Source organism: Pedobacter sp. UYEF25 (assembly GCF_054061655.1).
Genome location: NZ_JBSSEL010000019.1, coordinates 1 through 57,671, shown reverse-complemented (window position 1 = coordinate 57,671; position 57,671 = coordinate 1). Strand labels below are relative to the sequence as shown.

Sequence of the window (57,671 nt, the reverse complement as noted above, 5' to 3'; positions counted from 1 at the left end):
AGCAGGCCCCTTTTTACTAGGAAACTTATTGTCCCAAAGTTCTTCAGTTAAATATTCTACAAAAGAATTTAAACCTTCATCCATCCAAGTCCACTGGCGCTCATCGCTATTGACAATCATAGGGAAAAAATTATGGCCAACTTCATGGATAATTACACCCAACATGCCATTTTTAGTGCCTTCGCTATACGTTCCATCTGCATCGGTGCGGCCATAGTTAAAACAGATCATCGGGTATTCCATACCATTCGCTGCTTCTACACTTTGCGCGACAGGATATGGATAAGGAATGGTAAAATCTGAATAGGTTTTTATGGTGTGGGCCACTGCACGTGTTGAAAATTTGCTATACAAACCATATGCTTCTTTACCATAATAACTCATACACATTACATGGTTGTTATTGGCTTCTATGGTTTGATTCATTCCATCCCAAATAAACTTTCTGGAAGATGTCCAAGCAAAATCTCTAACATCTTTCGCTTCGAATACCCAAGTTTTTGTTGCTGTTGATTTTTTGGTTTCAGCAATTTTAGCTTCGGCTAAAGTTTGTATCTCTACAGGTGCTACAGCTGTTTTAGCCTCGTTATACCTTTTTAACTGCAGGGGAGAAAGAACAGCGCTATAATTTACACATCGACCGGTGCCACCAACAATATGATCTGCAGGAACGGTCATCTGTACTTTAAAATCGCCAAAGGTTAAAGCAAACTCTCCACGACCGGTGAACTGGTGATTTTGCCAACCTTGGAAATCGCTATAGACGCAAAGACGAGGATACCATTGGCTCATGGTAAAAAGATAATTCCCATCCTTAGGAAAAAACTCATACCCGCCTCTACCTCCAACAGTCATTCTATCGGTTATCTTATAAGTCCAATCGATGTTAAAAACCAACATTTCTTTTGATTTCAGTACTGTTGTCAAGTCAATACGCATCATTGTTTTGTTTACAGTATAACTAAGCTTTTTACCCGCAGCATCAGTAATTTTAAGAATATTTACCCCGTCTCCGTTGTTAGTTGTGTCAGCTAATTGCGCTAGGCCTTGCGTAGTACCAAGAATGCCCATTTTTGTGGCTGATTGATAACCAGCATTTTTCGTGGTGCTGTGTTCGTTCTCATCTAACTGGATCCAAATGTAGCTAAGCGGATCTGGCGAGTTATTGGTATACGTGATTGTTTCAGATCCTTTTAACATTAAATTTTTCTCATCGAGCTGACATTTAATGTCGTAATCGGCCCGCTGTTGCCAATACTTTACCCCTGGAGCTCCGCTAGCCGTGCGCTGCTCATTGGGCGTAGGCAAAATTGTTCCAAGTTGCTCGAATTTGTTGCCATGGTTACTTCCAGGATTGTTCTGAATGTTTTGTGCATGTAGCGCAAAACCTGCCAATAAAATAGACCCAGTTAAAGTAAAAATTTTCTTCATAATTTTTGTTTAGAAAGGAATGCGCTCTAAAGCCATTTTTAGAGCCAGACTAAAGACTGCAGCGGACACAAAAAGCACCCAGCTGGACCGTCTGATTTTAGTAAAGTTAAAGACAATAAAAGTAACGAATAATATGATTACGACGATAAATATTTGTCCAAATTCTAATCCAACATTAAATCCAAACAAACCCCATCCTAAATGTTCGTCTCTAGATAGCATCATTCTGATGGAATTTGCAAAGCCCATTCCATGTATCAAACCAAAACCCAAAGCCAAAAAATAATTTATGTTGACGGCGCTTTTCGAATAGTTTTTTTTAAATAGGTTGGTTAATGCAGTAATAACTATCGTAACAGGGATTAAAAACTCCACATAGTTACTGCTAAACCTTATAAGATCTAACACACTGAGCAACAGCGTTAACGAATGACCAATTGTAAAGGCCGTAACCAAAATTAACACCTGTTTAATGTTTTTGTAACTGTAAACGGCCACAAGCGCTAAAATAAATAATTGGTGATCTAGCGCATCTAAACTAATAATGTGTTCCCACCCAAGTTTAAAATAAAAGAAGAAATCTTGTATCGCCATGAAAACCTAATGCCCATTTTTAGACTCAAAAATTTAAATATAAGGGTTTTAAATAGATTCTCTGTGCTATACGCAAATTAACCGGTAGCAGGTTGGCTTTGAAGTTACTACCTAAGCTTTCGCAGAAATTAATAACTTTGGGTTTTGTTAAACGACTTATAAAAAAAATTAAATGTCGACCTTAAATATAAAATTGTTCTTACCACTGCTATTTTTGGCTGTTTTTACCAAACCTACTCTTGTAAAACATCCGCTGCACGTAAGTACCACCGAGGCCGATTACAATACGCCCGCAAAGACCTTAGAAATTACCTGCAAACTTTTTACCGATGATTTCGAAGATGCGCTTTCCAAAAATACTACTACAGCCATCGATTTAAGCAAAGCGAGCGTGAAGCCAGCTATGGATAAGTTAGTAGCCGCTTATTTGGTTAAAAACCTAAAATTTAGGATTGACGGAAAACTAAGTGTACTTCACTACATTGGGTTTGAAAAAGATAGAGAAGCCACGAACGTTTATTTTGAGTTACAAAATGTAAGTCCGTTTAAAAAAATAGAAGTTTACAATTCCATCCTATATAATCTTTTCACCGATCAAATGAGCATTATCCACTTAGTGAAAAACGGAAAGCGGATAAGCAATAAAGTTATTTATCCTGATAAAATGGTTACTGTAACCTTTTAACTACTATATTTTTGAAGCTTGCAAAAGAAAATTTAAAGTGCTAGTCTTTTACTTTTACTAACATAAGTCTGCGAAAGTTAATGGTATTCTTTTCTGCCTCACTTTTAAAATGGAGCGTAACAGTATTTCTAAACTCGTTTATTGTCAAATCACAGAGAAAATCTTGACTTTTAAATTCTTTTTTAGCACTATAAAATGAGTACGGGTCACTCACTTTAGTTTGTCTTTGCCAAAAAGTCACTTCGGCGCCATTTGGGCTGGCATCTACATTTCCATAAAGTTTATATTTTCCCGATGGAATTTCTTGCAGATCAACCCTAAGTTGAGCGCCGTCTTTAGCCGTAAACCTTTCGCCACTCACTTTAACCTCTCCATTGAAACTAAAACTCATCAGCTGAGGATATAGCATTAAGGTGTCTGGTAAAAAAATTTTTGTGTTTTGATTTGATGGAATTTGTCCATTGTCAACAGCCTTGTCTGCATAATAATATGCAACAGAAGTATAATCTGCAGGCATGTTATTCTTCTCAGGACCATGCTCAATGGTATGTAAAATACTCTTTTCGAAAGGCATTTTGTCTGATAAAAACAACCTATAGCCGCCGGTACGACTAAATGGCAAGGAGTAATCGAGCGAGCCATGAAGCGGCAAACTCATTTTTCTGTCCCACCTATCTAAAAGGGCATACCAGCCGCCGTTAAAATAATCTTCTGAGCCGGTGCCATGTATAACCATTTTCCCGTCGATTTTAGTTACATCATCCCCTTCAAAAAACAATGTCATGCCTGGCCTTAACCCTTGCGCTTGCAAAACCGTCCCTACGTAATGTCCTTTCCCCTCGCCTTTTAAAAATACATGAGGCTCGCCTGCGGTTTCGTTCGCGTCCCGATTCCAGAAAGTATAAAACTTGCCCTCTGTCTTAGGATTTCTTGCGTGGTTTTCATAATAAATTTTCCCTTTTACGCGCAAGGGCTCCGCATTCCCAATTGCTTTGTTGTTTCTATAAACCAATTCTACTTTTGCTCCGGTATCAAATGGCATAGGGAAATAGCAATAATTCACGTTGTTGGCGCTGCCTATAAGCAAGCTTTGCATCGAGATTTTGCCATAAGCGTATCCAAAAAAATCTGCCAGTGGCAAATAAACTGCTGCCTGCTCCTCATTGTCCCAAGTTATTTTTAAATCGATGTCTTTGCTGATTCCTTCAAATTGTTTGGCATTTTCAATTTCAAAACCAACTATCCGTCCAGGAGTTTTTAGAGAAGCAACCGATGCCGTTTCGCCAGGTTTTACGCTTTCATCAATGTTGATGATAGATGCGTTACTTTTATTTAAGACATTTGTTTTAAGATCCGACCAAGATTTTGAAACTTGATCTAAGGTTTGTTTTTCTATGCTTGATAAATTTGCGTCAAAAGTTTTGATCTGCTTCGTTCGGTCTAGTCTTCTATATTGAATCTGATAAAACTCTAATTTCTTACCTCTAAAAACGATTTTACAACTTTTTTTATACGGTATCGGGAAATAACAAAAATACCCGCCTACCTGATTGCCGCATAAAGGAAGTTTAAAAGGAAGTACATCTCCAGAAAATAAATCGGCAAACTTAACAGAATAAGAAGGGTCTTTGCTGCCGTCAAAATAAAAATCCAAAGTATCGTTGGTCGGCGTAGGGGTCCATATTCGATTGATTACTCCAGCTTCATTGTCTTCAAAAATTACCAAACTTTCATCTTTATTTTTACGGATATAAGAATATTTCCCACTAAATCCATCGTCGTTTAAGCCTGTAGTATCGTAAGAGGAATATTGTTTAACAACCCCTGAAACATAACTCGGTAAATCTGAGATATTTACCAACTTTTGTAATTCAGACGTTACTCCAATCACTTTTGCTTGTCCGTAGGCCGATCTTGGCGCAAAGTTAATAAGCACGACGCTGGTAACCGAGAAAAGAATTTTAATAAGCTGAGTCATATTTGGTAAATAATAATGCTGATGCAAAAATTAAAATGAATTAATTTGAACAATGACAAAAAAACCAAGTTAGCGAAAGTTTTGTTCATCAGAAAAGATTTTTTGTTTTCCAAGAATAGACAGATCGTTGGATAATGGGTAAATTTAAGTTTTTAAAAATAAAATCCTTTTTCATTCCTAATAAATGACGCTATGATTTTCGACCTCAGCCAGACTAAATCAATCGCAAATACATTCGTTGCAGAACTGCGAGATGTAAACATTCAGAAAGATTCCATGCGTTTTAGAACGAATTTGGAGCGTTTGGGATCATTTTTCGCCTTTGAAATTAGTAAGCATTTAGTTTATGAAAACCATGATATCATTACGCCCTTAGGCGCATCAATCCTACCCTTGCTAAAAGACCAGCCCGTTATCGCCACCATTTTAAGAGCAGGAATTCCGTTGCAACAAGGTATTTTAAATATTTTTGATAAATCCCAATGTTGTTTTATTGGCGCTTATCGCAAGGTAAAAAAAGACAATAGCTTCGTTATAAAACTAGACTACTTGTCTTCTCCCGATTTAACCGGCAAAATTGTTATCGTTACAGATCCGATGTTAGCAACAGGAAGGAGCATGGTCTTATGTTGTAAAGCACTGATGAACCAATATAAAATTGCCGATTTACACATTGTAGCAGCGATAGCAAGCACCGAAGGCGTAACTCATGTGCGCGCTAACCTGCCAAATGCCAAGCTATGGTTTGGCGCTATAGATGACGAATTGACAAGTAAAGCTTATATTGTACCCGGACTGGGCGATGCTGGCGATTTGGCTTATGGCGATAAAACTTAGCATGCGTTTTAAAGATTTGTATTTTAACATTGATCATAAAAAGCATCTATTTTGAACTTTAAACATAAGAAACATATTTTTTTCGACCTAGACCATACCATTTGGGATTTCGATCGCAATGCGGAGGAGACTTTAACAGAACTTTACAGTAAATATAATTTGAGTAATCTAGGCGTGGCTTCTTGTCCAGATTTTATAAGCGCCTACACCGCAAATAACCATCAACTCTGGGCAGATTACCACCTTGGCAAAATTACCAAGGCAAAATTAAGAGCCGAGCGGTTTAACAAAACTTTCTTGCAATTGGGCGTAAAGCCCGATGATGTTCCGCATCAATTTGAGGAAGACTATGTAACTGTTTCTCCTACTAAAACTAACTTATTTGCAGGTGCGGAAGAAGTTTTGGAGGTTTTACAACAGACGTATTTGCTCCACATCATTTCGAACGGATTTAAAGCAACCACACTAACTAAAATGGATTTATCTAACCTAAATCCATATTTTAAAAATGTAATTATTTCTGAAGATGTTGGTGTGAACAAACCCAACCCAGAGATTTTTGAATATGCCCTGAGCAAAGCAAAAGCGACAAAAAGTCAGAGTATTATGATTGGCGACAGTATAGAGGCAGATATTGATGGCGCGCTAAATTTTGGTTTGGATGCAATCTTCTTCAATGCTACTCAAAAAGAGAAACCTGCACACGTAGCGCATCAAGTTAGCAATTTGAAAGAGTTGCTGGCGATATTTTAGACTTGGTTTGAGAAAAAGATTGAGAGGCAGCGAACAAAAATATAGGGGAGAAAAATTAAAGATTTTAGGCACGCTTCACATCCAGAAGTTAAACATTTTTCGTTTAGTCGATTTGACGAGGATTTTAAAAAGAAATAAATTAGCTTATCTTCATCCATGCAAAGCAAAAAAATCGAGCAATCAATATTAAAAACCATAGAGAGCTATCGGACCAGGTTTGCTTTGATGAATGAAGCGGATTTTAAGCAGCAACCGCCTATTGGCGGTTGGAGTTATAGCGAAGTTTACGCACATATTTTCGATGCAACGCTACTTTCCTTCCGCGCGGTAGACAATTGTTCATCCAGTAAAGCCGAAGGAAAATCGACTCATTTTTTTGTGAAGGCGATTTTGTACTTTGGTGCATTTCCACCCGGCAAGCGATATAAGGTTCCAAAAAGCCTGGCAGAAAGGGTTAGAAAAATAAGTAGAATTGAGGCAGAGATACTTATGAATGTTGTGCAAAAACGGTTAAATCTTACCACAAATAAAATAGCAGATTTAGACAAGAATCAAAAAATTATACACCCCCGCTTGGGCTATCTAAATGCCACACAATGGTTCCGCTTTATCGAAATCCATCTTAAACATCATTTAAAACAGCTGGATCGGATAGAAAAGAGTTTTTCGCAACCCATTTAATTTTACATCTTTGTTCCAGATGAAATTTCCAGTCATTAAAGGTTTTGATGAAGAAGCATTTAACAAGTATTTAAAAAATACGGGCTGGCTCATGTTTGGCAAAGTACTGAGCTTACTGGTAGGCTTAGTTATCGCAAATTACTTAGGACCAGATCTTTTTGGCAACCTTAGTTTTGCACTGTCTTTAGTGGCCATTCTTGCAGCAGTCGGCGCTTTAGGCTTAGATAGCTTTATCATTAGAGAAATTGTTCAAGAACCAGACAAGCGCAACGAGATTTTAGGGACCTCTCTGTGGCTTAGGCTCACCGTTAATGCCCTATTAATCCCAGTTGCAGTCGGCATTTATCTAATTAGCCATAGCATATCTAGTAATCCCGGAGAATCTTTAACCCTCATCGTGGGACTACTAGCTTTCGCATCATTCTTTAAATCATTCAATGTCATCGATTCTTTCTTCCAGTCGCAGGTGCAATCTAAGTACATCGTACACGTACAAAATATTTGTCTTTTTCTGTCTGCAGGAATTAAAATAGCATTGGTTTATTTTGGCTATCCTTTAATTTACATTGTCTGGGCATTGGTATTTGATGGTTTTGCTTTAGCAGTTGGCCTGATTATCGTTTACCAACGTAAAGGGTACAACATTTTTGCATGGCGATATAATGGCACTCGGGCAAAATCGCTCTTAAAAAAATCCTCGCCTTTAATTCTTTCTGCAGTAATGGTTTCTATATATATGAAAATAGATGTCGTAATGTTGAAAAGTGTGGGAAGCAAAGCAGTAGGCATTTATAGCGCGGCACAGAACCTAAGTGAAGCTTGGTATTTTATTCCAATAGCGATTGTTACTTCGGTTTTTCCCGCCTTACTAAACGCACGCAGTACAGATATAATCAGGTATCAAAAACGGTTAAAAAATCTTTACGACCTTCTGATTTACATCAGTTTGCCCGTTGCTATTTTTATCAGTTTTACGGCAAACTATATCGTAGAAATTCTTTACCCAAATAAATTCGACGGCGCTGGGCCCATGTTGTCCATTCACATATGGTCAGGTATATTTGTTTTTTTAGGTGTTGCCAGTGGCCAATATTTGGTTGCGGAGGGATATACCAAAATCTCCTTTTATAGAACTGCTGCAGGTGCGCTGATTAATGTGCTGCTAAACCTATGGCTTATTCCAAAATATGCGGGCATTGGCGCATCCATCGCCACTTTGATAGCATGTATAACTTCTACATTTTACGTTTTGCTCATTCCAAAAACCAGATTTCAAGGGTTGTTGATGATAAAATCTTTATTTTTGGTAGACCTATTTAAAAAAATAATTAAAAATTGAGGATCATAAAAGCATTGGCCGAACTCATAGAGAAGCCAGCCAGATTAAAAGCATTGTTATCTTTTGGCCACAAAGGGTACCTAAAAAGCATTGGCTGGTTTACAGCTTTTGATAAAAAGCAGGCCGTAGATGCAGACGGTTATGCGCTGCCTTGGGTAACCTATTCCTTCATCGATTTTATTCGTTATAGGATTAATAAAAAACTAACCGTTTTCGAATATGGCTCGGGAAGTTCTACAGAATTTTACGCCAAAAGGGCAGATGCTGTTACATCGGTTGAGCATGATAAAGATTGGTTCGATCTGGTAAGCAAAAAAAATCCGGCGAACGCCGAAATTATTTTCTGCAAATTAGAGCGAGATGGCGACTACTCAAAAAAAGCAAAATCGTTAAATAAGAAATTCGATATTATTATTGTAGACGGTAGAGACCGAGTTAATTGCTGTAAATACAGTGTAGATGCCCTATCTCCCAGCGGCGTAATCGTTTTAGACGATAGCGAACGTGAGGTTTACAATCCGGCCAGAATTTTTTTAAAACAACATGGTTTTAAGGAGTTAAGTTTCAGCGGAATTTCGCCTGGTTTATTTTACGAGAAAGCTACATCGGTTTTTTACAAACCAATAAATTGCTTAGATATTTAATCGTTGATGGACTTAACTGAAAACATTAAAGTTGCCTACAACAACTTTTACACAAATACCGATACCACTTGGAGAATGCTGGGTGCGAAGTATAAAGCACAAAACATTGTAGAAGTTTGCAAAGCGATAAGTCCGAGGACAGTGTTGGAGGTTGGTGCAGGCGATGGCAGCATATTACATTACCTAGATGAATGGCGTTTTGCACCAGAACTACATGCTGTAGAAATTGCCCAGCGCGGCGTAGATTTAATGTTAAGTCGTAAGCTCCAACATTTAAAAACTGCGCAAACATTCGATGGATACAAACTTCCTTTCGAAGACAATAGTTTCGACCTGATTATTTTGGCGCATGTATTAGAACATGTAGAACATGAACGTTTGTTGTTGAGAGAATTAAAGCGCGTGGCTAAATATATAGTGGTAGAGGTTCCAAAAGACTACAGGTTTGGGGTAGACAATAGAATGAAACACTTTTTAAATTACGGCCACATTAACATGTATACGCCCACTTCTTTAAGGTTTTTGCTTAAGAGCGAGGGGTTTGAAATTTTAACAGATAAAATATCCATGACCAGGCCTGAAACGGTTAAGTTTAACGAATTTGTTAATAAAAACCAGCCAAAATCTCTTGTTAAAAGCCTAAAAATAGAGACTGAGTATTTTCTTCAAAAAACACTTGGTCAATTTTTGGGGAAAAATAAGCAAGAGCAATTTGCAAACGCATATACCGTTTTAACGAAAACATCAGACAGTAACCTTCATATTTTCTAAATTTTTCGTTGCTTATTTCAAATGCAGAATCTAGCACCAATTGCCTTATTCGTTTATAACCGTCCGCAGCATACGTTGCGTACGCTCAAATTTTTAAAACAAAATACTTTAGCTGAAAATAGCAGATTGTTCATTTTTGCCGACGGTGCAAAGTCTAAAAAAGAAGAAGAAAAAGTTGCTGAAGTGAGAAGTATCATTTCAGCAGTTGAGGGATTTAAATCGATAAAAATCATCCTCCGCGACCATAATATGGGTTTGGCGAATGCGATCATTTCTGGTGTAAACCAATTGGTAAACGACTATGGTCAGGTGATTGTTTTTGAGGATGATTTGGTCACCTCTCCGCATACCTTAGCTTACTTTAATGATGCGCTTTATCGCTACAGAACCGACGAAAAAGTGATGCATATCGGCGCATACATGTATCATCTACCAGACAGTACTGCGCCTAGTGGAAGCCTGTTAGCGCACAGTCTACCTGAAACTTTTTTCTATCGAGCGGCCACTAGTTGGGGATGGGCAACCTGGAAACGAGCCTGGGTAAATTTCGAACCTAATATAGATACGCTGATAGGCCAATTTGATAAAGAAAAGAGAAATGCTTTCTCGATTGATGGAAGCATGAATTTTTGGAAACAAATGTTGGAATTTAAATCTGGCAAGAACAACAGTTGGGCCATTAGGTGGTATGCGTCTGTTTTTTTAAAAGGCGGATTAACTTTAAATCCTTCCAAATCTTTAGTACAGAATATTGGGCACGACGGTTCCGGGGTTCATTCTGGCATAAACGAAATTTATAATGTCATCATCAATCCAAGGCCTGTTACACAATTTCCATCAGTAATTGCAGAAGATAAAAAAGCGTATCAAATTATCAAAAATTTTCTAGCAAAGCGAAAAGGAAATCTTGTCTCTCGTGTAAAACGCTTCGTTAGAGAACGAATCGCGCGCTATTTTTCTAAGTAACTTGATAACTTTTTGTATTTTAGTTTCCCTAACCTAAATCTCATGAAATCTTGCCTCCTCTTTTTGTTGTTTATTTCTCTTAACATTTGGGCGCAAACTCCACCAAAACCTTATGGTGCAACACCATCTAACAGACAGCTGGCTTGGCACAATTTAGAGATTTATGGCCTGATACATTTTACACCTACCACTTTCGAAAACAAAGAGTGGGGTTTTGGCGATGCAGATCCAAAGTTATTTAATCCTACAAATTTCAGCGCCGACCAAATAGTAGAAGCGGCAAAGGCCGGGGGTTTGAAAGGGATTATACTTGTGGCTAAACACCATGACGGTTTTGCGCTTTGGCCAACTAAGACAACAAACTATAACATCAGTAAAAGTCCTTTTAGAAAAGGAAAAGGAGATATGGTGAAAGAAATTGAGCAAGCAGCCCGTAAAAATGGCTTAAAGTTTGGCGTTTATTGTTCCCCGTGGGATAGAAATAATCCAAAGTATGGCACTTCAGAATATTTGGCCATTTATCAAGCGCAGCTAAAAGAATTATATGGCAATTATGGCCAATTATTTATGAGCTGGCACGATGGTGCAAACGGTGGCGATGGCTATTATGGCGGAGCCAAAGAAAGTAGATCGATTGACAACACTACTTATTACGATTGGAAAAATACCTGGGCAATAACCCGAAAAATGCAGCCTATGGCCAATATTTTTAGCGATGTTGGACCAGACATCCGTTGGGTAGGAAATGAACAAGGCAACGCGGCAGCAACCAGTTGGGAAACTTTTACACCCATGCCTCCTGAAGGTAAAAATGTAGCCGTTCCGGGACAGGCTAATTATCCGCAAAGCCCCGAAGGCATTAGAAATGGCAAATTTTGGATGCCAGCAGAATGTGATGTTCCGTTAAGGCAAGGCTGGTTTTTTCATCCTACGGAAAAACCAAAAACACCTGAACAACTTTTTGATTTATACCTAAAAAGTGTGGGGCGGGGAGCCGGCTTAGATTTAGGTTTAGCGCCAGATACACGTGGCCTTTTACATGCAGACGATGTAGCTTCCTTAAAAACTTTTGGCGATATGGTAAAAAATACTTTTGCAGGTAATCTTGCCAAAAATGCAACCATTACAGCAAGTAATGTTAGAGGAAATAACTTTAGCGCAAAACGAGTGCTCGACAACAATAAAGAAACCTATTGGGCAACCGCAGATAAAATCCATCAAGGCGGCTTGACTCTTGATTTAAAATCACCAAAAACTTTTGACATTATTAGCTTACAAGAATATATTTCTTTAGGTCAGCGGATTGAAGCTTTTACGATTGAGGTATGGGAAAACAATGCGTGGAAGAAAATTTACGATGGCACAAGTATCGGCGCAAAAAGATTGATTAAATTAGAGCAACCTGTAACCACATCTAAAGTAAGATTGAATATCACAAACTCGCCAGTTTGCATAACGCTAAGTGAGTTTGGAGTTTATAAGAAGGCAGGTTAGTTTATTTATGAGAAAAAAATTCATGTCAGTCTGAGCGTGTCGAGGACCTTTAAAATCTATTTAAGACAACTCGAAAGTCCTTCGACAGGCTCAGGATGACACTATTTAACCTTCAACCCTCCACCTTCAAAACCTCCTTACTTCCTCGCCGTTAAAACAATATAAGGGGACAAACTTTTGCGTTCTGTTGGAATAATTCTAGTAAATACTTTTCCTGTAATCCAAACCAACTTTTTAAGCATGCGAACACTTATAGGTTTTTCTTTTTCATTTTCTAGCCAAACACTAAATTTCCCAAAATAGCTTGCTTCAACATCTTTCAATCCAGCTTCCTCACAAATGGATTTTAGAAGCTCCAAATTCATGCTATCTATATTGTGCTTGTCGTAATTTTCTTTATCAAACTTTTTTTGAAACCAACCATTAACTGCTTTAAAATTTGGTAGCGTGATAAACAGCATACCTCCGGGCTTTAAAAAAGCAATATGACGGTTTATAATGTCAGCCGTATCGTTAAAATGTTCTATCAGCCCACAGCTTAATACCAAGCCATATTTTTTATCTGTTTGATAATTGAATAAGTCCGTTTCTATAATTTTGATGTCTTTTGCTGAAAGTCCATTTTTCTCCAACAATTGATTAATAACCGGCGGATGTACAAAATAATCGAGCAGCGTTACCTCTAACTGGAAATATTTCTTTAAAAAAACGGCATAATAGCCAGGAAATCCTCCAAGTTCAATAGCAGACTCTATTTTATTCTCTTTAATAACCTGGGCCAACTGCCGATGAAAAAGATAATTATAAGGAAGCTTGATTGCCAATCCTCTCTTACTTTCCCAATAATTTACCCAAAATTGTCTATCGGTTAATAAGTTTGCCATCTTGTTCTGCTTCGAAAAACAAAGAAACGGAAATTTTGACAATTGCGTGCTTTTGATTTTTAAGCAGACATTTGCGGCATTTGACGGATTTCCATTTCCTCAAACTGTCATTCCAATAAAATCACTTTGATTTCGTTATCATTGTTTATGGCAATAATTATTAATTTACAGCCTAGTACATTTAACTGTATTTTTGTCTGATTTGAAAGTCCTACACCTCAACACATATGATGCAAATGGCGGAGCAGGCAGGGCCTGCGTACGACTTAGCAACGCCTTGAAAGCAAATGGAATAGATTCTAAGGTAATGGTCTTTTATAAGTTTAGCCAAGATGCATCAATCGACACCTTTAGTAAAACACTTATTCAAAAAGCTTGGGCAATCTTTAATATTTTCTCTGAGCGATATTTATCTAAATGGTTAAGCAAATCTCTAAAAACCCCTTTCAGCTTGCAGTGGTTTGGTCGTTCTATCAAAAACCATAAAGAAGTTAAAAATGCAGATGTCATCCACCTTCACTGGGTAAACCACGGCTTTTTAACGCCAAAATTTCTCGCAGCGCTTGATGAGCTTGAGAAGCCAATTGTATGGACTTTTCACGATAGCAACGCATTTACGGGCGGCTGCCATGTGCGTTATGGTTGTGAAAAATTCCATCGTCAATGTGGAAATTGCCCAATATTAAAACTGAGTGGAAAAGACGACGCGTCTCATAAAACATGGCTAAGAAAGGAAAACGCTTACGGAAAAATGAATTTCCACATTATTGCGCCTAGTCGTTGGATGGCTAGCTCTATAAAGTTTAGTAGTTTGCTTGGAACCCGCGCCGTAACAGTAATACCAAATACCCTTAAAACCGATATTTTTAAACCCTACGTAAAAAAAGAGGCGAGGAAAATATTTAAAATCAAACCAGAAAAGTTTGTCCTGTTGAGCGGTTTTATGCCTTCTAAAAACGACAAACACAAAGGAACACCCTACCTTTTAGAGGCGCTAGAAATTCTGTCGCATAAAGCAGACGTAAACTGTGATGAAATTGAGCTGGTCATCTTTGGAAACAAAGAAAACGCCGAAATGCCAAAATTTCCTTTTAAAACTTTATTTTTAGGAACAATAACTAAAGATGATCACTTGGCAAAATGCTATTCTGCAGCAGATGCTTTTATAACACCTTCGCTAGAAGACAATCTCCCAAATACGGTAATGGAAAGTCTTGCCTGCGCTACGCCAGTTATTGCATTTAGAACTGGTGGAATACCGGATATGGTTCATCATTTACAAAATGGCTATCTGGCAGAGTATGAAAATGCAGAAGATTTGGCAGCAGGCATCGCTTGGTTGTATCATCACCCAAAACGAGCAGAACTTGAAAAACAATCTCGACTTACCGTATTAACCAATTTTTCAGAAAATATAGTTGCAGAAGCGCACATCAATTTATACGAAACACTGTTAAGCATGCAGCCAAAATAGTTTTCTAAATCACCCATAAATAACGATGACGTTACATTTAACGGAGGTAAAAAAGCTAGATTTGCAACAGTTACCATTGTTAAGAAATTACAACATGAGCTTTAGAATAGAACACGATACCATGGGCGAAGTACAGGTGCCCGCAGATAAATATTGGGGCGCCCAAACCGAACGCTCTAGAAAGAATTTCAAAATAGGACCAGAAGGATCTATGCCGAAAGAAATTGTGCATGCTTTTGGCTATTTAAAAAAAGCTGCCGCGCAAGCTAACGCAGCACTTGGTGTGCTTTCTAACGAAAAAGCCACTCTTATTGGCAAGGCTTGTGACGAAATAATAGCTGGCCAGTTAGACGAGCAGTTTCCGTTAGTAATTTGGCAAACAGGCTCTGGAACGCAGAGCAATATGAATGGCAATGAAGTGATAGCAAATCGTGCACATGTTTTAAACGGCGGACAACTTTCTGACGATAAAAAAATACTTCATCCAAACGATGATGTAAATAAATCTCAATCGAGCAATGATACCTTTCCAACGGCAATGCACATCGCTTCTTATAAATTAACCGTTGAGAATACCATACCAGGGTTAGAAAAACTTAGAGATACTCTAGGAAAAAAAGTAGAAGAGTTTTCTTCAATCGTAAAGACTGGCCGTACTCATTTTATGGATGCCACCCCTTTAACGCTTGGTCAAGAGTTTTCTGGTTATGTACAACAAATTAACAATTCTATCCGGGCCATAAAGAATGCGCTTGAAATGGTTGCAGAACTAGCTTTGGGTGGTACAGCGGTAGGAACAGGACTAAATACGCCTAAGGGTTATGACGTTTTAGTGGCACAAAAAATAGCAGCATTGACTGGGATGCCTTTTGTTACTGCCCCGAATAAATTTGAGGCGTTGGCGGCGCATGATGCGATGGTAGAACTTTCTGGCGCTTTAAAACGCACTGCTGTTTCCCTCATGAAAATTGCGAACGACATCCGTATGCTAAGTTCTGGGCCTCGTTGTGGAATTGGCGAAATTATTATTCCAGATAACGAACCAGGCTCTTCCATTATGCCTGGCAAGGTAAATCCTACGCAACCAGAAGCAATGACTATGGTCTGCGCGCAGGTCATTGGAAATGACGTTGCCGTATCGATTGGTGGCGCAACAGGCCACTTTGAACTTAATGTTTTTAAGCCTGTTATCGCCGCAAACGTATTGCAATCGGCGCGTTTAATTGGCGATGCTTGTGTGTCTTTCAACGATAACTGTGCAATCGGTATTTTAGCAAATGAGCCAGAAATTGCCAAACATTTACAGAATTCCCTCATGCTTGTTACGGCATTAAACCCGCATGTTGGTTATGAGAATGCTGCTAAAATAGCAAAGAAAGCGCATAAGGAAAACAAAACGTTAAAAGAAGCTGCCGTAGAACTTGGGCTACTTACCACTGCAGAATTTGATGAGTGGGTAAAACCAGAAGAGATGGTTGGAAGTTTAAAATAAATAGTCATTATGGCATAATAAACCCCCTTTATAAAAATTAATAGCGTTGCTCTATTTTTGTTTGACAATATAAAATTGAACGCCGAATAATTTTAATAAATTGAACGATAAATCAATCGAAATGGGCAATTCTATCGCAGACGTACTTTTGGCTTTCGCCGTTATTGTATCACAATTTTTAGTTTTTGGAACCTGTGTCTATCTTTTACTTAAGTTTAAAGGTATTGATGCTATTTTACTAACTCTGGGTTCGGGCTTTAGTGCTTTAATGTCGATCTTTTATAGAATACTTCCTGTTTTTTCAAATACCGGATCTTTGCCAATGGAAAATTTACCATCCATTTATGCCTTTGCAGGATTTTTTAGCGCTATTTTCTATGTTATCTTTGCAATTGGTTTCTTAATGTTCGTGTTAAAGGCTACCAATCAGGCTAAACAATATTTTTCTCAATTCCCACCAACTAACTATTAACCTAGTGTTGCAACAACAGATAACAACTACAATTTCTAAACAATTCGTTATATGCAAACGCGGGATTTTTGGGGCAATACTTCTAAGTGTTTGCATTGGCTTATTGGCAAGCTGCGTTCGACGACCGAATATTCAGGGTAAAGGCGAACTTTCTATGCAGGGAAAATGGAATGAAGACTCCGTTGCATTTAGCAGTCGGCTGAAAACTTTTACTAAGCATGGTTTTAAATTTACTTGTGACTCTTTTTATCTTGATTTAACCACTTATAGCAAGGTAAATTTTTATGAAGATTCTTGCTTTAACAAAGGCGTTTGGAAGGAGTTTGTGAAGGGTGTATATGCGGTGAAAAATGACACATTGTCTTTGGGAGGAACTTTTACGCATGCCGATTTCAAGCAAAAAATATCTGGCTGTTATAGAATTGGTCGGTACGAAAGATCTTTTTTTATTAAGAAAGCAGATTCCAATGTAATAATTTTGGTAAGCACCACAGACCAACGGGAGATTACACTAAATTTGAAGCAAAAAATTACTTGTGTTCAAAAATCACTTTAAAGAAGTATGAAAAAAATATCCTATATTTTTGTATTTGTCCTATGCAGCTATCTTCCATTTAAAGCTGCTGCTTGGGGTGTTTTGGGCCATCGAATTGTTGGCCAAATTGCAGAATCTTACCTTAGCAACAAAGCCAAAAAAGGAGTTAAAGGTGTTTTAGGATACGAAAGCCTAGCCATAGCTGCGAACTGGGCAGATTTTATAAAATCTGATTCTAACTTTAATTATTTAGGCAGCTGGCACTACGTCAATCTGGCCGCAGGTTTAGATCAGAGCCAGGTTTTTAATTACTTAGAAACTGAGAAGATGCCAAACGTTTACAATAAAATACCAGAAATGATTAAGGTATTAAAAGATAAAACGAGCACCGTTAGCCAAAAACAATTGGCCATGCGGATGTTGGTTCACCTTGTAGGAGATTTACATCAGCCAATGCATACCGCACGCAAAGACGATAAAGGCGGAAATAACGTTTACGTGACCTGGTTTGGGCAAAAATCAAATCTCCATCGCATTTGGGATTCAGATCTGGTAGATTTTCAACAATTAAGCTACACCGAATACGCAGATGCAATTAACCACTTGTCTCCAATTGAACTTTACAATTGGCAACATACGAGTTTAAAACAAGATGTATACGAATCGTACCTGTTATGCAATCAGATTTATGCGAAAACTCCCGACAATGCAAAACTCAGCTATCGTTATAATTTCGATTTTATTGCTCCTTTAAATCAACAGTTGCTAAAAGCAGGTGTCCGCCTTGCGAAGATTTTGAATGATATTTACAGTTAAAAGCGTTTATAAATAAGTATAAAAAAATCACTAGCCAATTTGACTTGCCATAAATTTTACCTTAGACATTACTTGCTGCTAAAATGAAAATCCTAATGGTCTGTCTCGGCAACATCTGCCGCTCACCTTTGGCAGAAGGTATTTTAAAACAACTTGCTGTTGATAAAAAATTAAATTGGCAGATTTCTTCTGCTGGCACGGGCGACTGGCATTTGGGGCAAGCGCCTGATCATAGAAGTATTGCGGCAGCTAAAAAAAAGGGGTATGACATCAGCCAACAGCGCGCGCAGCACTTTAACTCCAGCATGTTCGCAGCGTTCGATCTGATTTTTGCAATGGATAAAAATAACTTCAAAGATCTTTTACGCTTAGCCACGTCTAAAAATGAAACTGAAAAAATAAAACTGTTTCTGAACACAGGCGATGTAACCGACCCTTACTTTGATGATAAATTATTCGCACCCGTTACAGAACAAATTGAAATTAGATGTGCGGAAATAATTAAAGAGTTTTCGTAGATTGGTCAGAAAAAACCATTGACATGTCTCTAACCTTAAATTATGCCGCAAAAGTATTATGCTTGGTTGCACTTACTTTTCTGTTCCAAAGCTGTAGCACAACAAGAACTAACACACAGAAAAACGTCCGTGTACTTGTGTTTTCTAAAACAACTGCATTTCGCCACGCATCTATTCCCAAAGGAAAGTTAGCCTTGATGAAATTGGGTACTGAAAACAATTTTGCTGTCGATACCACAGAAAACGCCGATGTATTTACCGCCGAAAACTTAAAAAAATATGCTGCAGTTATTTTCTTGAGCACCACGGGTGATGTTTTGAACGACGCACAACAAAAAGCTTTTGAAGATTACTTTAAAAACGGACACGGGTTTGTAGGCATACATGCTGCTACCGATACCGAATATGGCTGGCCTTGGTATGGCGAAATGATTGGTGCGCGTTTTTTAAGTCATCCACAAATCCAAGAAGCTAGGTTTGTTATTAAAGATAAAAACCATCCCTCTACAAAATTTTTTACCGATTCTGTTTGGATGCATAAAGATGAACTCTATAATTTTAAGGAGATAAAACCAGGAATTCACGTGCTGATTACCATTGATGAAAAAAGTTACGAAGGAGGAAAAAATGGTGCTATTCACCCTTTCAGCTGGTATCAAAATTTTGAGGGAGGAAGAATGTTTTACACTGCAATGGGCCATACCGATGAAACTTACAGCGACCCAGTTTTTTTAAAAAACCTGTTAGGTGGAATAGATTATGCACTTGGCAAGCGAAAATAACAGTTCTGGTTGGAGGTGAAATCCGCCAAATAAGTTTTAATATTAGCGTCAATACCATCTCTTAAGCTTTTTCTGTCCGACAACTACAGATTTGACTATATTTAATTTCAAAGCACCAATTATTCGAGAACTTGATCCGATCACCTATAAATAAATTTCCATTTTTTATTTAATCGATTAGACGGCATAAACAACTAAGAATGTATGAATGAACCGAAATTGTATATGATGATGCTGGGCTGTACACCAAAAGGTAGGCTTACTGAGCAGCACGACGTTTTTTTCGGTATCGCAGAAAGCTTAATTCAATTGGTGTCCTCTATGCACGCTTTTTGGCCAGAAGCAAACGGAAAAATCCACATAGATGCTTGGCAACAAGTAACAACGGTTGACGGTTATGATGTAAAAGTAGTTGCCGCTACTGAAGAAGTTATAAACGAAACGCAGCTTTTTTTTATCAATCTTGGCGGCTACATAAAAAACGTTTTCGATGAGGCGCACTTTAAAATGTTATTGGCAGCACCGACAAAAGCAGACGCCATTAAACAGGCGAAAGAAACAAATTTTTATAAAAATGTGGGTTTCAGCGGAGCCGTATCTCACATAGATGACAAACACGGTGTGGACATAGACGATATCTTTGAAATAAATGATGTCCTTTCGAAAGAGATAAAGTCGAAATTTAAACTTAAGATAACCGCTAATAACGGCGCTGCAAGAGATCAAATGCATTTAGGTTATCTTCCACTAAAGAACCTAACTAATATTTCTGTAAAGTAAGCGCATATTTATTCACTCCGATACAAATAGCAAAACAAACCTTTTAATAAACGCGGTGTTGTAGGAGAAAATTAAAAGATGAAAACAGCTGAAGTTTTAAATGATTTGGTAAAAATCAATAATGATAGAATTAAGGGTTACGAAACTGGCCGACAAGAACTAAAAGAGGGTGATGAAGACTTGAAATCGCTTTTTTTAACAATGATTTCTGAATCTCAGAAATATAAGATGGCTTTAGCTACGGAAGTTGCCGCATTGGGCGTAGACATTGAAACTGGTACTACTGCTTCTGGTAAAATTTATAGAGGTTGGATGGATGTAAAAGCCATGTTTACCGGACATGATCGCCAGTCTGTTTTGAACAATTGCGAAACAGGAGAAGACGCTGCGCAACATGCTTATAAGATGGCTTTAGAAGAAGAAATTCCTGCGAATATTAGAGACCTCATTTTCGAGCAGAAAACCGGATTAGACAGCTCTCACAATAAAATAAAAGCGCTCAGAGACGCTGAGAAATAAAGTAATTTATAAATAAAAAGCCCCGTTTGGATAAGCTAAACGGGGCTTTTTGGTGAAATAACTTTTTAACTTTCTAACTCTACATCTAAATATTCTGTCACTTTTTGAATGACATTATCTATTGTATTACTCAAAATTGTAATGTAAGCGCCCTTTTCAGCGTGGTCTGTAGCCTGTTCTAAACACTGTTTGCTATTATTAATAATGATGATTTCTTTGTCAGGATTTACTTCCTTTATACCCTCCGTTAATAAATCAATCAGTTCTTGTTGCTCCCTGCCACGCATATATTTTTCCTGACAGATGTAAATCCTATCGAACATTTGTGCAGAGATTCTTGCTGTTTCCCTAATGTCTTCATCGCGTCTATCGCCGGTACCAGAAATAATGCCAATGTGTTTTGTCGCTTCTACGCTTTGCAAATATGATTTGACACCCAAAAAGCCATCAGGGTTGTGGGCAAAATCGACTAAGATGTTAAAATCCTTAAACCTAAAAACATTCATCCTACCGGGAGTATGTGCGGCAGAAGGAATAAAGGTTTCCAAAGCTAGTTTGATATCTTCGGGCTTATAACCCCACAAATAGGCAGATAAAGTTGCGGCCAATACATTTTGTATCATAAAATTAACAGCTCCACCAAAGGTCAAAGGAACGTGTGTAGCGCGGTCTACCCTAAGTTTCCAATCTCCGGTTTTAACGGTTATAAATCCGTTTTCATAGATAGCGGCTACACCGCCTTTTTTACAATGTTCCTTTATAATTGGATTATTTTCATCCATACTAAAGTAAGCGACATTACACCTCGCTTCGCGACCTATTTTTACGCAATAGCCGTTATCAGCATTTAAAACCGCCCAACCTTTCCTTCTCACGGCACCAATGACTACTTCCTTCACCCTTTTTAGGTCGTCTAAAGTATGGATGTCAGATATTCCTAAATGATCTTCCTGAATATTTGTCACCACGCCTATGTCGCAGCTATCAAAACCTAAGCCCGAGCGCAATATACCACCTCGGGCAGTTTCCAATACTGCAAATTCTACCGTTGGGTCTTTAAGAATGAAGGAAGCGCTCACCGGACCAGTGGTATCTCCCTGCATTAACATGGTATTGTGCACATAAATCCCATCGCTAGTCGTATAACCTACACGCTTGCCGTTGCTTCGCACAATGTGGGCGATTAACCTGGTTGTGGTGGTTTTTCCATTTGTACCTGTTACCGCAATAATTGGAATTTTAACCAGTTTGCCTGGAGGATACAACATGTCTATCACCTTTGCGGCAACATTTCTTGGCAAGCCCTCACTCGGGGCAAGGTGCATTCTAAAACCTGGAGCAGCATTTACCTCTAAAACAACACCTCCATTTTCTTTTAGAGGCTGTGTAAGGTTCTGCGCCATGATGTCTATCCCGCAAATATCTAAGCCGATAACTCTGGAAATACGCTCACAAATAAAGACATTTTGCGGATGTACAGAATCTGTTACATCTATGGAAGTGCCTCCCGTACTTAAATTTGCGGTAGATTTTAAATAGATGATCTCGCCCTTCTCGGGCACAGTTTCTAGTGTATAGTTTTTCTTTGCCAGTAGATCTAATGTATCTCTGTCTACAGAAATTTCTGTAAGTACATTTTCATGGCCATAACCCCTTCTTGGGTCTTCATTTTCTGTATCGATAAGTTGTTGGATGGTATGGATGCCGTTGCCGTTTACGTGCGCAGGATCTCTTTGTGCTGCTGCAACCATTTTGTTATCGATCACTAACACTCTAAAATCAAATCCGGCTATAAACTTCTCTATAATTACGCGACGGGAATATGTTTTGGCATACTCAAAAGCTGCAAAAGCACCTTCCATTGTTTTAACATTAATGGTAGCTCCCTTACCATGATTTCCATCCAAAGGCTTAAACACCAGCGGAAAACCGAGTTTTTGAACCGCATTTTCTAACTCCTCAGAATTAGATAATGTTACGCCATCAGCCACTGGAATGGCAGATTCAGTTAGCAGTCGCTTTGTTTCATCTTTATCGCCAGCTAGATCGACGGCAATGCTACTCGTTTTTTCGGTCATGGTGGCACGGAATCTAACTTGATTCTTTCCGTATCCAAGTTGCACGAGAGAGTTTTTATTTAACCTTATCCAAGGAATATTTCTCCTTACCGCTTCTTCTACGATAGATCCCGTACTTGGCCCAAGACGCTCAGCTTCGCGCAACTCTTTCATTCGCTGTATGTCGTAAGCCAAATCATAGTCGATACTGTCTATAAGCGCCTCCGCAATTTTTACAGCAGCTTCTGCAGCATAAGCACCCGCTTTCTCTTCTACATAACTAAATACGACATTATAAATACCTGGCGTTTTTGTTTCTCGAGTTCTTCCAAATCCTGTCTCCATTCCTGCCAAGGTCTGTATTTCTAAAGCAATGTGCTCTATCACATGGCCCATCCACGTCCCTTCTTTAACCCTAGCAAAAAACCCACCTTCTACTCCCTTAGAGCACCGGTGTGTAAACATACTTGGGATCAGCTTCTCTAAACGCTCGCCAAAACCATCAATTAAATTGGTGGGCCGTTGCTCTAGCTCTTCTAAATCCAAACGCATTTGGATTAAATTTTTTCTATTAACTGACCATATATTAGGACCTCTTAGTACCTGTATTTTAGATATTTTCATACGTTTTTATTTATCCCATTTCTCAAAGCTTCTGCATAAAATTTACGAGGAAAAAAAACTCGCTTCTCTCCATAAATTTCGACTGTAAATTATACAATATTTATCAAATAGCGCATCTATCTAAAAAAATTGGATAAAAACTAAAAACGAATGCTTCGCAACCACAATTTCCGTATAAACACACGTTATTTCTCCATTGTTTTGAAGCAATCTAAAGTTTTGGCTAAAAAACTTGTGCTTTTTTGATATAACCTTATATATTTGAGCTTTTTGATAAAAACACAATACTCAAAACATGAATATAAAGGGCAAACTCATCATTATTGGAGGGGCAATTAATACAGGAAGTTTTGCCGAAACACAGTTTGGTTTGCCTGAAAACATGAATTTTTTTGAGCGGGGTATCTTGAAACGAATTGCGACCGAATCCATTAAAGACACGGATTCTCGTTTTGAAATAATTACTACTGCTTCACTAATGCCCGAAAAAGTGGGTGAAGAATACATAAAAGCTTTTGCGCAACTCGACGTACATAATCTTGGTGTACTAAACATTGCCAGCAGAGAGGAAGCCAATAGCGAGGAAAATGCCAGCCGTATTGAAGCTGCCGAAGTGATTATTTTTACCGGCGGAGATCAACTGCGCCTTTCCTCTATTTTTGGGGGAACGAAAATACATCAAATATTGCTCGATAAGTATAGAACTGAACCTGTTGTCATCGCAGGGACTTCTGCCGGTGCTGCGGCAAGCTCTAAAAACATGATTTATCAGGGCAGCAGCAAAGAAGCCCTGCTAAAAGGAGAAGTGAAAATAACCGGTGGCTTAGGTTTTATAGATGATGTTATTGTAGATACCCACTTTGTGCAGCGTGGAAGAATTGGAAGATTATTGTATGCGGTAGCGAGCAACCCAGGTAATTTAGGCATCGGACTCGGCGAAGACACCGGATTATGCATTATAGAAGGACATAGAATGGAAGCGATTGGTTCTGGGATGGTAATACTAGTTGATGGCCACCAAATGACCGATACAAATTTGACCGATGTAGAAATGGGTCAACCGGTTTCGATTAAAAACATGGTTGTTCATGTAATGGGCGAAGGAGATTTTTACGACCTTTCGGATCATAGTTTAGTTATCCATCATCCGAAAGTTATTCATGTAGATTAGGCATTTAGTTATTTTAAAAAATGAAACTTATTATTCATGGAGGGTTTTTTAGCGAATCTTCCACCAATCAATCCACCAAAAAAGCCAAACAAGATGCTTTGGCAGAAATTGTTACCTCGGGCCATCAGTTCCTAAAAACCCATTCTGCAATAGAAACAGTTGTTTATACGGTTTCTTTATTAGAAGACAATGAATTGTTTAATGCAGGCATAGGTTCCCAAATTCAGAGCGATGGCAAAGTTCGCTTAAGCGCTTCACTAATGGATGGCAAAACTGAAAAGTTTAGCGGTGTAATAAATGTAGAAGACATAAAAAATCCTGTACAAGTTGCCAAGCTGTTGTTGGAGGAAGAAGATAAGGTTTTGAGTGGACAAGGTGCACAAAATTACGCCCGTGAGAACGGACATTCTTATTTTAATCCAATCACCCCGATACGCCAAGCTGAATACCAAGAAAAGTCGAATCAATTTGAGCGAAAGGGTACAGTCGGTTGCGTTGCACTCGATGTTGACGGAAATTTGGCAGCAGGAACCTCTACGGGAGGAAAAGGTTTCGAAATTCCTTGCCGAGTGAGCGATTCTGCAACGGTAGCAGGTAATTACGCAAACCAATATGCGGGTATCTCTTGCACCGGTGTTGGAGAAGATATTGTTAGCGCTGCATTAGCGGCAAAAATTGTAATTAGAGTTACTGATGGTGCAACTTTAGAAGAAGCTTGCGGAAAATCTTTTGCAGAATTAAAGTCATTGGAAGGTTTCGCAGGCGTTATTGGCATTTCGGCAAATGGCGATGTCTTTCATTACGATTCTCACCCCTATATGGTGTGGGCTTCTTTTGATAGAAGTTTACAAGTATTTAACTAAAAAAGCTCGCCAAAAGTATTATTTTTGTTGCATGATGAAAATTGCCGCTGCTTTTATTGCGATGTTGATTTCCTTTTCTGCAGTTGCCCAAAGTATCGAAAAGCTTGATTCTCAGGATCAGAATATCGGTGGCACTGCCATAAACATCGCCATTTCCAAATATGATCTGTCGGATGGCAATACACTCTACGATGAAGCAACAGGTTTCGAACAGAAAGGCGACTTTAATCATGCTTTACCCCTTTTTGGCAAAGCTGCCTTTGAATATAGCGTAGTTAAAAACTACAATAAGTATGGCCAAGCAGTCATTAAGATGAGTGACATGCACTTTAAGCTCGGGAATTTTAAAGAAGCGGAAGACATTCTACTTAATGTAGCCGTTAAAAATTATTCTAAGTTGCACAGTACCCCTGGTTTAATGAACACCTATAACCTCCTCGGCAATACATTACTGGCACAAAATAAATACACGCAATCTATGTGGTTTTACACACAACAAGGCATTTTGGCAAAACAACTCGGCAATCAAAACTCATTTATAGTGTCCCTGTTGGGTGTTGTACAGGTTAAAATCAAGAAGAAGGATTTCTCCCTTGCACTGCGTGATCTAAAATCTGCCGAGTCATTGGCAAAAGCAAAAAACGCTCGTCAATTTGGCGATGAAATTAGTGCTGCAAGGAGAACAATTGCAGGAAAACTTGCACTGAAAGACTAAGTTTGCTAAATTATTTTATGCCACTATTCAAACATATTTTCCCTTATAATGTTCAATGCGATACGGATAACCACTAAAATCTTTAGTTAGAGGACGTTCACCACAGCGATGGTAATATTGCTGTCTCTTTTTTGGTTTTTCAATAAAATGGTATCATATTGGCTATTCAAATTAAACAATGGATTTTAAATCATTTAAACAAATGTTAAAGAAAATATTCTTCGTATTGTTTACCGCTGCAGTTTTTGCATGTAATGCCGCTCCAAAGCCACAAACTATGGTAGATGGCGTAAAAAACATAATGCCAGATGAGCAGCAGGCGCTTGTAATGAAAGAGGTTGTTGGTTTGATAGAGAATTACAACTATAAAAAAATTCAAATCAACGATTCTATATCGTCCATCATTTTGGATAGGTACATCAAATCCCTAGATCAAGGGAGAAATTATTTTTTAGCGTCTGATATCAAGGGCTTTGAGAAGTACAGATATACATTAGACGATGATTTTAAAAACGGAGATTTGAGTGCGCCATTTTATATTTTTAACGTGTATTTAAAGCGTTTAAATGAGTATTTTAATTATTCAACTGCTCAAATTAAGGATAAATATAATTTTAACGAAGACGACAGGTTTATTTACGACAGAGAAAAAATGCCATGGGCAGTTTCTTCGCAAGCACTAGATGATGTATGGAAGAAACGGGTTAAGTATGAACTGATCAATCTAAATTTAGCAGGAACTGCCGAAACAAAAAATGTAGAAACCCTGACAAAAAAATATGAGAACTTAAAATCGCAAGCATTAAAAACAAACAATCAAGATGTTTTCCAAATTTTAATGGACGCCCTTACGGAAGCCATCGATCCACACACCAATTATTTTAACCCATCTAATACGGTTGCGTTTAATGAAGAAATGTCTAGATCTTTTGAGGGAATCGGTGCAAGGTTACAATTAGAGAATGAAGTTGTTAAAATTTCTGATGTTATCCCGGGAGGACCGGCATTTAAAAGCAAACAATTAAGTGCAGGGGATAGAATTATTGCAGTAGCACAAGGAAACGGCGAGTTTGTAGACATTGTTGGGTGGAGATTGGACAATACAGTAACCAAAATAAAAGGTCCAAAAGGAACCAAAGTGCGTTTAAAGGTTATTCCTGTCGGCAAAGAAATGTCTTCTAAACCTACCATTGTAGAGCTTACAAGAGATAAAATTATATTAGAAGATCAGTCTGCTAAAAAAACGGTGAAAACAGTTACCACCGATGGAAAACAATATAAAATTGGAGTGATTTCTTTGCCAGCTTTTTATGCAGATTTCAAGGCATTAAATGCCGGTGATAAGAATTACAAAAGTACCACAAGAGATGTTAAATTGTTAATTGATACCCTTAAAAATCAGGATAAGGTAGATGCCATTGTAATGGATTTACGTGGAAATGGCGGAGGTTCTTTGGTAGAAGCAATTTCTCTAACTGGTTTATTCATAGATCAAGGTCCGGTGGTACAGGTAAAAGATGCGAGAGGGAAAATCGAAGTCGATTCTGACGATACTCCAGGTGTATCTTGGAGCGGGCCCTTTGGCGTTATTGTGGATAGATTGAGCGCGTCCGCTTCTGAAATTTTTGCTGGCGCCATTCAAGATTATGGTAGAGGCGTTATTATGGGTTCACAAACTTACGGCAAGGGAACGGTTCAGTCTTCAATAGATTTAAATAAATTGGTTAATCCGAGCATCCTTCAAAAACTTGCTTCATTAATTAATAAAGATAAAACCATTGGCACTTCGCCAGCCGGCGTAGCATCTAAAGATGTGCAACTGGGTCAAATTAATTTAACACTAGCCAAATTTTATAGAGTTGCCGGGAGCAGTACGCAACATAAAGGCGTTACGCCAGATGTGATTCTCCCTTCCGTTTATCCTATGGATAAAATTGGGGAGGATACAGAACCATCTGCACTGCCATGGGACACTATCCCTAGCTCTAACTTTAAGCCCGTAGCCAATTTAGCTATGATAAAACCGAATTTGGTGAAAAATAGCGAACAAAGGATCGAAAATTCTTTAAGTTTCAAATACTTGAAGGAGGATATGGTAGAATTGAAAAAAAGGGAAAATGAAACCTCTGTCACTCTTAACGAACAAAAGCTTAAGGGCGAGCGAGATGCGCAAGAGGTAAAGTCTTTTGAGCGGGCAAATGATTTACGTGCCGCAAGAGGTTTGCCTAAGCTTAACAAAGATACAAAGCCGGGAAAAGCCGATAGCTTTGATTTTATAGAGGATGAAAGTTTGCATGTTATGGGAGATTTGATGCAACAATCTGGTAACTATGTATTAAACCTTGGCCAGAAGTAAAACGCTCTATTTCGTCTCGACAATAAAAAACGCCATGGTAAATGCCATGGCGTTTTTTAATTTTTATGCGCTATAAAAAAATTCTTAGCATCGCACAGGTTATTTTTCTGCCATTTGTCCTTGGGTAAGTTGCATGGCCATTAATTCTTTTATAGTTTTATTCATTCCGTCAGTGCTGCCATCAAGAAAAATAACATTTCCCTCCCCGTATTCTGCAAATTGCTTGATTGCTTCCGTCCACATGGTAAAAAGAATTACAGAAGTATCAAGATTAGCTTGTTGCATTTCGTGCGCAGCGCTGCTCATACCTCTAGCAACTTCTTGTCTAAACAAAGCGATTCCTTGCCCGCGTAGCTGTGCAGCTTCTCGTTCTGCAGTCGCAGCAATTTTTATTGCATTTCCGTCAGCCTCCGCACCCTTAGTTTTCGTAATCAATAACGCCTGACCTTCGTTTTCTGCAGCCGCCTTTAAATTGTTAGAAGCCACTACACGACTCATCGAACGCATAATCTCTTCGTCAAAGGTGATGTCGTTAAGTTGCAAATCCTGTAAATGATATCCCCATCCATCTAACACTTGATCTATCTGTTCCTTAACATGCAATACAATTTCATTTCGTTGCGCCAAAACATTCGCTTGTTTTTGAGTGGCCACATAGGCCCTGATAGATCCTTCAATTGTTCTAATTAAAGCTTGCATCAAATTGCTTGCATCCACAAATTTAAACGCTACATTTTTTATTGTTTCTTCCTCTTGGTTAATCACAGAATACAACAACATCGCCTTAAAATATACATTTGCTTGATCTTGAGTAACCGCTTGAAAGGAAAGTTCTACAGATCTGTTCTGTATCGAAATTCGAGAGTAAATCTGCTCGATAAGTGGGATTTTAAAGCTTAAACCAGGCTTCAGCATCCGCCGGTATTTTCCAAAAACGGTTACAACAGCTATTGTTCCTTGCTTAACCGTTACAAAAGAACTCAATAAAATGATGAGCACCATTACTAAAACTACGTAACCAATATATTCCATGTCTATTTTTTTTGTTGAAGGTATAAAAAAACCCACAAATTTATCTCACCTTTTGTAACTTAGCTTTTGATTAAAACATACCATGAAAATTATTCAGAACATTCTACTTGCATCGACGATACTGATCGTTTCCTGTCATAATAAAAAGACCGACGAGCCTCAGGCTAGCAATGTGACCTTACGAACGGTATTTTTCGATAAAACTGGGATGGACACCACTGTAGCTCCCGGCGATAATTTTTTCCTGTATGCAAATGGTAGTTGGCTAAAAAATACTGAAATACCTAGCACGCAAACTGGCTGGGGCTCGTTCTATATTTTACAGGAAGATAATTTCAAAAACCTAAATAAAATTTTGATAACCGCCTATGGCAGCCGTTCTCCAGAAGGCAGCATCGAACAAAAAGTAGGCGATTTTTACCATAGTGGTATTGATACAGTGAACATTGAGCAACTGGGTATTTCACCAGTCACTCCATTTTTGAACAAAATAGATTCTGTAAGCGATGTTACCCAACTGCTGAGTCTGATTGCAAATTGTAGCAGCAGAAGATCTGGGGATTTACTCGGCTTTTCGGTAGATCCTGATGATAAAATGAGTACACAAAGTATTGCCACTTTCTCACAGGGTGGACTGACCTTGCCAGACAGAAGCTATTATTTGGATCAGGATCAGAAGGCAAAGACAATTCGAGCGGCTTATGTTGCGTATGTGCAGAAAATTTTTGCCCTTTCAGGAGATTCTATTGCTGCAAAGACTGATGCAGCTAAAATTTTAGCGCTAGAAACAAAGATCGCCAAATCTCACTCCACACCGGTAGAACTTAGAGATCCAGAAAAAAATTACCATAAGTTCTTGGTGGCTGATTTTCAAAAACAAACGCCGAACATCAATTGGGTTTCTCTTTTTACTCAGCTGGGCATAAAAGCCGATAGTATTCTAGTGAGACAACCAAATTATTACAAAACATTAAGCGCGCTTATCAAAACAGAACCAATTGCAAACTGGAAGCTTAAACTAAAGTTCGATGCGCTAAATGATGCAGCATCTGCGCTCCCAAAAGCATTTAGAGATGCACGTTTTGAGTTTTTCGGCAAAACATTAAACGGTCAAAAAGAACCAACTGAGCGATGGAAAGCTATTGTTAGCAGTACCGATGCAAATTTAGGAGATCTGTTAGGTCAATTATATACCGAACAATATTTTAAACCAGAGGCCAAGAAAAGAATGATTGCTCTGGTTGATAATTTGCAGCAGGTTTACGAAGACAGAATTAGAAAGTTAGATTGGATGACTCCTGAAACCAAAGATAAAGCCATTGAAAAATTGAATGCATTTATTAAGAAAATTGGCTTCCCAAATAAGTGGAAGAATTTTGATGATGTCTCGACTTCTCCAAATCGGTACTATAAAAACATTCAGGCGGCTAAAAGACATGCATTCAATGAAATGATACAGAAGTTAGGAAAACCAGTAGATAAGACACAGTGGGAAATGACGCCGCCAACTGTAAACGCTTACTACAATCCTTCTTTTAACGAAATTGTATTTCCTGCAGGAATTTTACAATTCCCATTTTTCGACTTCAATGCAGACGATGCGATAAACTATGGCGCCATCGGGATGGTAATCGGTCATGAAATGACGCACGGTTTCGATGACCAAGGCAGGCAATATGACTTATCTGGAAATCTTAAAGATTGGTGGACCAAAGCCGACGCAGATAAGTTTAATATTAAAGCAAATAAGGTTGCTACCTTCTACAGTAAGTTTTCTATGCTAGACAATCAACATGTAAACGGAAAACTTACGTTAGGTGAAAATCTTGCAGATATTGGTGGGCTGCAAATTGCTTATGATGCATTTAAGCTAACGGATGAAGGGAAAGGCGATGACAAGATTAATGGCTTGAGCCCCGATCAGCGTTTCTTCTTAAGTTTTGCCCAAGTTTGGAGAGTAAAAACTAGAGATGAAGCACAGCGTGTACGATTAAAAACAGATCCACATAGCCCATCAATGTTTAGGGTTAATGGCCCTGTTTATAACATGGATGCCTTTTATCAAGCATTTAACATCCCTAGTACTGCTAAAATGTACATTGCATCCAAAGATAGACTCGGAGTTTGGTAAAAATAAGTTAGAATAGCGCGTTGGAAAAGGGAGCACAGATAAAAGACTTTTTGCAACCAACAGGGTTTTGGATGGCTGCCCAACTAAAAAAAAAATAGATGGCAAAACTCAGACGGTTTAAGCTTCGAAAAATGAAAATGTAATTTATCTAAACTTGCCTTCCAAAAATCTTAAACATCATCTTTAACTTCTACAAAACCCAACGAACCTCGATATAAATCATTATTAATTTAAAATTCACTGTTCAAAAAACAAAAACGGCATTAATATTGCCAGTGCATTTAATTAAAATAAATTATGAACGTAAAAAGAATTTTCGGCACGGTGTTAACTATACTTGGAATTGCAGGTTTAATCTATGCCGGCTATGGCTTTATGCAGCATAGCAACGATAGTCGCGGTTTAATAGTTGCAGGAATAATAGGTTTAATATTTTTCGTTTCGGGCATCGGATTGGTAAAAAACACCAAAGACGAATCATAAACGAAGCATCAATTTAAATTGGCTGCGTTTGATTTTTCAAATCAGCGATTTATGACCATAAATTTAAAAAACTACCAAACACGTAGAGAAGATTGGTTGCATTTTATCTTATTACACTACCCGCGGCAAACTGTTCACTTGGAGAGATGAAAACCAATTTCCCAGTCGCATCCTCTGCCATTAAAATCATCCCCTGCGAAATAATTCCTTTGATTTCTCTTGGAGCTAAATTAACGACAATGCAAACTTGTTTTCCGACAATGTCGGCTGGTTTATAATGTTCTGCGATCCCAGAAACCACTATTCGTTCATCTATAGCGGTGTTTAATGTAAGTTTCAACAGCTTTTTCGTTTTCTCAACTTTCTCAGCAGCAATAATCGTTGCAATGCGGATGTCCATTTTAGAAAAATCTTCAAACTGTATGTCTTCCTTTGCGGGAATAACCGCTGTATTTTCAGCCGCATTGGCCAGTTTGCTATTGTTTAGCTTGGTGATCTGAAATTCAATTTCATCATCTTCAATTTTCTCAAAAAGCAGCTCAGGTTGACCCAGAACATGCCCCCTTTTTATGATGCTCACGCCGCCCGCATCTTCCCAATCATGACCCGCATCTTGAAGCATTTTCATGAGTTTTACCGCTGTAAAAGGCAAAAAAGGTTCTATTAAAATCTGTAAGTTCGCACAAATCTGACAGGAAATGTTCAAGATGGTTCTCACCCGATCGTCATCCGTTTTAATTAACTTCCAAGGTTCGGTTTCGGCCAGATATTTGTTCCCTAAACGCGCAACATTCATCACTTCCATCAAAGCTTCTCTGAAACGATATTGTTCTATTGAGCTTGCAATTTTAGCAGGATAAGTGGCTAGATCATCGATAACTGCTTGGTCTACAGGCTCAATTCCCATACAGGTTGGGACTTTACCATTAAAATATTTGTGGGTAAGTACCATTACGCGGTTTACAAAATTACCAAAAATGGCCACCAACTCATTGTTATTTCTGGCCTGGAAATCTTTCCAAGTAAAATCATTGTCTTTGGTTTCTGGCGCAGTTGCCGTCAACACATACCGGAGAACATCTTGTTTACCCTCAAATTCGCGCAGATACTCGTTCAACCAAACAGCCCAATTCTTCGACGTCGATATTTTTTGTCCTTCTAAGTTTAAAAATTCATTTGCCGGAACATTATCTGCCAAAATATAACCCCCATGGGCCATTAACATTGCAGGAAAAATAATGCAATGGAAAACAATGTTGTCTTTCCCGATAAAGTGTACCAGTTTTGTACCCTCATCTTTCCAATAATCCTCCCATTGGCATGCATCTCCCTCAGGATTGTTGATGTAATACTCTTCTGCTCTCGGGTTCCAAACGCCTAATTTGCCATAATTACAAAGCTCCTTAGTGGCAGAAATATAACCAATAGGTGCGTCGAACCAAACGTATAGAACTTTTCCATCCGCACCTTTTATCGGCACCCTAATTCCCCAATCCAAATCTCGAGTCATCGCTCTAGCCTGTAGCCCTGCGTTTAACCAACTTTGGCATTGTCCATACACGTTTGGTCGCCATTCTTTGTGGCTTTCTATGTAGGTGCGCAACCGATCTTCATATTTTTCTAAAGGGAGAAACCAATTGGTCGTTTCTTTTAACACTGGCTTATCGCCAGAAAGTGTAGACCTTGGGCTGATCAGGTCTGTTGGATTTAAAGTGGACCCACAGTTTTCGCATTGATCGCCGTAGGCATTTTCAAAACCGCAGGTAGGACAAGTGCCTACAATATATCTATCGGCTAAAAAAGTCTTCGCCTGCTCATCGTAATACTGTTCTGTTTCTACTTCTGTAAAAACACCTTTATCATATAGGGTGGTAAAGAATCCAGCCGCTGTTTGGTGATGTGTTATAGACGATGTCCGATGGTAAATGTTAAATGAAATACCAAATTCTTTAAACGAATCGCCTATTATTTTATGGTATTTATCCACTACTTCTTGGGGCGTAATACCTTCTCTTTTAGCTTTTAAGGTAATGGGAACACCATTCTCATCGCTTCCGCACACAAACTTTACATCTCTTTTATTGCTCCGTAAATACCGAACATAAATATCGGCAGGAATGTAAACTCCAGCTAAATGTCCAATGTGTACCGGCCCATTGGTGTAGGGAAGTGCTGCTGTAACGGTATATCTCTTTACTTTGCTATTATCCAAAACGTTTTTATTAATTTGGCAAAGATAAGAGTTTTGATGATGATAAGACAGCCCGATTATTTAAAAGAAGGAGATAAGATTGCCATTGTTTGTCCTGCGAAAAAACTTCCGGAAGACATCCATTTTGCCATTGCAGAATTAGAAAGTTGGGGCCTTGAAGTGATCCTCGGTGTATCAGTTGGTGCAAGTCACTACCAATTTGCGGGCAACGATGCGCTAAGAGCTTCAGACTTACAGAGATTTTTGGACGCAAGCGATGTCGGCGCCATTATTGCGGCTAGGGGTGGTTACGGAACGCTTCGCATCATTGATGAACTTAATTTTGAAGCCTTCAACATACATCCAAAATGGCTTATTGGCTTTAGCGATATTACGGTATTGCTCTCTCACAGCATTTCGGTACTAAACACCAAGTGCCTGCATGCCCAAATGCCATATACCTTTCAAAAAGCCACAAGAGCATCTCTCGCATCAATTAGGCAAATATTGTTTGGAGATAAACTTAGTTTTGAGTACAAAAGTAGTTTCAAAAATAAAAAAGGACTCGCTGAGGGCGTGTTGATTGGCGGAAATCTTAGCCTATTGTGTGCACTTCAAGGTTCGGTCTCTGAGATGGATTTTAATAACAGAGTGCTATTTTTAGAGGAGGTTGGGGAACACGAATACGCCATTGACAGAATGATACGTATGATGGACAGAGCTGGAAAACTTAAAAACTTAAAAGCCCTGATTGTTGGTGCCTTTAATGAAATTTCTCCGGAAAAAATTCCATTTGGACAGAGCGCCGAGGAATTATTGTGGGATGTAGTCAAAAAATATGACTATCCTGTTTGTTTCAACTTTCCAACAGGGCATATAGACAATAATATGGCTATGGTGCTCGGCGAGACTGTATCATTAGAGATTGAATCAAACATTGTAAAATTTAAATACATATAGATGGCTATTTTAGAGCATTTAGGAAAATACCGCAATACAGGATTACTACTGCTGCGGGTTGGGTTGGGCATTATGTTTATTAGCCACGGTTTCCCAAAAATGGCCGGCGGCCCGGCAAACTGGGAAAAAATAGGTGGAACAATGCATGTGGTAGGCATTCATTTTATTCCTACATTTTGGGGTTTTATGGCTGCTTTCGCAGAAACTTTTGGTGGATTTTTAATCATTGTAGGATTATTTTTCCGTCCGGCATGTTTGCTGATATTAATGACCATGATAATTGCTTCGACGATGAAGCTAGGCTTGGGGAGCGGTTTTATGGCTGCGTCTCAGCCGATAGAAATGGCCATTGTATTTGTAAGTCTACTGCTTATTGGGCCAGGAAAATACAGTGTAGATAAAAAGTAGATTTCAGTTACATCGAAGATTAAATGCTACACTCTAGCGCACATTGATCTCCATGTTTTTAATCGAGATAGAAAACGGCGGTTAAGCCTTTTAAACGGTCGGTTCATCCAAATTTAACTGATGAAAAAACTTAGACGGTACTAGAAATTAAAAAAGGGCTTCGGTACACCCGAAACCCTTTTTTTATTTATTAAAAATAGTTTAAATCGGGTTTTGAACTATTTTCGGATTTGCATCAATTTCTGCTTGAGGAATTGGCAATGCAAACCTCTTATCTCCTGCAGGAATTGTTATTTTACTCCAATGGGAACTGCTCGTTCTATTTAGAGACTGCTTGGTCCGCAAGATATCGTAATATCTTTGTCCTTCTCCAAAAAGTTCTTTTCTGCGCTCCAACAAAATCTCCGCAATAAGTGCATCACCAGTATTGGCTGATGCAACTGCTGTTGGGATAGCTCTTTTTTGAATCATCAATAAAGCAGTTGTCGCAGCGGATGTATTGCCCAACCTTGCCTGTGCTTCAGCGTCTATTAAAACCATTTCAGAAGAACGAATCAATATTTGGTCATTACCGCCTGAACCATCAAATACAAATTTGCTGACCGTATAACCATCGCCTAAAATTTGATAATCTCCAGTAGTTGGGTCGCCACCTACATCGGCAGGAATTCTAAATTGGTTTTTTCTGAAGTCGTTATTCGCAAATAGGTTAAAAAAGTCACTTGTTGTTCTAAAACTAGAGTACCCTCTATCATACGGGTCATAGAAGGACTGGACTTCGAGGTAGAATTCGTTATCGTTTGGAGTGCTGCTCAATCCCCAAATCCATTCAGAAGTTGGTGCCCTAAAACCTTCTAGCAGCGACGCTGCAGAACCTAAAGGGTGGCTAGTTATGGCAGCTTTAGCTTTTAGGCTCGCATTAGCCCAATCGCCCTTTGCCAAGTAGACGCGAGCTTCTATGCCCTGGATTGCGCTTAAACTAATTTTGTACACATCGCTCGCACTTGCTGGAAAATTAGCCTCAGCAGCAGCCAAATCTTTTAGAATGAAAGCATACACATCTTTCACTTTGTCTCTAGCCGGAAATTGATCATCAGGACCGATAGATTTTTCCACAATAGGTACACCTAACGCTTCAGGATCTAAAGCATAAGATTTTGCGCCAAATTCTTGAACGAGTTGGAAGTGCACATAAGCCCTAACAGCCGTTGCCTCTGCTATATAGCGGGCTTTAACAGCGTCAGCAACCGGAGCAGTCGGTGCATTTTCGATCAATTGATTACAGTTTGCCACGATTTTGTAACCTTGAGACCAATGTGCTTGTAACTCAACATCATTAACGCTTTGGATATATTGGTAGCCTGCTACAAAGCGATTGTAGTTACCAGTAGAGTTTGGAAATACATCTTCGCCTTTCACGTCACCATTCATTATGATGTTATAGCTGTAGCTATTGTTGGTAAGCAAATCATATATACCTGTCATGGCGGCCTGAAGTTTCGCTTCGCTAGTAAAAGCATCGGTATTGCTTATAGAATCATTTGGCTTTAAGTCCAAAAAGCTCTTCTTACAACCTGCAAATACCAGACCTAGTGCTAAAATAGCAACGAGAACTTTGTAATTTATTTTAGTTATGTTTTTCATGTCTGTAATTTTAAAATCCTACGTTTAAGCCCAAAGAAAAAGTCTTTACATTCGGAATGTCTCCGTTCGGAACTCCAGATAATGAAACCTCCGGATCCATACCGTGGTGTTTAGAAAGCGTAAAGGCATTTTCAGCAGAGATAAAGATCCTTGCATTCGCCAATTTTACTTTCTCTGCCCAATTCTTGTTCAGATTGTATCCCAAGGTAAGGTTCTTCATCCTAATGTAAGATCCATCGTATAAGAAACGGGTAGACTGACTATTGCCTTGATCTGGATTGGAAGGTCGAAATCTAGGAACACCCGTATTTGTGTTTGTTGGAGTCCAAGAATCAAAGATACTGGTAGAAAGCTGAGTTCCATTTGTTCTGCCAGCATGGCTTAGCGTAGATAATAAATCATCATAAATTTTACCTCCAGAACTAAAGAATAAAAACGCAGTAAAATCAAAATCCTTATACTTAAATATATTGGTTAATCCTCCTGTAAATTTAGGTAAGGCAGAACCGCTGTCGTATCTAGTAGCAGCACTATAATTATTTGTGGTAATTTTCTTTCCTGTAGCGGCTCCAGTTGCGTCCACTTCATCAATATACCACAATGGCTGACCGTTTGCAGGATCTACTCCAGCATACTCCCGTAGGTAAAATTGATAGATATCAGACCCAACTTTCAGTCGCTTAGAACCGTTAACCACATCATTACCTGCTAATTTTAAAATTTTGTTCTTACTCGTTCCTGCATTCAAGGAGACATCCCACCTAAAGTTATTGGTTTGCACCGCGTTCCCATTTAACAATAAGTCCACACCTGTGTTTTTAACCGAAGCCAAGTTGGTGGTAACTGTTTGAAAACCAGTTGTAAAAGAAAGCGGCTTTTGATAAAGCAAGCCATCAGCTTTTCTATTATAGAAAGAGACTTCTCCACTTATTCTGTTTTTCAAAACACTAAATTCCAAACCAGCATCAAATTGATTGTTTTGTTCCCATCTAAGTGCTGGGTTTGCCAAATTGTTATAAGTTATGCCAGAAGAACCTTCATAATTGTTGCCCAAGGCATATAATCCTTGTGCAGCATATCTGCCAATCTGGTCGTTACCAGAAGTACCATAACTTGCCCTTAACTTTAACTCATTTATCCAATCTATATTCTTGATAAAATCTTCCTGGCTTAATCTCCAAGCTCCACCTACAGCATAGAAGTTACCATATCTATTGTCAGCACCGAAAACACTAGAACCATCTCTCCTAAAACTTCCTTCGAAAAAATATTTATTGTTATAGCTATAGTTTGCTCTTGTAAAATAAGATTCTAGTCGCTTTTGTGTGTAATAGGAACTTGGAGCACCTGGAATACTACCCGCAACTAATTCTTCTGCACCCGCAAATGGAAAGCCTGTGACCTCGGCGAAAACGTTATCGTATTTGCTTCTATAAGCTTCTTGACCCAATAATACGGTTAAGGCGTGTAGGCCAAAGGTTTTGTTATAAGTTAAGGTATTTTGGAAGGTTACCGTAATGTCTTGCACGGTATATCTATCTGCTCTCCCCGCAGGAGCAGCCCCATTTCCATGATCTCTATTGTAAAACTGTCTTTCTCGGTTATTTATGTAATCAACCGCCTCGTTTGTCTTAAAAACAAAATCCTTTAGAAACTTTACCTCCACGTAAGGGTTTAAAATTGCTCTGGTGGTAATGGTGTTGTACTGATCCGCAAGGGCAAGGCCAACCGGATTAAAATCTTGAGAGATAGGATTTTTATAATTATAAACCAGCGCACCAGTGGCATCCTTTATAGGAACGCCATTTGCATCTCTAACGTACAAAGAATAAATGTTAGAAACAACATCCCCAAATCGTACAGGATTCGCTGCGCCTGTAGCACCTGCCGGTGTATTTTGATCGGTATAAGATAAGGTGGTATTAACACCTACGCTAATGGCCTTATTTACTTGATTAGAAAGGTTGATCTTTCCTGAGTAGCGCTTAAAGTTAGACGCTAAAATTATACCCTTTTGGTCAAAATAACCGCCAGATAAAAAGAACTTAGTCGCATCGTTTCCACCTTGAGCGGATAAATTTACGTTTTTTGTCACCCCAGTATTGGTCACTGCATCTCTCCAATTTGTATCATAATAAAGGGCTGCACCAGAATTTAGGGTTCCACCAGCACCATATGGCGTAGTTGTATTGTAAGGATTAACAGCTAATATCTTTATGGCAGAGGCATCTGCTTTAGTAGCCGCGAGGTCAGGCGTATTCCCTGCTGCAATGTTCTGATTGTAATAGTAATCAAAATATACTTTGAAATATTGACTTGCATCTAATGAGGCCGGCTTATCTGTAGCAATGTATGAGTTGCCTCCGTTCATCGTCAAATTGAATTTCGTTTTTCCATTTCTACCCTTTTTTGTGGTGATTAGAATGACGCCATTCGCTGCACGCGAACCGTAAATTGAAGCTGCAGAAGCATCTTTCAAGATTGTTACAGAAGCAATGTCATCTGGATTGATTGAGGATAGAATGTCCGAGGTAGTGGCTATCTGGCTAAAATCTCCAGACTGTATAGGAATTCCATCTATTACATATAGAGGTGTTGCACTTGCTGAGATAGAACCAATACCCCTAATGCGCACTTCACTAGATGCCCCTGGTTGACCAGAAGTTGAGGTAACAGTAACCCCCGCCGCAGCACCTTGTAATGCCTTATCAAATGAGGAAACAGGTCTATTTTCTAATACATCGCTTTTTACAACAGACGCAGAACCCGTAAAAGACTCTTTTTTCGCGGTGCCGTAACCTACTACCAACACATCTTGTAAAGCGTTAGCATCGGTTTGCAATACAACATTTACCAAATTTAATGAACCAATGGTAACTGTCTTACTGATGTATCCTATTGAACTAAATTGTATTGTTTTTGCGTTGGATGTAACGCTTATCGCATATTGTCCATTTGCATCTGTGATGGCCCCGCCCGCTACCCCTGCAATTTTAACGGTAACACCTGGGATTGGTAAACCATCACTGTCGCCGGTTACCTTTCCGGTAATGGTTCTATCTTGCGCATTTGCCGATAGGGCAAGAAACAATAAGACGAACAAACTGTGTAAAAGTTTTCTCATGAAATAATAGATTAGTTTTTTGTACTTTAATAAAGCGCTAATGTAATATTTCTCTGAAATAAATTAATAGATATTGTGTAACAATTGTTAAAAAGAGTTAAAAATAGGCTAGATAAAATTCAAAATCTTCAAATTCCATTTTATAGGTCATCACTGTAACATTTAAACTTAGAATGTCCGTATTTGACAGATTGCAACAAGTATTTATACTTTTTATTGAATGATTTTATAGTGAAATTATAACTATGTGAATTTTAATAGCTTCCAAATCAAATTAAATAGAACAATTCTATTAAAACAATGCAACTCACCCCATTAGATGTTTACATGGCTTAAGAGGTAATTCCCTTAAAAGTTAACCAAAAAACGACTCATCCATTAATTATTCCAGTCAAAGTTAGGTATACAATTTATAAGGTTTGATGCACATCGCGCCGACACACTGGTCAATCCCATATAAATGCTGAATGCCTATCAAGGAAGATAAACAAAAACCCAACGAAAAGTAAAAAGGCTGCGCGGGAAAACCAGCGCAGCCTTTGCTTTAACTTTAAAATCTTTCTATTTATCCCAGCCCACTGGCACATTAATCAGTACAGAACCTGGGTAATTTGTATTTGTTGTGGCTTCGGAATTAGGATATAACATACGCAATGGCATTTTTCCAGCGCCAATTACAGAGGCTACAGAAGGAACAAAGAATGTAGGATAGCCCGTTCTTCTCCATTCTGTCCACGCTTCGAAACCCTGAAAACCACACATCGCAAAATATTTTTGGGTGATGATCGCTTTAATCTTATCCTCAACAGTTTTTGCAGCTGCCAAGGCAGGCAATCCTGCAGGAGACGTAGCAATATAAGTTGTAGGATCGCCTGCACCTGTTGCCACAAAACTCGCAGTAATTCCATTTTGATAAAGACTTACCACATTTCCGGCAGCCCACCCTCTTGCAACAGCTTCGGCCTGTAAGAAATAGCTTTCCGAAGCTGATATCAATTTAACAGGCGCAGTTGCCGAGGTCGGATTAGTAGCGTTGCCTCCAACTAAAGCAGATGGAGGAGACACTTTTTTACCGGTGTTCTTCAAATAGCTTCCTTGCGGAATAGAGGTGAGTGTATCTTGTGGAGCTGATTTATCAACCAATATGTCAAAAAACTTATTCAGGCGAGGATCGCTATTTGCCGTAAATGCATTTACAATAGTCGAGCTAGCAACCGCATTTTGAGTTTTATTTAATATTGGACTTGCAATCTCATTATACAAAGGGTTTTCATTACCTCCAGTAGAGGTGTATTTTATTGTCGCATCGACTGTTAGAAAACTAGGGTTGCTCGCATACAACGCGGCGACACCAGCCTGTGCTTTTGCAGGGTCTGACTTTGCCAAACGTAGATAGGCTCGCAATTTGAGCGTATTTGCGAATGCTTTCCAATTATCCATATTTCCTTGAAAAATCATATCCTGTCCGCCAGGAGATGTCGAATTAGCCGTATTGATTAAAGCCAGTCCTTTGTTAATGTTTACAAATACGCTGTCATAAACTACTTCCTGTGAATCATATTTTGGATTTCCATAAACGTCTGCTTGTAGGGCTTGGGTAACGGGAACATCGCCAAAAGCATCTGTCGCCACCTGATAAGCGTAAGCTTTCATTACGTAAGCGATGCCTTTAATGTACTCAAGCTGCGGGCCTTGGCTTTTGGTTATCAAATCGGCATTGACCAGCGTAACTCGATAGAGGTTAAGCCATGCGCCATTAAAATCGGTATTTACCGGATTGTACTGATCAATGGTTTTGTATTGTGAAGAATTAGGATTTTGAGTCCAATATTGGGCCCAAATGTTACCAAATACCTGAAATGAATTACCTATTACCTGACTGATACCTGTTTCCACAGTAGGTAAAAGTAGCTCAGGTTTTGCGTTGTCAGGACTATTCGGGTTTTGATTAACATCTAGATACTTTTTACAACCTGAAAAAAGTGCGGCAGTGAAGAGCGCTGTAAAAAAGACATGCTTCAAATTCAATCTATTTTTTCTTTTCATAATGATAACTACTATTTAGAATGAAACTTTAAGGTTAAAACCATAGTTGCGAACTGATGGGTTCGCTGCAAAATCCAAGCCTTGCTCATTTCCAGAACCACTCGAGTTTACCTCAGGATCTACGTATTTATTTGCTTTGGGAGTCCATAAAAATAAGTTGTTTCCAAATAAACCTACTGTTATGGCCCCAAATGGAAGTTTATTCAATTGTGACTTTTTGAATGAATAGGCTATGCTTGCGCTGCGCAACTTAACGTATGAAGCGTCAATTACCTCTTGCCCCGGTGAGTTTTCTGCCGTAAAGTAGTCGTACTTCGAATAGAAGATATTTGTATTTGGAACACTCTTACCAGAAGCATCTAAGTAAACAGAATTAGGGAAAACTTGACCAACCCGTGCTCCGCCGGTTTCCGCAGCAGTACCTACAAAATCAGTTATTTGCTTAGTTTCGGAGTAAAGAACGCCACCATGTTTCAGATCAAACAAAACAGCTACATCAAAACCTTTAAATTTTATACTTGTACCTAGAGAGGCCATATATTTAGGATTATAAGAACCTAAGTATTCCGGCTTGCTCGTAAGCACTGGTAAACCGGTATCTTTATTTATGATTGTTCTTCCCTGTGCATCTTTAGAATTTGTAACGCCGTAAAATTCGCCGTAAGGATATCCCTTCGCAGCAACTATGCCCATACCACCAAAACCACCGATCGAGACTTGAGATACGCCATCGAGCAAGCTAATTACCTCATTATTGTTCTTGGTAAAAGTGCCAAAAAGATCCCAACTTAGCCCATAACTTGTTTTAATCGGCGTTCCGCTAATGGATAACTCAATTCCTTTATTCTGAACCTCACCAGCATTAATTGTATTAAAACCATAGCCGGTTGAGTTGGGAATTGGAATTGAAAGGATTTGATTTTTTGACTTATTGGCATAATAACTGAAATCAAACGATAACCTGCTATTAAAAAAAGCCAACTCAGTACCAACCTCGAATGAACTCGTTTGCTCAGGCTTTAGTTTGTTGTTTCCAAGTGTTGAGCCAACCTGTAGCGCAGAAACGCTTCCGAATGGAAATAAAGTAGAGCCAAAATTTGAATTAACTGCCGTTGCATTGTAAGTGGTTAACAAACGGTAAGGATCTGTATCGTTACCTACTTGCGCATAACTTGACCGTATTTTGCCATAACTTAACACATTCGCAATGGCCGATTTCTTAAGCAGTTCGCTAAACACAAAAGAACCACTAACGCTTGGATACCAGTAGGAATAACTAGTTAAAGGCAATGTGGAAGAACGATCATTTCTAACGGTGCCTTCTAAAAACAAATAGTTTTTATAGGAAAGATTTGCATCCGCATAAAACCCTACCAACCTCCTAATTGCAATTTGATCCAATAATGAAGCTAATGGCCCATTGCTGTTTTGAAGGTTATATAAACCAGGAACGATTAACCCTCCACTAGTATTGGTACTCGTAAGTGATGAGGTAGTAGACCGTTGTCTGATGTTATTCCCTAACAAAAGTGATCCTTGAATATCTTCGGTAAACTTATGGGTTGCTGTAACCATTAAGTCATGAACAACTTCATTTATATTGTATTGATCTATCTCGTAGGAGCCGTTGTTCGTTACATTGCCCGCACCGGTCCAAAGTGTGCTATTGTCAGAGTCATCGGCGGCGCTAAAGTTAAATTTGGGTGCAATTTCCCTTCTTCTATCAGAATATGAGTCGATTCCTACCCGTTCTACGATGCTCAACCATTGAAGAGGTTTATATTCGAGATTAAAATTACCTGTTATGCGATTAACATCATCCAGGTTGGAATAATTTTGAATGATAAAATAAGGGTTGGGTGCAAAAGCATTGTAAAATCCGTACTGATTACTTCTTACAACACCTTTGCCATCTGTAAATCCGTATGCGTTATAAGGATTTTTTAAGTCGCCTGCTTTGTCGATTGGAATGTCTCTTGGGGTTTGTAACAAATTTATCCAAACTCCATTTCCTCCTTGACCACCTGCAATATTATTCGACATAATTTTACTGTAATCAAAAGAAACTCCTGCAGTAAAATTATTGGCTAAAATAGTTTTTCCGTTAAACCTAACGCCATATTTATCATAAGTGTCTTTATCACCGGGAAAAATTCCATTTGAATTTAAAGAGTTTAAGGACAAATAAAAGCTACTCTTGTCATTGCCTGATGAGATGCCCGCATTATTAGCCGTGGCGAAACCTGTGTTAAAAAAATCCTTTATATTATTAGGCAAGGCAGCGTAGGGTTTATGCTGAACAACCCCATTTATGGTTTGACCCCATGGTTCGGTTTTTCCTGTAAACGGACCGCCCCAACTAAAGTTATCGCTACCATCATCTATTCCGGTAGTATATTCGGCTGTAGATCGGTCGCTTGAGGACTGCAAATATCCTTGACCATACTCATTCTGCCAATCAGGAACCTTCAAGATAGCCGAAAATGTATTCGTAGAATTTAGGGTTATTTCGGTTTTTTTAGAGCGGTTTGCTCCAGATTTAGTGGTAATCATAATGGCACCGTTTGATGCTCTTGACCCATAAAGGGCTGCAGCCGCAGGACCTTTCAATACAGTAATGGAAGCCACATCGTTTGGATCAATGTCATTGCCTCTATTGCCATAGTCAACCGCTGTTAAACTGCCACCGCCAATAATACTAGAGTTGTCTACTGGAAGACCGTCAACAACTATTAGCGCTTGATTGCTTCCGGATATGGATGAACCGCCACGCAATACAATCCTACTAGAACCGCCTGGAGTGCCAGAGGTTGAGGTAATGTTTACGCCAGCAACCTACCAGTCAAAGAAGTAAGAACGCTTGGGCTACCTCCTTCAGTTAACTCTGAATTACTTACCGTTGGCGCCGAATATCCTAAAGTTCTTTTTTCTCTTTTAATCCCATTGGCGGTAACAACAACTTCAGTGAGTTGCTTAGTATCCAAACGAAGCGTTACATTTAAATTGGTTTTTCCTGATGTAGCGACCGTTTGTTGCTGGTAACCGATAAAGGAGAAAATTAAAGAGCTGGAAGCATTAGGTACTTTAATGGAGTAAAATCCATTCGCATCTGTTACGGCTCCAATTTTAGTATTGATCACCTTTATGCTTACTCCAGGAATTGGTAGATTATCATCACTAGAGGTAACATTTCCGGTGATTGTTCTATCTTGAGCCACGGCAGCGCCAGCTACAAATAGCAAGATGAACAAACTTTGCAAAAGTTTTTTCATAAAAATAAATAAGTTAGTGGACTGAAATTACATTCAGCGCCTAAATGTAAATGTTCTAACTTTTTAGATTATGAAGTTCTTATGAAGTTTTCTACGAAACGGTTATACAATAAAACAATTTTAGATAAAAAAACTGCACCAATTGTTTTAAAAGACACTTTCTTTTGGAAATTTATGTGTTCTTAAAAAAGCATCAATAAGAGAGACCAAAATTAACCTATTGAAATAACGAACTCATTCTATTTACACGAAACGGCATTAATATGCCCAAATAAAACGTTGTTTACCGGGATCAGTTTCATCAAAGTTAATTCTCGCCTTTACAATAAAAATGGAAGGAAGATTCTTATCGGCAAAATTCGCAGGAATCCAGTCCAGATCGAAATATTTCTCCGAAATAACCAGTCTTTTCGTCACAGCGATGCCCTGAGTTGTATATCTTGCTTCATATTTTGGATTGCCTTCAGCATCTATTATAGAAACCAATTCTACATCTAACGTCCCTTCAGCATTTTTATTTTCGGCTAAAAGCTGTCTTTTAACTTCCGTTCCTAATAAAGAGACATATTCGTCTATTGAGGCAATAGGAACAGGTATTACAGCTTTAGTCTTATCCTCATTTTTAGTAAGCACTTCTACCATAAGCCGATTGATGCTCGTCGTATCTAAATACACTAACTTTTTCTGATCGTAATTGTAGCGTAAAAACACATTTCCATCATCGTTAAAAGCATACCAATTTCCAACTCGTTCGCCATCTTTATAAGACCCTCTTAGATAAACCTTATCTCCACCACCTTTGGTAATGGTATATGGCCCATTTAGTTTTTTTGCATCGTTAACCGTATAAGTTACTCGAGTTTGATCGGCTAAATCAGCTGTTTTTTGAGCTTGAGCAACACTTTCAGTAATATTGAACAAGCAAAGACACCAAATTATTTTAAGGAAATTTGTGTTTTTCATGAAATTAGATTTTGATGGATTCAATTAAAAAAACTTACTTGACAGTAAATATAAAACTATTAATAAGAAAAATGTCATTTGCATAAAACAAAAAAATCCCCACCTTAAAAGTGGGGATTTCATTAAATTTAATAAGAAGAACTAAGGTCTATTCCCAGTGAACACCCATTTTTCGTAGAACGAAGTTCTAATGGTTGTTCCCGGCTGGAGCATATAATAACTCACTTCTAGAGTTTTAGTAGTTCCCGAAACAGTAAATTTATTAACTCCGGAAGGATTAATCTTCCCAGACCTGCCGTTCGATGCAGGTTGTCCGTAATAATTTGTAACACTGATAACGTTACCGCTCGCATCCATAGTAAAAATAGGACTGAAAGAGCCATATGCACTTACCGCTGAACCATTCGCAATAGGATGATAAAAATTAGCGCTAAAATACGGGTGACTATCATACATCGCTACTGAATTGGGGCCGGTGGTAATTAATGACATTTTATCCATTGGATAAAAACCTTTTAATGCTGGGTTAGTGGCATCTGTCATTGGAGCTGTTGCAGTGATGGTATATTGTCCATCATATTGATTTTTAGCACTCACATTCAATAAAATGGTATTGAAATTTCCGCTAACAATCCCCGGAGAAGCAGAGGTTATAGTAAGGCCTAGAACTTCAGATTTATTAAAGTTAAATGCAGAAGGTTTTAACAACACATTGAATGTTGCTTTACTAGTTCCAGCTTTGATTACCACTTCATTTGCGGAAAGCGTAAATGCGGCTGCGTTTAAAGGAACGTAGCCACCATCCGTAGCCCTATTGTATTCGCCAATAGTGGAAGTATCTGCAACCCCGAATTTTACGGTAATGTCTTGAGGGGCTGTCGCTTCAGGACCAGAATAACTCACCGTAATAGGAAGTGAAGGTGTTGCTGTTGATTGATAGGAAAATGAATAAAGCGGATGTGGAGTTCCATTTGTGACAATTTGTCCAGGGTTCGCAAACTCTATTACGTTATGTCCCTTTGCGGGATCTAACACCAAGCTATTGTCTTTCAAACAGGAAGTAAACGAAGTTACAACAAGTGAAAGTGCTATGAATTTTAAAATATTTTTTTTCATTTTTTTATTAATTTAAGTCCCAGAAAATACGTGAACCAAATAGTGTAACCCCGGCTGGAACATTAGCCGAGTTTAAATTATACTCCTGTTGCGGATACAGTACCCTCCCAATTAACTTATCTGGCCTAGTTGACGAAGATTGTTTTGAAGCAAATGTCGCAGTTGCCGATGATGACCCGTTTGAAATTGTTGGATAGCCAGTCCGTTTAAACTCATTAAAAGCTTCGTCCGCATTTATAACGTTCATAGCAATGTATTTCTGTGTAATAATGGCCTCAATCTTTTGATTTACTGTTAGTGCCAAATCAAAATTAGCCAAAGGGCTTCCCACGTTATCAGCAAAATAAGTAGTCACATCACCTGCGACATCTTTACTCGGATCTACCACGTTACTCTGATTTTCATATAAATAATTGAACGAAGCTGTGACACCAGCTACAAAGCTTCCTTTAGCATTGCCTGCAAAGTAACCTCTAGCAACCGCTTCGGCTTGTAGGAAGTAACTTTCTGATGCAAGCATAATTGGTTGACCTTGTTGTGGACCTTTTGCTACTCCCAAACCAGGGGTATTTGCGTCGACCCCTGTAAACCAAGAGGTAGACCCATTAGGTGGAACTTGCGAACTGGTGGTGTTTTCCTCTCCCAACTGATTTGATGCGACATTTGGAAAACCATTGTACGTAACGGAACCACGGCCATCGTCCGTTAATTTTGATCCATTATAGAACGTCAAAATCCACGTAGTAGGCACTGCCTGCGATTGAGCACGCGTATTATCTGTATTAAAGGCTAGTGAGCCATAATTCGGATTTTGCTTTCCAGCTTCTTTTACATATCCAGGTTGAACCAACGCATCACTTGCAATAAAACCAACACCTTGATCTAAAGCGGCAAACTCGGTAGTCGCATAGGCACTAAGCGCGGGCACACCCGCCATCTTAATTAATAGTCTTAGCTTTATCGTATTTGCAAAACGTTTCCATCTGTCCATGTCTCCTTTATACAACGGATCAGTACTCGCTATAACCTTATTGGTTGCAACGTTTGCCTGTGCTTCGGTAATGCTCTTGATAGATAAAGACAATTGAGAAACCAAATCTTTATAGATGTCTTCAGCTTTATCGTATTTAGGCGTTAAATTTGCGTTTCCTTTCAAAGCTTCAGAGTACGGAACATCATTGTATTGATCCACCAATTTAGAAAACATAAAAGCTTTCATAATTCTTGCAATTGCAGTGGAATAAGCTAATGCAGGAGTTGTTGAGGTGTTGTCTATTACATATTGGTAATCCGTCGCATTGTCGTAAACGGAGGTAAATAGACCGGTAAAATTACTTGCTGTATAAGCATAGGTAACTCCGGCGCCGTAACCACCGACCCCAAAAATATTGGCTGCAAATCCTCCAGGAAAAAAATATGCGCTATTGTAGGAGTTTGAAATCGAAGCCGAACCCACAATCGCTTGGGGCAAAACTAAGCCTGGCGAAGATGATGTTGAGCTGTTTGGGTTTTGGTTTACGTCAAGAAACTTTTTGCAAGAGGTAAATCCCATCGCAATAGTCGCTATTAATAAAATATTAAAAATCTTTTTCATATTCAGTGTGTATTAAAAAGTTAATGATAAAGTAGCCCCGTAAAAACGAGCAGGAGGGGTTTGGCCTAAAGACGTGATGCCTACTCCATTGCTCTCAGATCCTGCATCGCTATATTCAGGATCAGTATAAATATTCGTTTTAGGGGTCCAGATAAATAGATTCCTACCTTGAACACTAACTCGAGCTGCTTTCACATACCTTAAACTGCCGAGTATAGACTGTGGCAAATCATAACCTAAAGACAATTCTCTCAATTTCCAAAATGCAGCAGAATAGGTGTAATTGGTTGCTACACCCGTGTTTGTAGGGCCATTGGTCCAAAAATCTACCCCACCTGTTCTAGTGGTAATGTTTGTGTTTTCTACATACGTATTAGTCGCTGGATCTAAATAAGATGAATTCGGTACGACAAATCTTTCACGATTAAAATAGGTTGTTCTAATTCCCGCTCCTGAAAAGTCAAAACTTCCTGAATTTTGAGCCATCACAAATCCACCGCGATATTCGAATAAGCCAGATAAGCGGAAACCTTTAAAAGTTACGGCTGCATCTAAACCTAATCTGTGTTTAGGTTCTGTATTGCCTAAAGTTATTACTCCAGTAGATACACTTGGGAAACCAGTAGTTTGATCTACGATGATTCTTCCCTGCGGATCACGATTGTAGTCTGTTCCTCTCAGTACCGGAAAAGGCTGACCTTCCACAGCATAAACACCAAGGGTAGTAGTTCCAGACAATCCTAGTTGCTTCTGACCTTCATTGATAGACAGTACCTTATTATTGTTATAGGTATAATTGGCACCAATGGAAACTTCCAATCCAGAAGTAATGCTTCTGTAGGGAACTAAACGTAAGCTTGTTTCAACACCCTTATTGCTAACTTTTCCAGTATTGGTTAAATAGGATGAAAAACCTGTAGAAGGAGTTACACTTACAGGCACTGTTTGGTCCGTTGTATTGGATTGATAGTAAGTAAAACTACCAGTTACCCTAGATTTGTACAACGAGAAATCAAATCCACCTTCATAAGATAGTGTAATTTCTGGATTTATATTAGCAGCAACAATTTGATTTCCTAACGTTTGTCCTGCGATCCCCGCATATGGATAACCATACGCTGAGCCGAATGTAGGAAGCAATGAGTAAGCTCCAAAATTGGTACTGTTACCCAAATTTACATTACCCACCTGAGATACGCCACCCCTTAGCTTCAAAGACTCAAGTACCCTCGAGTTTTTTAAGAAAGAAATTGCGTCAGATGCGATGAAGGAAATATCGGCGGCAGGGTAGAAGAAAGATCTATTATCAGTAGAGAGTATAGATCTCCAATCATTTCTACCCGTAAGGTGTAAATATAAGTAGTTCTTATAACCTAACCGCGCATCTGCATAAACACCAATTTGGCGCGCTTTAAAGTTAGCTTCTCCGGCTCCAGGATTCTGTAATCCATTGCTAATGTTAAAGAAACCAGGAAGGGCTAAACCTCCGTTTGTGGCCACACTCACTCCCTTGTAAGTATTTTGCCTAGTCGTTGCACCTAAAATTACGTTTAAAGAGAAATCCTGACTAAGTTTTTTGATGTACTGGGCTTGAAATTCTGGATTAACCTGTGTGGTAAAACCCGAAAAGTCGCTCACACCACCAACAATGTTCGAGAAGTTAGACGTTTCATTTAACCTGTAGTCTGAATAGTTAAATCGATCTGTCGTATTCTTACTTGAAAAATTTCTGGTTGAAAGGTTAGCTCTCACTAACAAAGACAATTCTTTAATTGGAAACCACTTTAACTGCGCGTTTCCCGTCAAATAATCATTCCGAGTTAAGCTACGATTGTTTCCTAACGTGAAATAAGGATTTTGATAATATTCGTTGTAATATCCATCAGGAGTAGAAAAAGGATCGTTCTTATAGTCTTTATACCTAGTTAAAGGAATTTCACCAGGTGATTGCAACACATTATCATAAGCAGTGGAAATTGCAGAGGATTGATTGTATCTGTTTTGAACATAGTTCGCATTAAAACTGAACGTTACATTGTTACCCAAATTACGTTCTCCGTTTATCCGCATGCTAAACCGATTAAACTTATCTCCAGGTACAGTACTTGCTTGATCAAAATATTGACCCGAAAAGTAATAAGTTCCTTTGTCATCCCCAGATGAAGCGCTAAAATCAGTTTGGCTAGAAATACCTGTTTCCCAGAAAGAATTTTTGTTTTCGTTTCCATTAAAGGAATAGGGAACGGATTGAATAGAACCATCGGCCAATGGTTTACCAATTGGACGAACCACCCCATCAAAAGCAGGGCCATATTGTTGATTTTCAAATGGTGTATAGGTAGGAATGTCATCATTTCCTGTTCCAGATCCAAATCTTTTCTGTATCTGAGGCAAAAAGCTTACCTGCTCTGCATTAACTGTTTGACTTATGTTAATGATGGATTTACCACGTTGACCTTTCTTAGTCGTAATAATTAATGCACCGTTAGATGCATCCGATCCATACAGTGCCGCAGCACCGGCACCATTCAATACTTCAATGTTTTCAATGTCTTCAGGATTTAAATTTCCTAAAATACTACTTGGAACTATGACGTTGTCCACGACCACTAAAGCTTGATTGTTTCCAAGCAAAGATCTGTTTCCACGCAATACCAACCGGATGTTAGGGTTTATACCACTACTCACCGCATTTACCTGTAAACCGGCAACTTTTCCGGTTAATGCACTCGCAACGTTAAATGCCTTACCTTGTGTCAAATCCTCTGCTTTTACAGTAGTAGACTGATTACCTTGTTGGCGACGCTGAATAGCTACACCACCGGCAGTAATCACCACTTCGTTCAGCGACGTTGCATTCGCGTTAAGCACTGCATTTACAACACCGCTTGCAGGAATACTCAATTCTTTAGATTCGTAACCTAAAAAGGAAATAATTAACGTTTTTGCTTTCGCAGGAACCGTAAAAGAAAATTTACCGTTTGAACCAGTTTGAACGCCTAAATTGGGAACTTCTCTCACTTTCACCGTTGCGCCGGGTATAGGAAGTCCGTCGTCTTGTGAAGTTACAGTTCCAGTTACTGTTCTATCTTGAGCCATCGCAGCACCTGCCACAAACAACAAGATGAACAAACTTTGTAAAAGTTTTTTCATACAATAAATAAATTAGTTAGTTAGTTGATATTGTTACAATGCGCAAGATATATTTATTATTTAACATATTTTAACAAACAACGTTAAAAATGTTAAAACGTTTAACGTTTCAAGGCGCCGGAAATCATTTTATGCCTTTAAAGCGCTCCAAACAATACTTATTAATAAGTATATCGACTAAAAAAAATACTTCTTAATGGAATGTGTAGAGATAGATTTATTTAAAAGCCTAAAAAAGAATAATCCACTGCGCCTTTTATACCGAGATTTCTTGCAAATAAGGCAGTTAGACCATTAAAATTTAAGGAAATTAATCCGTTCTTTTTTTAAAAACAGCCAAATGTTTTTTAAGCCGGCAAAGTTTAAAGCCAAACCAAAAATTCGCTACTTATCTTACTTAGACTCAGCATCTGGATCTGATTAAATAAAAAGTTAAAAACCGGTTAAAAGTAGAATTTAGACTAAGAATAATTATGCGATAAACGTTATTTGCAAATTAGTAAGTACAAAAAAGTACATTGGTAAAAAGCGTTTTCCCAACCTCCCAAAAATTTCTAAATAAAGGATCTGTGGCGAGATAAACGACCTGGCCGCGTCCTAAATCTTGACTGCCAATTAAAAGTCCTGTGCTTAAACTTTTCCTAACCGTTTTACCTACAACCCCGGCCATCAAGCTTTTAGCGTTTAGTTGGCCAATATTCCAGCCCTTTTCAAATGGCTTATACACAAGGTCGTCGGTCTTTAAACCGTAATAGGCGTTGCCAATTCCATAAGACAAGGGGTGCGTATCATCTAGATTAATTTTATAAATGGCACCGGGAATCGCATGTTCAAAATTAGCCTTGTCTTTATTTGCGAATGATCCGTAAGGTTCTTTATTGGCCTTTGTTGTCGTAGTATCCATTTTTTTTATTTCAAAATCCTTTTTACCAATAAACCCTGTGATGGCTTCTTCGATTAAAATCAATCGTCCGCCTTTTTTAATCCAAGCTGCCAACCCATCTTTTATATGCTCCTTATAATCGCCGTTTGGAAGAATGAGCGTATTTACCTTATCATTGTCTAGCGCATTAATGTTCTGGACAGAAATCACCATCGGATGGAGTTTTAAATCATGTTCCAAGTAAAAAAGAACTTCTCCAAAACCCAAAGAGGATACATCATCACCAAAAACAACAGCCGTTTTTGGTGAGGTCAAAAGTGGATATCCATTGGATCCGAAATCTTTTCCTTTATCTACAAAACCTGTATTAATGGTTTTAAAAGGTACCTGCTGCGTACTTACGATTTTTGTAATGATTTGTACTAGATTTTTATTGAGTCGCTCATTTTCAGCACGCATTACCAACAATGTGCCGGCAGGATAGTTATTTTTATCGATGCTAAAAGGCGCGTCTGCTTGCCTTACCCTAATGTTCGCGTTTTGTAGTGCAATCAATAATTTAGCGTCTTCGGTACCACCCCAACCAAATGCCCAAGCCAATGGCGATTGATTGGCCTCTAATTTAATTGTAGCATCCGAACCTAAATCCAGCGCAGGGAATGAACCTTTTAAGTTTTCTTTGCTTGCATAGGCATTTAGTCCATACACATAAGGAAGCGACCAGGCGGTGATGTCGTAGGTGTTGCTGTCAGACACAAATGTCTTTGGCTCCAAAAGTACGTCGGCCAGAACAGCCGAAGGCTGGTGTAAATTTACTATAAGGTCGTTTCGTTCGATAGAAAAATTCTCGTCTCTCTGCTTGCTGTAATTGTATCCTTTCGCCGTCTGATTTCCGCCAAAGGCGAATTTAATGCGGTTCTTATTAAGCAATTCTGCCATTTTTTGCAACCTCGATATGTTATCTGCCTTCACAATGTAACTTGTATAAATGCCTGGAGGATTTGTTACATTTTTTTGAAAATAGGCTTTAAATGCTTCTAACAGCTCTGCGCTATGTTTTGATCCAATTTCTACTGTAGACATTCCTGTGGCAAAATGATGACTAATCCTATCAGCCAAGGTAAGCGTATCTCCATCATTGGTGACAATAGCCAATCCTGCGCGAATTCCACCCTGCTCGTAAGTCATGCCAATGGCGCCGTTATATAGGGGGTAAGTATCGCCGTAGGAAGGATAAAGTAAGTCGAATTCCTCTTTCGTAAAATACTTCCAGCCGTGTTGATCAAAATACTTTGCATTGTTTCTGCCCACTACTCCCTGGAATTTCTTCTGAAAATCGGTGATGTCTCGGTGTACCGGTTCTGCTGCGGGCGCAAAATAGTAAGGTTGGTTGTATCCTTGTTCATGATAATCCACATGTATTTGTGGCATCCATTGGTGGTAAATGGCCAATCGAGCTTTGCTTTCTTTTTGCGTTTGCCACGCCCAGTCTCTGTTCAAATCAAAATAATAATGATTTGGTCGCCCTCCCGGCCAAGGCTCTAAATGTTCTCGCGACATCGGGTTTGCATCGGGTGTTTCCCCAACAACGCTATTAAAAAAGTTTACATATCGGTCTCTTCCATCAGGGTTTAAACAAGGATCGATAATAACTACTGTATTCTTTAACCAACCGTTTGCTTCTACATTGTTGCCACTGCAAAGTTCATACAAAGTTTTCATTGCTGTTTCGGTCGAACTCGCCTCATTGCCGTGTACGTTATAGCTTAGCCAAACTATAGCCGGCTGACTAGCCAAATTTACATTTGCCCCATTTGCATCTGCCAATTTTAAGTTATTGGTTCTAATTTCCTCCAAACGGTTCACGTTTCCTTCAGAAGAAACAATTGCAATAAGCAATGGCCTACCCTCGTTCGTTTCTCCATAGTTTATCAGCTTCACTTTTGTTGGCGCCGCATCAGCGATCTGCCGAAAATAAGCCGCCACTCGGGCATGCGGCGTAAAATGACTCCCCAGCGGATAACCAAGGAACTTATCAGGTGTTACCACTTGTGCATTTACAGAAAATGCTGCTGCAGCAATCCAAAAACAGAGCGCAATTAGATGTTTCATAATTGAAGTTTTTTCTAAAGTAGTAAATTTGCGATTTTATTGTCACTAAACCTTAATTTTACGGCATAATTTCTAAAATGAAAAACACAGCCTTATTAGATATCTTTTTACAACATCCAATAGTTTGCACAGACACCCGTCACATTTTACCTGGCTGCCTATTTTTTGCACTAAAGGGTGAACACTTCGACGCAAATGTTTTCGCAGCAGAAGCCTTGGAAAAGGGCGCGAAATTTTGTGTGATTGACGATGATCAATTTTCGAATTTAGAAGGCACATTACTCGTGCCAAATGCATTGGAAGCATTGCAAGATTTGGCAAGAAGGTATCGAAAGCATCTAAAAATTCCTGTAATTGGCCTCACAGGAAGCAATGGCAAAACAACCACCAAGGAACTAATCCATAGTGTATTGGCAAAAAAATATAAAACTTTTGCTACAAAGGGCAATTTGAACAACCACATCGGCGTACCACTATCCATCTTATCCATCACCTCAGTACATGAAATTGCGGTGATAGAAATGGGCGCGAACCATCAAAAAGAAATAGATTTTTTAAGCGCCATCGCCATGCCTAGCCATGGACTGATTACAAACATCGGCTTAGCACATTTAGAAGGTTTTGGAGGAATTGAAGGGGTTAAGAAAGGCAAAGCCGAGCTTTATACCTATTTAAAAAACAACAATGGTTACATCTTCTTAAATAGAGATAGCGAGGTACTAAAGGAAATGAGTGTAACAACTGGTTTAGAAAAAATAATTTATTACGGAACTGGCGCCGGAAATGCGATTCAAGGAACGCTTACAAGTTCGGATCCGTTTATAGCTGTGGATTGGACCAATCATAGTGAAAACGGATCCGCCACCACACAACTTACAGGAAGCTACAACTTTGAAAATATTTTGGCAGCCATTTGCGTCGGCGACTTTTTTGACTTAAGCACCGACGAAATAAGCAAAGGCCTTTCTAACTACAGTCCGAAAAACAATCGGTCGCAGTTGAGCGATACGGGTCACAACAAAGTTATCTGCGATTTCTACAACGCAAATCCGAGCAGTATGGACGCTGCGCTGAAAAATTTATCAGCCCTGCAAGGCGATAAAAAAGTGGCGATTTTAGGAGATATGTTCGAACTTGGGGATGCATCTGAATTAGCGCACGAAAAAATTGCCAAGCAAGCTGTCGACTATCGTTTTTCGACTACCATTTTTATAGGTGCAAAATTCTGTCTGTTAAAAGATAAGTTTAATGCACTGTTTTTTTTAACCGCAATAGAGGCAAAAGCTTATTTAGAAAAAAACCAGATCAAAAACCATTTAGTGCTATTAAAAGGTTCTCAAAGCATGAAATTAGAAAGCTTGCTGGACGATCTTTAACGGCGAACACGGGACTAGGGACAGCGTGTAAAAGCGCCCAAATAATTAATATTCTTGAGCTTAAATAAATCTACACAGTTTTTAGATCATTTTGGGCGTTCCCCTAAAGAGGGTCGCGCTTTACGTTCCAATCTTTTTGTTCGTTCCTCAAAAAAAGGATTTCCTCTGCAATCGCTAACCAAAACATCCGAGTGTTCAAGAGCGCTAACGATGGGAATGGCATCCATAAGTTGGCCTGTTCGGAGCCAATTAAAGATACAATGGACAGCGTGTAAAAGCGCCCATAAAATCAGTAGAATAAGCTTAGCTAGATTAAAAATCCTATTTAGACCATTTGGGCGTTCCCCTGAAGAGGGTCGCGCTTTACGTTACAATCTTTTTGCTCGTTCCTCGAAAAAAGTATCCATGTAATTAATAGGCTTTAGTTAGAGAAGTAGTCAAAAGTGCTACAATAAATGAATTAATTTTATACTCTAAACTAAAGCCAATGTCAAATATACACCAAATTGCAGATTTTTCGGGAGAGCAGATCAATGTTGGAATTGATGTTCACCTTAAGCAGTGGAATGTCACTGTCTTCATGGGCCAGCAGTATCTCCGCAAGTTTCAGCAGGCTGCCGATCCCTACATGCTGATCAACCATCTTTCTTCCAATTATCCAAATGCGATTTTCCGCTTGGCCTACGAGACCGGTTTCAGCGGTTTTTGGGCACATCGGGCATTTGCCCATGCCGGTATGGACTGCCTTGTGGTCAACGCCGCAGATGTTCCCCAGACCGACAAGGGATACCGCACCAAAAATGACGTGACCGACTCGCGCCGGATAGCGGCTGCCCTTGCGGGGGGAATGTTACGGGGTGTACATGTTCCCGATGAGGAACTGGAGAGCGACCGGACCGTGGTACGCTATAGGCACCGCCTGGGCACAGACCTTACAAGGGCAAAGGCGAGG

At 38.9% G+C, this 57,671-nt stretch carries 45 protein-coding genes (1 of these 45 running past the window's edge); 28 read left to right on the top strand and 17 right to left on the bottom strand.

Annotated elements, in window-relative coordinates; translation table 11 throughout:
- On the bottom strand, window positions 1-1,431 hold the 5' portion of the coding sequence (locus tag ACVWYG_RS15840; RefSeq protein ID WP_457271434.1) for a M1 family metallopeptidase. 942 nt of this gene lie to the left of the window's left edge; the window shows 1,431 of its 2,373 coding nt (coding positions 1-1,431); the start codon lies at window positions 1,429-1,431; its stop codon lies beyond the left edge, outside the window.
- 9 nt (window positions 1,432-1,440) lie between these two features.
- Window positions 1,441-2,025: a HupE/UreJ family protein gene (locus ACVWYG_RS15835; protein ID WP_457271432.1), complete on the bottom strand. Its 585-nt coding sequence runs from the start codon at window positions 2,023-2,025 to the stop codon at window positions 1,441-1,443.
- 172 nt (window positions 2,026-2,197) lie between these two features.
- Between ACVWYG_RS15835 and ACVWYG_RS15830 the strand changes: the two genes are divergently transcribed.
- Window positions 2,198-2,710 carry a DUF6702 family protein gene (locus ACVWYG_RS15830; protein ID WP_457271430.1) on the top strand — a complete coding sequence of 171 codons (513 nt, stop codon included), beginning with the start codon at window positions 2,198-2,200 and terminating at the stop codon, window positions 2,708-2,710.
- Between the two features lie 40 nt (window positions 2,711-2,750).
- Here the strand turns inward: ACVWYG_RS15830 and ACVWYG_RS15825 are convergent, their stop codons facing one another.
- Window positions 2,751-4,688, bottom strand: coding sequence for a glycoside hydrolase family 172 protein (locus tag ACVWYG_RS15825; protein ID WP_457271428.1), 1,938 nt, complete (start codon window positions 4,686-4,688; stop codon window positions 2,751-2,753).
- 192 nt (window positions 4,689-4,880) lie between these two features.
- Between ACVWYG_RS15825 and upp the strand changes: the two genes are divergently transcribed.
- From upp to ACVWYG_RS15785, 8 genes are all read left to right on the top strand, one after another.
- The gene (gene upp, locus ACVWYG_RS15820; protein ID WP_457271426.1) at window positions 4,881-5,525 is read left to right on the top strand and encodes a uracil phosphoribosyltransferase; all 645 of its coding nucleotides are present in this window, start codon (window positions 4,881-4,883) and stop codon (window positions 5,523-5,525) included.
- Window positions 5,526-5,576: 51 nt separating this feature from the next.
- Complete coding sequence (locus tag ACVWYG_RS15815) at window positions 5,577-6,278, top strand: YjjG family noncanonical pyrimidine nucleotidase (protein WP_457271424.1); 702 nt, start codon at window positions 5,577-5,579, stop codon at window positions 6,276-6,278.
- A gap of 156 nt (window positions 6,279-6,434) precedes the next feature.
- Window positions 6,435-6,959 (top strand): DinB family protein, encoded by a 525-nt coding sequence (locus ACVWYG_RS15810; protein WP_457271422.1) that lies wholly within the window; start codon window positions 6,435-6,437, stop codon window positions 6,957-6,959.
- A 19-nt stretch (window positions 6,960-6,978) separates the two neighbouring features.
- Complete coding sequence (locus tag ACVWYG_RS15805) at window positions 6,979-8,298, top strand: flippase (RefSeq protein ID WP_457271420.1); 1,320 nt, start codon at window positions 6,979-6,981, stop codon at window positions 8,296-8,298.
- Entirely contained in the window at window positions 8,295-8,942 is a 648-nt protein-coding gene (locus ACVWYG_RS15800) for an FkbM family methyltransferase (protein ID WP_457271418.1), read from the top strand. The genes ACVWYG_RS15805 and ACVWYG_RS15800 overlap by 4 nt, the downstream gene beginning before the upstream one ends.
- Window positions 8,943-8,948: 6 nt before the next feature.
- A complete protein-coding gene (locus ACVWYG_RS15795; RefSeq protein ID WP_457271416.1) occupies window positions 8,949-9,713 on the top strand; it encodes a class I SAM-dependent methyltransferase in 765 nt (254 codons plus the stop codon).
- Window positions 9,714-9,734: 21 nt separating this feature from the next.
- Window positions 9,735-10,679: a glycosyltransferase gene (locus ACVWYG_RS15790; protein WP_457271414.1), complete on the top strand. Its 945-nt coding sequence runs from the start codon at window positions 9,735-9,737 to the stop codon at window positions 10,677-10,679.
- Window positions 10,680-10,721: 42 nt separating this feature from the next.
- Entirely contained in the window at window positions 10,722-12,173 is a 1,452-nt protein-coding gene (locus ACVWYG_RS15785) for an alpha-L-fucosidase (RefSeq protein ID WP_457271412.1), read from the top strand.
- Window positions 12,174-12,310: 137 nt separating this feature from the next.
- On the opposite strand, the gene ACVWYG_RS15780 is transcribed toward ACVWYG_RS15785, so the two are convergent.
- Window positions 12,311-13,057 (bottom strand): class I SAM-dependent methyltransferase, encoded by a 747-nt coding sequence (locus ACVWYG_RS15780; protein ID WP_457271410.1) that lies wholly within the window; start codon window positions 13,055-13,057, stop codon window positions 12,311-12,313.
- Between the two features lie 202 nt (window positions 13,058-13,259).
- On the opposite strand from ACVWYG_RS15780, the gene ACVWYG_RS15775 reads away from it, so the two are divergent.
- The 9 genes from ACVWYG_RS15775 to ACVWYG_RS15735 all read left to right on the top strand — a co-directional run bounded on the left by ACVWYG_RS15775 (window position 13,260) and on the right by ACVWYG_RS15735 (window position 20,445).
- Window positions 13,260-14,531, top strand: a complete 1,272-nt coding sequence (locus ACVWYG_RS15775; RefSeq protein ID WP_457271408.1) for a glycosyltransferase — start codon at window positions 13,260-13,262, stop codon at window positions 14,529-14,531.
- Window positions 14,532-14,625: 94 nt separating this feature from the next.
- Window positions 14,626-16,023 carry a class II fumarate hydratase gene (gene fumC / locus ACVWYG_RS15770; RefSeq protein WP_457271487.1) on the top strand — a complete coding sequence of 466 codons (1,398 nt, stop codon included), beginning with the start codon at window positions 14,626-14,628 and terminating at the stop codon, window positions 16,021-16,023.
- Window positions 16,024-16,123: 100 nt separating this feature from the next.
- Entirely contained in the window at window positions 16,124-16,495 is a 372-nt protein-coding gene (locus ACVWYG_RS15765) for a hypothetical protein (protein WP_457271406.1), read from the top strand.
- Between the two features lie 7 nt (window positions 16,496-16,502).
- Window positions 16,503-17,051, top strand: a complete 549-nt coding sequence (locus ACVWYG_RS15760; RefSeq protein WP_457271404.1) for a fumarate hydratase — start codon at window positions 16,503-16,505, stop codon at window positions 17,049-17,051.
- 6 nt (window positions 17,052-17,057) lie between these two features.
- Window positions 17,058-17,846, top strand: coding sequence for a S1/P1 nuclease (locus ACVWYG_RS15755; protein ID WP_457271402.1), 789 nt, complete (start codon window positions 17,058-17,060; stop codon window positions 17,844-17,846).
- 83 nt (window positions 17,847-17,929) lie between these two features.
- On the top strand, window positions 17,930-18,364 hold the full coding sequence (locus ACVWYG_RS15750; RefSeq protein ID WP_457271400.1) for a low molecular weight protein-tyrosine-phosphatase: 435 nt from the start codon (window positions 17,930-17,932) through the stop codon (window positions 18,362-18,364).
- A gap of 23 nt (window positions 18,365-18,387) precedes the next feature.
- On the top strand, window positions 18,388-19,146 hold the full coding sequence (locus ACVWYG_RS15745) for a ThuA domain-containing protein (protein ID WP_457271398.1): 759 nt from the start codon (window positions 18,388-18,390) through the stop codon (window positions 19,144-19,146).
- Between the two features lie 204 nt (window positions 19,147-19,350).
- The gene (locus tag ACVWYG_RS15740) at window positions 19,351-19,926 is read left to right on the top strand and encodes a DUF1543 domain-containing protein (RefSeq protein WP_457271396.1); all 576 of its coding nucleotides are present in this window, start codon (window positions 19,351-19,353) and stop codon (window positions 19,924-19,926) included.
- 78 nt (window positions 19,927-20,004) lie between these two features.
- The gene (locus ACVWYG_RS15735) at window positions 20,005-20,445 is read left to right on the top strand and encodes a PA2169 family four-helix-bundle protein (RefSeq protein ID WP_457271394.1); all 441 of its coding nucleotides are present in this window, start codon (window positions 20,005-20,007) and stop codon (window positions 20,443-20,445) included.
- 65 nt (window positions 20,446-20,510) lie between these two features.
- Here ACVWYG_RS15735 and cphA read toward each other — a convergent pair whose 3' ends face one another.
- Window positions 20,511-23,126 carry a cyanophycin synthetase gene (gene cphA / locus ACVWYG_RS15730; RefSeq protein WP_457271392.1) on the bottom strand — a complete coding sequence of 872 codons (2,616 nt, stop codon included), beginning with the start codon at window positions 23,124-23,126 and terminating at the stop codon, window positions 20,511-20,513.
- Between the two features lie 295 nt (window positions 23,127-23,421).
- On the opposite strand from cphA, the gene ACVWYG_RS15725 reads away from it, so the two are divergent.
- The 4 genes from ACVWYG_RS15725 to ACVWYG_RS15710 all read left to right on the top strand — a co-directional run bounded on the left by ACVWYG_RS15725 (window position 23,422) and on the right by ACVWYG_RS15710 (window position 28,231).
- Entirely contained in the window at window positions 23,422-24,297 is an 876-nt protein-coding gene (locus ACVWYG_RS15725; protein WP_457271390.1) for a cyanophycinase, read from the top strand.
- A 20-nt stretch (window positions 24,298-24,317) separates the two neighbouring features.
- On the top strand, window positions 24,318-25,160 hold the full coding sequence (locus ACVWYG_RS15720) for an isoaspartyl peptidase/L-asparaginase (RefSeq protein ID WP_457271388.1): 843 nt from the start codon (window positions 24,318-24,320) through the stop codon (window positions 25,158-25,160).
- A gap of 31 nt (window positions 25,161-25,191) precedes the next feature.
- Window positions 25,192-25,875, top strand: coding sequence for a hypothetical protein (locus tag ACVWYG_RS15715; RefSeq protein WP_457271386.1), 684 nt, complete (start codon window positions 25,192-25,194; stop codon window positions 25,873-25,875).
- A 202-nt stretch (window positions 25,876-26,077) separates the two neighbouring features.
- Window positions 26,078-28,231, top strand: a complete 2,154-nt coding sequence (locus ACVWYG_RS15710; RefSeq protein WP_457271384.1) for a carboxy terminal-processing peptidase — start codon at window positions 26,078-26,080, stop codon at window positions 28,229-28,231.
- Window positions 28,232-28,330: 99 nt separating this feature from the next.
- Here the strand turns inward: ACVWYG_RS15710 and ACVWYG_RS15705 are convergent, their stop codons facing one another.
- Window positions 28,331-29,263, bottom strand: a complete 933-nt coding sequence (locus ACVWYG_RS15705) for an SPFH domain-containing protein (protein ID WP_457271382.1) — start codon at window positions 29,261-29,263, stop codon at window positions 28,331-28,333.
- Window positions 29,264-29,345: 82 nt separating this feature from the next.
- On the opposite strand from ACVWYG_RS15705, the gene ACVWYG_RS15700 reads away from it, so the two are divergent.
- Window positions 29,346-31,394 carry a M13 family metallopeptidase gene (locus ACVWYG_RS15700; protein WP_457271380.1) on the top strand — a complete coding sequence of 683 codons (2,049 nt, stop codon included), beginning with the start codon at window positions 29,346-29,348 and terminating at the stop codon, window positions 31,392-31,394.
- 297 nt (window positions 31,395-31,691) lie between these two features.
- Window positions 31,692-31,877 (top strand): hypothetical protein, encoded by a 186-nt coding sequence (locus tag ACVWYG_RS15695; protein WP_457271378.1) that lies wholly within the window; start codon window positions 31,692-31,694, stop codon window positions 31,875-31,877.
- Between the two features lie 103 nt (window positions 31,878-31,980).
- On the opposite strand, the gene metG is transcribed toward ACVWYG_RS15695, so the two are convergent.
- A complete protein-coding gene (gene metG, locus ACVWYG_RS15690) occupies window positions 31,981-34,089 on the bottom strand; it encodes a methionine--tRNA ligase (RefSeq protein ID WP_457271376.1) in 2,109 nt (702 codons plus the stop codon).
- Between the two features lie 36 nt (window positions 34,090-34,125).
- Here metG and ACVWYG_RS15685 point away from each other — a divergent pair, with 36 nt between their 5' ends.
- Both ACVWYG_RS15685 and ACVWYG_RS15680 read left to right on the top strand, forming a co-directional pair.
- Complete coding sequence (locus ACVWYG_RS15685; RefSeq protein ID WP_457271374.1) at window positions 34,126-35,028, top strand: S66 peptidase family protein; 903 nt, start codon at window positions 34,126-34,128, stop codon at window positions 35,026-35,028.
- Window positions 35,029-35,436 (top strand): DoxX family protein, encoded by a 408-nt coding sequence (locus ACVWYG_RS15680; RefSeq protein WP_457271372.1) that lies wholly within the window; start codon window positions 35,029-35,031, stop codon window positions 35,434-35,436. It begins immediately after the preceding gene.
- A 201-nt stretch (window positions 35,437-35,637) separates the two neighbouring features.
- On the opposite strand, the gene ACVWYG_RS15675 is transcribed toward ACVWYG_RS15680, so the two are convergent.
- The 10 genes from ACVWYG_RS15675 to ACVWYG_RS15630 form a co-directional block, all read right to left on the bottom strand.
- Entirely contained in the window at window positions 35,638-37,080 is a 1,443-nt protein-coding gene (locus ACVWYG_RS15675) for a RagB/SusD family nutrient uptake outer membrane protein (RefSeq protein WP_457271370.1), read from the bottom strand.
- Window positions 37,081-37,090: 10 nt separating this feature from the next.
- On the bottom strand, window positions 37,091-40,204 hold the full coding sequence (locus ACVWYG_RS15670; RefSeq protein ID WP_457271368.1) for a SusC/RagA family TonB-linked outer membrane protein: 3,114 nt from the start codon (window positions 40,202-40,204) through the stop codon (window positions 37,091-37,093).
- A 561-nt stretch (window positions 40,205-40,765) separates the two neighbouring features.
- Window positions 40,766-42,250: a SusD/RagB family nutrient-binding outer membrane lipoprotein gene (locus tag ACVWYG_RS15665; RefSeq protein ID WP_457271366.1), complete on the bottom strand. Its 1,485-nt coding sequence runs from the start codon at window positions 42,248-42,250 to the stop codon at window positions 40,766-40,768.
- Window positions 42,251-42,265: 15 nt separating this feature from the next.
- The gene (locus ACVWYG_RS15660) at window positions 42,266-45,025 is read right to left on the bottom strand and encodes a SusC/RagA family TonB-linked outer membrane protein (RefSeq protein WP_457271364.1); all 2,760 of its coding nucleotides are present in this window, start codon (window positions 45,023-45,025) and stop codon (window positions 42,266-42,268) included.
- A 47-nt stretch (window positions 45,026-45,072) separates the two neighbouring features.
- A complete protein-coding gene (locus ACVWYG_RS15655) occupies window positions 45,073-45,522 on the bottom strand; it encodes a carboxypeptidase-like regulatory domain-containing protein (protein WP_457271362.1) in 450 nt (149 codons plus the stop codon).
- A gap of 258 nt (window positions 45,523-45,780) precedes the next feature.
- A complete protein-coding gene (locus ACVWYG_RS15650; protein WP_457271360.1) occupies window positions 45,781-46,485 on the bottom strand; it encodes a hypothetical protein in 705 nt (234 codons plus the stop codon).
- Window positions 46,486-46,626: 141 nt separating this feature from the next.
- A complete protein-coding gene (locus ACVWYG_RS15645) occupies window positions 46,627-47,601 on the bottom strand; it encodes a DUF1735 domain-containing protein (protein WP_457271358.1) in 975 nt (324 codons plus the stop codon).
- A 7-nt stretch (window positions 47,602-47,608) separates the two neighbouring features.
- Complete coding sequence (locus ACVWYG_RS15640; protein ID WP_457271356.1) at window positions 47,609-49,195, bottom strand: SusD/RagB family nutrient-binding outer membrane lipoprotein; 1,587 nt, start codon at window positions 49,193-49,195, stop codon at window positions 47,609-47,611.
- 12 nt (window positions 49,196-49,207) lie between these two features.
- The gene (locus tag ACVWYG_RS15635) at window positions 49,208-52,348 is read right to left on the bottom strand and encodes a SusC/RagA family TonB-linked outer membrane protein (RefSeq protein ID WP_457271354.1); all 3,141 of its coding nucleotides are present in this window, start codon (window positions 52,346-52,348) and stop codon (window positions 49,208-49,210) included.
- Between the two features lie 496 nt (window positions 52,349-52,844).
- Window positions 52,845-55,343 carry a M14 metallopeptidase family protein gene (locus ACVWYG_RS15630; RefSeq protein ID WP_457271352.1) on the bottom strand — a complete coding sequence of 833 codons (2,499 nt, stop codon included), beginning with the start codon at window positions 55,341-55,343 and terminating at the stop codon, window positions 52,845-52,847.
- 77 nt (window positions 55,344-55,420) lie between these two features.
- Between ACVWYG_RS15630 and ACVWYG_RS15625 the strand changes: the two genes are divergently transcribed.
- Together ACVWYG_RS15625 and ACVWYG_RS15620 are read left to right on the top strand one after the other, a co-directional pair.
- Window positions 55,421-56,719 carry a UDP-N-acetylmuramoyl-tripeptide--D-alanyl-D-alanine ligase gene (locus tag ACVWYG_RS15625; protein ID WP_457271350.1) on the top strand — a complete coding sequence of 433 codons (1,299 nt, stop codon included), beginning with the start codon at window positions 55,421-55,423 and terminating at the stop codon, window positions 56,717-56,719.
- 487 nt (window positions 56,720-57,206) lie between these two features.
- Window positions 57,207-57,671 (top strand): IS110 family transposase (locus tag ACVWYG_RS15620; protein WP_457271348.1); only part of this gene is annotated, 465 nt, incomplete at its 3' end.

Bases quoted from the DNA above. Each gene is read 5' to 3' on its own strand.
- ACVWYG_RS15835 (WP_457271432.1), bottom strand. From the start codon at position 2,025: ATGGCGATACAAGATTTCTTCTTTTATTTTAAACTTGGGTGGGAACAC.
- ACVWYG_RS15830 (WP_457271430.1), top strand. From the start codon at position 2,198: ATGTCGACCTTAAATATAAAATTGTTCTTACCACTGCTATTTTTGGCT.
- ACVWYG_RS15825 (WP_457271428.1), bottom strand. From the start codon at position 4,688: ATGACTCAGCTTATTAAAATTCTTTTCTCGGTTACCAGCGTCGTGCTT.
- upp (WP_457271426.1), top strand. From the start codon at position 4,881: ATGATTTTCGACCTCAGCCAGACTAAATCAATCGCAAATACATTCGTT.
- ACVWYG_RS15810 (WP_457271422.1), top strand. From the start codon at position 6,435: ATGCAAAGCAAAAAAATCGAGCAATCAATATTAAAAACCATAGAGAGC.
- ACVWYG_RS15805 (WP_457271420.1), top strand. From the start codon at position 6,979: ATGAAATTTCCAGTCATTAAAGGTTTTGATGAAGAAGCATTTAACAAG.
- ACVWYG_RS15795 (WP_457271416.1), top strand. From the start codon at position 8,949: ATGGACTTAACTGAAAACATTAAAGTTGCCTACAACAACTTTTACACA.
- ACVWYG_RS15790 (WP_457271414.1), top strand. From the start codon at position 9,735: ATGCAGAATCTAGCACCAATTGCCTTATTCGTTTATAACCGTCCGCAG.
- ACVWYG_RS15785 (WP_457271412.1), top strand. From the start codon at position 10,722: ATGAAATCTTGCCTCCTCTTTTTGTTGTTTATTTCTCTTAACATTTGG.
- ACVWYG_RS15780 (WP_457271410.1), bottom strand. From the start codon at position 13,057: ATGGCAAACTTATTAACCGATAGACAATTTTGGGTAAATTATTGGGAA.
- fumC (WP_457271487.1), top strand. From the start codon at position 14,626: ATGAGCTTTAGAATAGAACACGATACCATGGGCGAAGTACAGGTGCCC.
- ACVWYG_RS15755 (WP_457271402.1), top strand. From the start codon at position 17,058: ATGAAAAAAATATCCTATATTTTTGTATTTGTCCTATGCAGCTATCTT.
- ACVWYG_RS15750 (WP_457271400.1), top strand. From the start codon at position 17,930: ATGAAAATCCTAATGGTCTGTCTCGGCAACATCTGCCGCTCACCTTTG.
- ACVWYG_RS15745 (WP_457271398.1), top strand. From the start codon at position 18,388: ATGTCTCTAACCTTAAATTATGCCGCAAAAGTATTATGCTTGGTTGCA.
- ACVWYG_RS15740 (WP_457271396.1), top strand. From the start codon at position 19,351: ATGAATGAACCGAAATTGTATATGATGATGCTGGGCTGTACACCAAAA.
- ACVWYG_RS15735 (WP_457271394.1), top strand. From the start codon at position 20,005: ATGAAAACAGCTGAAGTTTTAAATGATTTGGTAAAAATCAATAATGAT.
- cphA (WP_457271392.1), bottom strand. From the start codon at position 23,126: ATGAAAATATCTAAAATACAGGTACTAAGAGGTCCTAATATATGGTCA.
- ACVWYG_RS15725 (WP_457271390.1), top strand. From the start codon at position 23,422: ATGAATATAAAGGGCAAACTCATCATTATTGGAGGGGCAATTAATACA.
- ACVWYG_RS15720 (WP_457271388.1), top strand. From the start codon at position 24,318: ATGAAACTTATTATTCATGGAGGGTTTTTTAGCGAATCTTCCACCAAT.
- ACVWYG_RS15715 (WP_457271386.1), top strand. From the start codon at position 25,192: ATGATGAAAATTGCCGCTGCTTTTATTGCGATGTTGATTTCCTTTTCT.
- ACVWYG_RS15710 (WP_457271384.1), top strand. From the start codon at position 26,078: ATGTTAAAGAAAATATTCTTCGTATTGTTTACCGCTGCAGTTTTTGCA.
- ACVWYG_RS15705 (WP_457271382.1), bottom strand. From the start codon at position 29,263: ATGGAATATATTGGTTACGTAGTTTTAGTAATGGTGCTCATCATTTTA.
- ACVWYG_RS15700 (WP_457271380.1), top strand. From the start codon at position 29,346: ATGAAAATTATTCAGAACATTCTACTTGCATCGACGATACTGATCGTT.
- ACVWYG_RS15695 (WP_457271378.1), top strand. From the start codon at position 31,692: ATGAACGTAAAAAGAATTTTCGGCACGGTGTTAACTATACTTGGAATT.
- ACVWYG_RS15685 (WP_457271374.1), top strand. From the start codon at position 34,126: ATGATGATAAGACAGCCCGATTATTTAAAAGAAGGAGATAAGATTGCC.
- ACVWYG_RS15680 (WP_457271372.1), top strand. From the start codon at position 35,029: ATGGCTATTTTAGAGCATTTAGGAAAATACCGCAATACAGGATTACTA.
- ACVWYG_RS15675 (WP_457271370.1), bottom strand. From the start codon at position 37,080: ATGAAAAACATAACTAAAATAAATTACAAAGTTCTCGTTGCTATTTTA.
- ACVWYG_RS15670 (WP_457271368.1), bottom strand. From the start codon at position 40,204: ATGAGAAAACTTTTACACAGTTTGTTCGTCTTATTGTTTCTTGCCCTA.
- ACVWYG_RS15665 (WP_457271366.1), bottom strand. From the start codon at position 42,250: ATGAAAAGAAAAAATAGATTGAATTTGAAGCATGTCTTTTTTACAGCG.
- ACVWYG_RS15655 (WP_457271362.1), bottom strand. From the start codon at position 45,522: ATGAAAAAACTTTTGCAAAGTTTGTTCATCTTGCTATTTGTAGCTGGC.
- ACVWYG_RS15650 (WP_457271360.1), bottom strand. From the start codon at position 46,485: ATGAAAAACACAAATTTCCTTAAAATAATTTGGTGTCTTTGCTTGTTC.
- ACVWYG_RS15645 (WP_457271358.1), bottom strand. From the start codon at position 47,601: ATGAAAAAAAATATTTTAAAATTCATAGCACTTTCACTTGTTGTAACT.
- ACVWYG_RS15640 (WP_457271356.1), bottom strand. From the start codon at position 49,195: ATGAAAAAGATTTTTAATATTTTATTAATAGCGACTATTGCGATGGGA.
- ACVWYG_RS15635 (WP_457271354.1), bottom strand. From the start codon at position 52,348: ATGAAAAAACTTTTACAAAGTTTGTTCATCTTGTTGTTTGTGGCAGGT.
- ACVWYG_RS15630 (WP_457271352.1), bottom strand. From the start codon at position 55,343: ATGAAACATCTAATTGCGCTCTGTTTTTGGATTGCTGCAGCAGCATTT.
- ACVWYG_RS15625 (WP_457271350.1), top strand. From the start codon at position 55,421: ATGAAAAACACAGCCTTATTAGATATCTTTTTACAACATCCAATAGTT.